General features: G+C 71.8%; 52 protein-coding genes and 3 pseudogenes (1 of these 55 running past the window's edge). 13 read left to right on the top strand and 42 right to left on the bottom strand.

Annotated elements, in window-relative coordinates; translation table 11 throughout:
• The 14 genes and pseudogenes from ACWDEN_RS14685 to ACWDEN_RS14620 form a co-directional block, all read right to left on the bottom strand.
• Positions 1–117, bottom strand: a pseudogene (locus ACWDEN_RS14685) (GNAT family N-acetyltransferase); it reaches 337 nt to the left of the window's first position.
• A pseudogene (locus tag ACWDEN_RS14680) lies at positions 114–571 on the bottom strand (cupin domain-containing protein); the annotation flags it as partial. The pseudogenes ACWDEN_RS14680 and ACWDEN_RS14685, both read right to left, overlap by 4 nt.
• A 13-nt stretch (positions 572–584) precedes the next feature.
• Positions 585–1,487: a LysR family transcriptional regulator gene (locus ACWDEN_RS14675; protein WP_351611627.1), complete on the bottom strand. Its 903-nt coding sequence runs from the start codon at positions 1,485–1,487 to the stop codon at positions 585–587.
• Between the two features lie 31 nt (positions 1,488–1,518).
• Positions 1,519–2,712, bottom strand: a complete 1,194-nt coding sequence (locus ACWDEN_RS14670) for a glycine C-acetyltransferase (protein WP_351611630.1) — start codon at positions 2,710–2,712, stop codon at positions 1,519–1,521.
• A gap of 38 nt (positions 2,713–2,750) precedes the next feature.
• Positions 2,751–3,779, bottom strand: a complete 1,029-nt coding sequence (gene tdh / locus ACWDEN_RS14665; protein ID WP_351611633.1) for an L-threonine 3-dehydrogenase — start codon at positions 3,777–3,779, stop codon at positions 2,751–2,753.
• Positions 3,780–3,968: 189 nt separating this feature from the next.
• Positions 3,969–4,541, bottom strand: coding sequence for a GAF domain-containing protein (locus tag ACWDEN_RS14660; RefSeq protein ID WP_351611636.1), 573 nt, complete (start codon positions 4,539–4,541; stop codon positions 3,969–3,971).
• 85 nt (positions 4,542–4,626) lie between these two features.
• A complete protein-coding gene (locus ACWDEN_RS14655; protein ID WP_228619282.1) occupies positions 4,627–5,226 on the bottom strand; it encodes a GTP-binding protein in 600 nt (199 codons plus the stop codon).
• Positions 5,204–5,575, bottom strand: coding sequence for a DUF742 domain-containing protein (locus ACWDEN_RS14650; RefSeq protein ID WP_228619280.1), 372 nt, complete (start codon positions 5,573–5,575; stop codon positions 5,204–5,206). The genes ACWDEN_RS14655 and ACWDEN_RS14650 overlap by 23 nt, the downstream gene beginning before the upstream one ends.
• A gap of 2 nt (positions 5,576–5,577) precedes the next feature.
• On the bottom strand, positions 5,578–6,012 hold the full coding sequence (locus ACWDEN_RS14645; RefSeq protein WP_351611639.1) for a roadblock/LC7 domain-containing protein: 435 nt from the start codon (positions 6,010–6,012) through the stop codon (positions 5,578–5,580).
• 93 nt (positions 6,013–6,105) lie between these two features.
• A complete protein-coding gene (locus ACWDEN_RS14640) occupies positions 6,106–8,520 on the bottom strand; it encodes a sensor histidine kinase (RefSeq protein ID WP_450859183.1) in 2,415 nt (804 codons plus the stop codon).
• Positions 8,521–8,902: 382 nt separating this feature from the next.
• The gene (locus ACWDEN_RS14635; protein WP_450859181.1) at positions 8,903–9,964 is read right to left on the bottom strand and encodes a M14 family metallopeptidase; all 1,062 of its coding nucleotides are present in this window, start codon (positions 9,962–9,964) and stop codon (positions 8,903–8,905) included.
• A gap of 9 nt (positions 9,965–9,973) precedes the next feature.
• On the bottom strand, positions 9,974–10,291 hold the full coding sequence (locus ACWDEN_RS14630; RefSeq protein ID WP_351611646.1) for a hypothetical protein: 318 nt from the start codon (positions 10,289–10,291) through the stop codon (positions 9,974–9,976).
• 122 nt (positions 10,292–10,413) lie between these two features.
• On the bottom strand, positions 10,414–11,157 hold the full coding sequence (locus ACWDEN_RS14625) for a TetR/AcrR family transcriptional regulator (RefSeq protein ID WP_450859179.1): 744 nt from the start codon (positions 11,155–11,157) through the stop codon (positions 10,414–10,416).
• A gap of 106 nt (positions 11,158–11,263) precedes the next feature.
• Complete coding sequence (locus ACWDEN_RS14620; protein ID WP_351611651.1) at positions 11,264–12,430, bottom strand: MBL fold metallo-hydrolase; 1,167 nt, start codon at positions 12,428–12,430, stop codon at positions 11,264–11,266.
• Between the two features lie 219 nt (positions 12,431–12,649).
• On the opposite strand from ACWDEN_RS14620, the gene ACWDEN_RS14615 reads away from it, so the two are divergent.
• From ACWDEN_RS14615 to ACWDEN_RS14600, 4 genes are all read left to right on the top strand, one after another.
• Positions 12,650–12,940 carry a hypothetical protein gene (locus ACWDEN_RS14615; protein WP_450859177.1) on the top strand — a complete coding sequence of 97 codons (291 nt, stop codon included), beginning with the start codon at positions 12,650–12,652 and terminating at the stop codon, positions 12,938–12,940.
• Positions 12,940–13,167 carry a thiamine pyrophosphate-dependent enzyme gene (locus tag ACWDEN_RS14610; RefSeq protein ID WP_450859365.1) on the top strand — a complete coding sequence of 76 codons (228 nt, stop codon included), beginning with the start codon at positions 12,940–12,942 and terminating at the stop codon, positions 13,165–13,167. Before ACWDEN_RS14615 ends, ACWDEN_RS14610 begins: the two co-directional genes overlap by 1 nt.
• Positions 13,164–14,348, top strand: coding sequence for a Glu/Leu/Phe/Val dehydrogenase dimerization domain-containing protein (locus ACWDEN_RS14605; RefSeq protein ID WP_450859175.1), 1,185 nt, complete (start codon positions 13,164–13,166; stop codon positions 14,346–14,348). The genes ACWDEN_RS14610 and ACWDEN_RS14605 overlap by 4 nt, the downstream gene beginning before the upstream one ends.
• An 83-nt stretch (positions 14,349–14,431) precedes the next feature.
• Positions 14,432–15,046: a TetR family transcriptional regulator C-terminal domain-containing protein gene (locus tag ACWDEN_RS14600; RefSeq protein ID WP_450859173.1), complete on the top strand. Its 615-nt coding sequence runs from the start codon at positions 14,432–14,434 to the stop codon at positions 15,044–15,046.
• Positions 15,047–15,210: 164 nt separating this feature from the next.
• On the opposite strand, the gene ACWDEN_RS14595 is transcribed toward ACWDEN_RS14600, so the two are convergent.
• Positions 15,211–15,996, bottom strand: coding sequence for an SGNH/GDSL hydrolase family protein (locus ACWDEN_RS14595; protein ID WP_450859363.1), 786 nt, complete (start codon positions 15,994–15,996; stop codon positions 15,211–15,213).
• Between the two features lie 180 nt (positions 15,997–16,176).
• Positions 16,177–18,249 carry an alpha-galactosidase gene (locus ACWDEN_RS14590; RefSeq protein WP_450859171.1) on the bottom strand — a complete coding sequence of 691 codons (2,073 nt, stop codon included), beginning with the start codon at positions 18,247–18,249 and terminating at the stop codon, positions 16,177–16,179.
• A 173-nt stretch (positions 18,250–18,422) separates the two neighbouring features.
• Between ACWDEN_RS14590 and ACWDEN_RS14585 the strand changes: the two genes are divergently transcribed.
• On the top strand, positions 18,423–19,220 hold the full coding sequence (locus ACWDEN_RS14585; RefSeq protein WP_450859169.1) for a tyrosine-protein phosphatase: 798 nt from the start codon (positions 18,423–18,425) through the stop codon (positions 19,218–19,220).
• Between the two features lie 175 nt (positions 19,221–19,395).
• Here the strand turns inward: ACWDEN_RS14585 and ACWDEN_RS14580 are convergent, their stop codons facing one another.
• On the bottom strand, positions 19,396–19,518 hold the full coding sequence (locus ACWDEN_RS14580; RefSeq protein ID WP_351611662.1) for a DUF6126 family protein: 123 nt from the start codon (positions 19,516–19,518) through the stop codon (positions 19,396–19,398).
• Complete coding sequence (locus ACWDEN_RS14575) at positions 19,515–20,141, bottom strand: helix-turn-helix domain-containing protein (RefSeq protein WP_450859167.1); 627 nt, start codon at positions 20,139–20,141, stop codon at positions 19,515–19,517. Before ACWDEN_RS14575 ends, ACWDEN_RS14580 begins: the two co-directional genes overlap by 4 nt.
• A gap of 139 nt (positions 20,142–20,280) precedes the next feature.
• Here ACWDEN_RS14575 and ACWDEN_RS14570 point away from each other — a divergent pair, with 139 nt between their 5' ends.
• Positions 20,281–20,568 (top strand): hypothetical protein, encoded by a 288-nt coding sequence (locus ACWDEN_RS14570; RefSeq protein WP_450859165.1) that lies wholly within the window; start codon positions 20,281–20,283, stop codon positions 20,566–20,568.
• Between the two features lie 7 nt (positions 20,569–20,575).
• Here ACWDEN_RS14570 and ACWDEN_RS14565 read toward each other — a convergent pair whose 3' ends face one another.
• The 18 genes from ACWDEN_RS14565 to ACWDEN_RS14480 form a co-directional block, all read right to left on the bottom strand.
• The gene (locus ACWDEN_RS14565) at positions 20,576–21,961 is read right to left on the bottom strand and encodes an aspartate aminotransferase family protein (RefSeq protein WP_450859163.1); all 1,386 of its coding nucleotides are present in this window, start codon (positions 21,959–21,961) and stop codon (positions 20,576–20,578) included.
• Positions 21,958–23,856 carry a 1-deoxy-D-xylulose-5-phosphate synthase gene (gene dxs, locus ACWDEN_RS14560; protein ID WP_351611669.1) on the bottom strand — a complete coding sequence of 633 codons (1,899 nt, stop codon included), beginning with the start codon at positions 23,854–23,856 and terminating at the stop codon, positions 21,958–21,960. Before dxs ends, ACWDEN_RS14565 begins: the two co-directional genes overlap by 4 nt.
• A gap of 39 nt (positions 23,857–23,895) precedes the next feature.
• On the bottom strand, positions 23,896–25,023 hold the full coding sequence (gene ispG, locus ACWDEN_RS14555; protein WP_450859161.1) for a flavodoxin-dependent (E)-4-hydroxy-3-methylbut-2-enyl-diphosphate synthase: 1,128 nt from the start codon (positions 25,021–25,023) through the stop codon (positions 23,896–23,898).
• A gap of 4 nt (positions 25,024–25,027) precedes the next feature.
• Positions 25,028–26,053, bottom strand: a complete 1,026-nt coding sequence (hpnH, locus tag ACWDEN_RS14550) for an adenosyl-hopene transferase HpnH (protein ID WP_351611675.1) — start codon at positions 26,051–26,053, stop codon at positions 25,028–25,030.
• A gap of 5 nt (positions 26,054–26,058) precedes the next feature.
• Positions 26,059–26,700 carry a phosphorylase family protein gene (locus tag ACWDEN_RS14545; RefSeq protein WP_351611677.1) on the bottom strand — a complete coding sequence of 214 codons (642 nt, stop codon included), beginning with the start codon at positions 26,698–26,700 and terminating at the stop codon, positions 26,059–26,061.
• 2 nt (positions 26,701–26,702) lie between these two features.
• A complete protein-coding gene (gene shc / locus ACWDEN_RS14540; protein WP_351611679.1) occupies positions 26,703–28,727 on the bottom strand; it encodes a squalene--hopene cyclase in 2,025 nt (674 codons plus the stop codon).
• A gap of 122 nt (positions 28,728–28,849) precedes the next feature.
• Complete coding sequence (locus tag ACWDEN_RS14535) at positions 28,850–29,986, bottom strand: polyprenyl synthetase family protein (RefSeq protein WP_351611681.1); 1,137 nt, start codon at positions 29,984–29,986, stop codon at positions 28,850–28,852.
• Positions 29,986–31,419, bottom strand: a complete 1,434-nt coding sequence (gene hpnE / locus ACWDEN_RS14530) for a hydroxysqualene dehydroxylase HpnE (protein ID WP_450859158.1) — start codon at positions 31,417–31,419, stop codon at positions 29,986–29,988. The genes ACWDEN_RS14535 and hpnE overlap by 1 nt, the downstream gene beginning before the upstream one ends.
• The gene (locus ACWDEN_RS14525; protein ID WP_450859361.1) at positions 31,416–31,520 is read right to left on the bottom strand and encodes a DUF6380 family protein; all 105 of its coding nucleotides are present in this window, start codon (positions 31,518–31,520) and stop codon (positions 31,416–31,418) included. Before ACWDEN_RS14525 ends, hpnE begins: the two co-directional genes overlap by 4 nt.
• Before the next feature lie 23 nt (positions 31,521–31,543).
• Complete coding sequence (gene hpnD / locus ACWDEN_RS14520; protein WP_351611690.1) at positions 31,544–32,506, bottom strand: presqualene diphosphate synthase HpnD; 963 nt, start codon at positions 32,504–32,506, stop codon at positions 31,544–31,546.
• Positions 32,503–33,399 carry a squalene synthase HpnC gene (gene hpnC, locus ACWDEN_RS14515; RefSeq protein WP_351611693.1) on the bottom strand — a complete coding sequence of 299 codons (897 nt, stop codon included), beginning with the start codon at positions 33,397–33,399 and terminating at the stop codon, positions 32,503–32,505. The genes hpnD and hpnC overlap by 4 nt, the downstream gene beginning before the upstream one ends.
• Positions 33,400–33,759: 360 nt before the next feature.
• Positions 33,760–34,575, bottom strand: coding sequence for an ABC transporter ATP-binding protein (locus ACWDEN_RS14510; protein ID WP_351611695.1), 816 nt, complete (start codon positions 34,573–34,575; stop codon positions 33,760–33,762).
• Positions 34,568–35,497: an ABC transporter permease gene (locus ACWDEN_RS14505; protein ID WP_351611698.1), complete on the bottom strand. Its 930-nt coding sequence runs from the start codon at positions 35,495–35,497 to the stop codon at positions 34,568–34,570. The genes ACWDEN_RS14510 and ACWDEN_RS14505 overlap by 8 nt, the downstream gene beginning before the upstream one ends.
• Before the next feature lie 93 nt (positions 35,498–35,590).
• Positions 35,591–36,463, bottom strand: a complete 873-nt coding sequence (locus ACWDEN_RS14500) for a glycosyltransferase family 2 protein (protein ID WP_351611744.1) — start codon at positions 36,461–36,463, stop codon at positions 35,591–35,593.
• 8 nt (positions 36,464–36,471) lie between these two features.
• Positions 36,472–37,251 (bottom strand): CDP-alcohol phosphatidyltransferase family protein, encoded by a 780-nt coding sequence (locus ACWDEN_RS14495; protein ID WP_450859154.1) that lies wholly within the window; start codon positions 37,249–37,251, stop codon positions 36,472–36,474.
• Complete coding sequence (locus ACWDEN_RS14490) at positions 37,229–38,290, bottom strand: iron-containing alcohol dehydrogenase family protein (RefSeq protein ID WP_351611703.1); 1,062 nt, start codon at positions 38,288–38,290, stop codon at positions 37,229–37,231. Before ACWDEN_RS14490 ends, ACWDEN_RS14495 begins: the two co-directional genes overlap by 23 nt.
• Positions 38,278–39,030, bottom strand: coding sequence for a phosphocholine cytidylyltransferase family protein (locus ACWDEN_RS14485; RefSeq protein ID WP_450859152.1), 753 nt, complete (start codon positions 39,028–39,030; stop codon positions 38,278–38,280). Before ACWDEN_RS14485 ends, ACWDEN_RS14490 begins: the two co-directional genes overlap by 13 nt.
• Positions 39,027–40,832 (bottom strand): DUF5941 domain-containing protein, encoded by a 1,806-nt coding sequence (locus ACWDEN_RS14480; RefSeq protein ID WP_450859150.1) that lies wholly within the window; start codon positions 40,830–40,832, stop codon positions 39,027–39,029. Before ACWDEN_RS14480 ends, ACWDEN_RS14485 begins: the two co-directional genes overlap by 4 nt.
• A gap of 358 nt (positions 40,833–41,190) precedes the next feature.
• On the opposite strand from ACWDEN_RS14480, the gene galE reads away from it, so the two are divergent.
• From galE to idi, 3 genes are all read left to right on the top strand, one after another.
• Positions 41,191–42,162, top strand: coding sequence for a UDP-glucose 4-epimerase GalE (gene galE / locus ACWDEN_RS14475; protein ID WP_450859148.1), 972 nt, complete (start codon positions 41,191–41,193; stop codon positions 42,160–42,162).
• 261 nt (positions 42,163–42,423) lie between these two features.
• Positions 42,424–43,365 (top strand): cation diffusion facilitator family transporter, encoded by a 942-nt coding sequence (locus ACWDEN_RS14470; RefSeq protein WP_450859146.1) that lies wholly within the window; start codon positions 42,424–42,426, stop codon positions 43,363–43,365.
• 179 nt (positions 43,366–43,544) lie between these two features.
• Positions 43,545–44,138: an isopentenyl-diphosphate Delta-isomerase gene (idi, locus tag ACWDEN_RS14465; RefSeq protein WP_351611717.1), complete on the top strand. Its 594-nt coding sequence runs from the start codon at positions 43,545–43,547 to the stop codon at positions 44,136–44,138.
• A gap of 387 nt (positions 44,139–44,525) precedes the next feature.
• On the opposite strand, the gene ACWDEN_RS14460 is transcribed toward idi, so the two are convergent.
• Complete coding sequence (locus ACWDEN_RS14460; protein ID WP_351611747.1) at positions 44,526–45,020, bottom strand: ATP-binding protein; 495 nt, start codon at positions 45,018–45,020, stop codon at positions 44,526–44,528.
• A gap of 176 nt (positions 45,021–45,196) precedes the next feature.
• A pseudogene (locus tag ACWDEN_RS14455) lies at positions 45,197–45,795 on the bottom strand (HdeD family acid-resistance protein).
• A gap of 128 nt (positions 45,796–45,923) precedes the next feature.
• Between ACWDEN_RS14455 and ACWDEN_RS14450 the strand changes: the two are divergent.
• Positions 45,924–46,679 carry an enoyl-CoA hydratase/isomerase family protein gene (locus ACWDEN_RS14450; RefSeq protein WP_450859145.1) on the top strand — a complete coding sequence of 252 codons (756 nt, stop codon included), beginning with the start codon at positions 45,924–45,926 and terminating at the stop codon, positions 46,677–46,679.
• Here ACWDEN_RS14450 and ACWDEN_RS14445 read toward each other — a convergent pair.
• Both ACWDEN_RS14445 and ACWDEN_RS14440 read right to left on the bottom strand, forming a co-directional pair.
• Positions 46,666–47,301, bottom strand: coding sequence for a DJ-1/PfpI family protein (locus ACWDEN_RS14445; RefSeq protein ID WP_450859143.1), 636 nt, complete (start codon positions 47,299–47,301; stop codon positions 46,666–46,668). The two genes, ACWDEN_RS14450 and ACWDEN_RS14445, sit on opposite strands and share 14 nt — an antisense overlap.
• Before the next feature lie 74 nt (positions 47,302–47,375).
• Positions 47,376–48,368 carry a GlxA family transcriptional regulator gene (locus ACWDEN_RS14440; protein WP_450859141.1) on the bottom strand — a complete coding sequence of 331 codons (993 nt, stop codon included), beginning with the start codon at positions 48,366–48,368 and terminating at the stop codon, positions 47,376–47,378.
• A gap of 230 nt (positions 48,369–48,598) precedes the next feature.
• On the opposite strand from ACWDEN_RS14440, the gene ACWDEN_RS14435 reads away from it, so the two are divergent.
• Both ACWDEN_RS14435 and ACWDEN_RS14430 read left to right on the top strand, forming a co-directional pair.
• Positions 48,599–50,998, top strand: a complete 2,400-nt coding sequence (locus ACWDEN_RS14435; RefSeq protein WP_450859139.1) for a Tex family protein — start codon at positions 48,599–48,601, stop codon at positions 50,996–50,998.
• A 125-nt stretch (positions 50,999–51,123) separates the two neighbouring features.
• Positions 51,124–51,693, top strand: a complete 570-nt coding sequence (locus tag ACWDEN_RS14430) for a DinB family protein (protein ID WP_351623357.1) — start codon at positions 51,124–51,126, stop codon at positions 51,691–51,693.
• 79 nt (positions 51,694–51,772) lie between these two features.
• Here the strand turns inward: ACWDEN_RS14430 and ACWDEN_RS14425 are convergent, their stop codons facing one another.
• On the bottom strand, positions 51,773–53,413 hold the full coding sequence (locus tag ACWDEN_RS14425; RefSeq protein WP_450859136.1) for an ABC-F family ATP-binding cassette domain-containing protein: 1,641 nt from the start codon (positions 53,411–53,413) through the stop codon (positions 51,773–51,775).
• 458 nt (positions 53,414–53,871) lie between these two features.
• Complete coding sequence (locus ACWDEN_RS14420) at positions 53,872–54,903, bottom strand: oxidoreductase (protein ID WP_450859134.1); 1,032 nt, start codon at positions 54,901–54,903, stop codon at positions 53,872–53,874.
• 101 nt (positions 54,904–55,004) lie between these two features.
• Between ACWDEN_RS14420 and ACWDEN_RS14415 the strand changes: the two genes are divergently transcribed.
• Positions 55,005–55,931, top strand: a complete 927-nt coding sequence (locus ACWDEN_RS14415) for an NAD(P)/FAD-dependent oxidoreductase (RefSeq protein ID WP_450859358.1) — start codon at positions 55,005–55,007, stop codon at positions 55,929–55,931.
• Positions 55,932–55,961 lie beyond the last annotated feature (30 nt).

Genomic DNA, 55,961 nt, shown 5'->3' with positions numbered 1-55,961 from the left:
CGTGAGCCCCGCAAGGAAGCCGACCGAGGCGCCACCGGCCACGGTGTCGGTCAGCAGTGCCGCCAACTCCCCGGAATGCTGCCGTACGTGCGCGGCGCTCCAGCGCTCCACCCTCACGGCCGCACCACCGCCGGCACATACCGTGCCTGGACGGGGCCGGCGCACCGGAACCGGGTGGGGCCGAAGACGCGCATCCGCACGCAGTCTCCGGGGTCCAGGTGGTGGACCTGCTCCCCGTCGGTCACCTCCACGGTGCCGTCGAGCACCCACAGGTGCTGTTCCAGGCCGGTCACGGGCGGGCGGTCGCAGGCGATGTCGGCACCGGTACGAGCCGGCCCTCGACCAGTTCGCCGCGGAGACCGGCGTGCGGCGGAGACACGGACCACCGGACGAATCCGGAGCCGCGGTTCTCCCAGACCTGCTGGTCGGCGGCTCGGACCAGCGGCCCGGGTGCCGCCTCGGACTCGCTGAGCAGCTGGGACATGGTGCGACCGTGGACATGGCAGAGCCGGTTCAGCGGGGCGGGTGGTCGAGCCCGCCGCGCGCATGACCTCCCGGACCGCGTCGGGCCGATGGCCGGCTCCCTACGCCCGGGCCGCCTCCCGCAGGGCGTCCAGCACCGGGCGGATCAGCGGATGTCCCTCGGCGCCGCGCCGTACGGCGGCGAAGACGCGGCGGGTCGGAGCCACACCGTCGACGGGGCGGACGACGACGCCGGTGAGGTCCATGCCGTTCAGCGCGGAGCGCGGTACGAGGGCCACGCCGGCGTCGGCCGAGGCCAGGGCGACGACCGCGCGGAAGTCGTCGGAGGAGTGCTCCAGGCGGGGCTGGAAGCCGGCGTTCTCGCAGGCGAGGACGACCACGTCGTGGCAGGGGTTGCCGGGGTACGGGCCGATCCAGGGGTCCTTGGCCAGCTCGGCGAGGCGGACCTCGGCGGCGTCCGCGAGGCGGTGGCCGACGGGTACGACCGCGTCGAACGGCTCGGCGTAGAGCGAGACATGGGTGAGCCGGGGGTCGTCGGCGGGCGGGGCGCCCCGGTACTCCACGGCCACGGCCACGTCGACCTGCCGGTCCAGCACCATGGGCAGGCTGGCGTCGCCCTCGGCGTCCTGGACGCGGATGCGAATGCCGGGCGCGGTGTGCGCGAGCCGGGCCACGGCCGGGGCCACGACCTGGGCGATGCCGGTCGCGAAGGCCGCCACGGTGACCGTGCCCGCCTCGCCCGAGCTGTAGGCGGCCAGCTCCGCCTCGGCCCGCTCCAGCTGGGCGAGGACCGCGTTGGTGTGGCTGAGCAGGATCTCGCCCGCCGGGGTGAGCCGTACGCCCTTGGCGCTGCGCTCGACCAGGCGGTGGCCGGTCTCCTGCTCCAGGGCCGTGAGCTGCTGGGACACGGCGGACGGTGTGAGGTACAGCGCGGCGGCTGCCGCGGTGACCGTGCGGTGGTCGGCCACCGCACGGAGGATGTGGAGCCGCCGTGCCTCGATCATGCCGTCAATTATCGCAAGGCGTCCGCCCTGCTCAGGCCTCCAGTTCGGCGCGGGCGGCCACGAAGGCGTCGACCGCGCGGTTGACGTCGTCCGTGGAGTGCGCGGCGGACAGCTGGACGCGGATGCGGGCCTGGCCCTGCGGGACGACCGGGTAGGAGAAGCCGATCACGTACACACCGCGCTCCAGCAGCAGCTCGGCCATGCGGCCCGCCTTCGACGCGTCGCCGATCATCACGGGGGCGATGGCGTGGTCACCGGGGAGGATGTCGAAGCCCTCCTCGGTCATGCGGCGGCGGAACAGGGCGGTGTTCTCACCCAGCCGGACCCGCAGGTCGTCGGCGGACTCCAGCAGGTCGAGGACCTTCAGGGAGGCGGCGGCGATCACCGGGGCCAGGGTGTTGGAGAACAGGTACGGGCGCGAGCGCTGGCGCAGCAGGGCGACGATCTCGGCACGGGCGGCGACATAACCGCCGGAGGCGCCGCCGAGGGCCTTGCCCAGGGTGCCGGTGATGATGTCGACGCGGTCCATGACGCCGTGCAGTTCGGGGGTGCCGCGGCCGGTGGGGCCGACGAAACCGACGGCGTGCGAGTCGTCGACCATGACCATCGCGTCGTAGCGGTCGGCGAGGTCGCAGATCTCGCGCAGCGGGGCCACATAGCCGTCCATGGAGAACACGCCGTCGGTGACGATCAGCCGGCGCCGCGCCTCGGACGCCTCCTTGAGCTTCGCCTCCAGGTCGGCGAGGTCGCGGTTGGCGTAGCGGTAGCGGCGGGCCTTGGACAGGCGGATGCCGTCGATGATGGAGGCGTGGTTGAGCGCGTCGGAGATCACCGCGTCCTCCTCGCCGAGCAGGGTCTCGAAGACGCCGCCGTTGGCATCGAAGCAGGAGGAGTACAGGATCGTGTCCTCCTGGCCGAGGAACGCGGAGAGACGGGCCTCCAGTTCCTTGTGCACCTCCTGGGTGCCGCAGATGAAGCGGACGGAGGCCATGCCGTAGCCCCAGCGGTCCAGCGCGGCGTGGGCGGCGGCGATCACCTCGGGGTGGTCGGCGAGACCGAGGTAATTGTTGGCGCAGAAGTTGAGGACCTCGCCGGGGCGGCCGCCGGCGGTGACGTCGACGGTCGCGGACTGCGGGGTGCCGATGACCCGCTCGGGCTTGTGCAGGCCGGCGGCGCGGATCTCGTCGAGGGTGGCACGCAGGTCGTCGCGGACGGAGTCGAACATGGGGAAGCTCTCCTGAAGGTGCTTGCGGATGGCGGGAGTTACGCGGTCCAGTCGAGGATGACCTTGCCGCCCTTGCCGCTCGCGGCGTCGGCGAAGGCCGCCTCGAAGTCCCGGTAGCCGTAGCGGCCGGTGATCACGGGGGCGAGGTCCAGGCCGCCCTCCAGCAGGACGGACATCGCGTACCAGGTCTCGAACATCTCGCGGCCGTAGATGCCCTTGATCGTGATCATCGAGGTGACGATCCGGGCCCAGTCGACCGGGAACTCCTGGGCCGGCAGGCCGAGCATGGCGATACGGCCGCCGTGCGTCATGTTGGCGATCATGTCCCGCATGGCCTCCGGGCGGCCGGACATCTCCAGGCCGATGTCGAAGCCCTCGCGCAGGGCCAGCTCCCGCTGCCCGTCGGCGATGGAGGTCTCCGCGACGTTCAGGGCGAGGCTCACGCCGATCTTGCGGGCCAGCTCCAGGCGCTCCTCGCTGACGTCGGTGATGACGACGTTCCGGGCGCCCGCGTGGCGGGCCACGGCGGCGGCCATCAGGCCGATCGGTCCGGCGCCGGTGATCAGCACATCCTCGCCGACCAGCGGGAAGGACAGCGCGGTGTGCACGGCGTTGCCGAACGGGTCGAAGATCGCGGCGACGTCGAGGTCGACGGGGACGCGGTGAACCCAGACATTGCTCGCGGGCAGGGCGACGTACTCCGCGAAGGCACCGTCCCGGCCGACGCCGAGGCCGACCGTGGCCCGGCACAGGTGACGGCGGCCCGCCAGGCAGTTGCGGCACTTGCCGCACACCAGATGGCCCTCGCCGCTGACGCGGTCGCCGATGCGGATGTCGGTCACGTCCCGGCCGGTCTCGACGACCTGCCCGACGAACTCGTGGCCGAGCACGAGCGGGGTGCGGATCGCCTGCTGCGCCCAGCCGTCCCAGGCCCGGATGTGCAGGTCGGTGCCGCAGATACCGGTCCGCATGACCTTGATCAGTACGTCACCCGGGCCGATCTCGGGCTCCGGGACGTCCGTCAGCCAGAGCCCGGGCTCCGCCTTCTCCTTGACCAGCGCCTTCACGCGTGCGGCTCCTGTGGGTGAGATCCCGGACCTCGGGCATACCGAAGGAGCCCGCACCGGGTCAGAGGGGTGGAATCACCCTGCAATCTGCCGTATGCGCGGGCCGCGGGTCCATCGAGCTTTTCTTAACCGCCGCCTCAGCTTTCCTTCACGCCCCAGGTGCCGGCGGCGAAGGGACGCCCTGGCCCGTCACAGGGGCAACCCGTCCTCGGCGCTCCGTTCGAGGCGTACGACGAGATCGGCGGCCAGCGCCTTGATGGTCTCCAGGCCCGAGCGGCCCCAGGCCCGGGGCGCGGTGTCGGCCGCGCACACCGTGCCGAGCGCCATGCCGGAGCTGTCGATCAGCGGGGCGCCGAGATACGAGCGGATGCCGTACTCGTCCACGACGGGGTTACCGGCGAACCGCGGATAGTCGCGGACGTCCTCGAGCACCAGCGCCTTGCGGCGGACCACCACATGGGGGCAGAAGCCGTGCTCGCGCGGCAGGACCCGGCCGAGCTCCGGCCTGCTGCCGTCCTCCCTCGGCGGCGGGACGGCGGGGACGCACAGGCCGGCGAAGAACTGGTGGCCCTCGCCGACGAAGTTGACCATGGCATACGGCGCGCCGGTGAGCCGGGCGAGATGGTCCGCGAAGGCGTCCAGCGCCGGATCGGGACGGTTCACCAGGCCGAGCAGACGCAGTCGGTGGACGCGGGCGGGGGCCTCCTTGTCCTCGGGGGTGAGGAGCAGACCCCGGACCGGCCGGGGCGGCTCGTAGGTCATGACCGGGCTCCTGGCCGTACTGCTGGCCGGCCTGCGGCGCTGTGGGTGTACCTCATATAGGAACTCCGTGGGCGGTAGGGCGTAATCACATGTGGGCGCCATGGCTCGGCGCGGTCGCCGGAGCGTGGGCGAGGAGGTGGCGTACGAGGGTGAGCAGGGTCTGCACGCCGGAGCTGGAGATCCGGGCGTCGCAGCGGACGACGGGGATCCGGGGGTCGAGGTCGATGGCGGCACGCACCTCCTCCGGGTCGTAGCGGTAGCCGCCGTCGAACTCGTTGATGGCGACGATGAATCCGAGCCCGCGTTCCTCGAAGAAGTCCACGGCCGCGAAGCAGTCCTGGAGCCGGCGGGTGTCGGCGAGGATCACCGCGCCGAGCGCGCCCTCGGACAGCTCGTCCCACATGAACCAGAACCGCTCCTGCCCCGGTGTGCCAAACAGGTACAGCACATGGTCCGGATCGAGGGTGATCCGGCCGAAGTCCATGGCGACCGTGGTCTCCATCTTGTTCTCGACGCCGTCGAGACTGTCCGTGCCGACACTGACCGTGGTGAGCAGCTCCTCCGTGCTGAGCGGCGCGATCTCGCTGACCGCGCCCACGAAGGTCGTCTTGCCGACTCCGAACCCGCCCGCCACCAGGATCTTCAGCGCGGTCGGGAACGGGTCAGAGCTGTCGTCGTAGTCCATCGAGCACTGCCTCCAGCAGAGACCGGTCAGTGGGTGTGTGGTGGAAGGCGGGGGGCTTGGTGGTCAGGGCGCCGCAGTCGACGAGGTCCGAGAGCAGCACCTTGGTGACCACCGCGGGCAGTTTCAGGTGCGCGGCTACCTCGGCGACCGAGACGGGGGCCCGGCTCAGGTCGAGCGCCTGGGCGTGCTCGGGGCCGAGGTAGCCGAGCGGGGTGACGCCGGTGGCCATCACCTGGGACATCAGGTCCAGGGCGATGCTGGGCTCGGTACGTCCGTTGCTGACCGTGAACGGGCGCACCAGCCGTCCGGCCGCGTCGTCCAGCCAGGGCCCGTCGCCGGCTGCGGCCACGCTCAAGGCCTCGTCGCCGTGGGTTCGACGGCGTGCTGCCGGGGCGCGGTCACCAGGTAGGGGCGGACGCTCTTGACGAGCATCGCCATCTCGTAGCCGAGCACCGCGGCGTCGGCCTCGCGGCCCGCGAGCACGGCGAGACACGTGCCGGAGCCGGCGGTGGTGACGAACAGCAGGGTCGAGTCGAGCTCGACGACGACCTGGCGGACCTCTCCGCCGTCGCCGAACCGGATGCCCGCGCTGCGGCCGAGGGAGTACAGGCCGGAGGCCAGGGCAGCCATGTGGTCGGCACTGTCGATGTCGAGGCCGTGCACGGACTTCACCAGCCCGTCGCAGGACAGGAGCACCGCGCTGGTGGTGTGCGGTACGCGCTGCACAAGGCCGCTCAGCAGCCAGTCGAGGTCGGATGCGTGGGCAGTCGGCGCATCGCTCGCCATGGTGGATCGACTCCTTGGGGTACGAAGGTCGTGGGAGCGCTGGGGGTTGGGGGTGCGTGGTCGTGGTGATGGGGGGTGGGTACGGTGCGGGCGTCAGCCGGCCGGGGCGCTCCCGTCGGGCCGGCCGGCGCCACGGGCACCGTCGGATGCGGGCGCGTGGGTGCGCCCCTGGGATATGGGGGTGGGGTCCGTGTGGTCGGAGCCCATGTGGTCCGCACTCGGGTGGTCTGAGCCCATGTGGTCGGGCCGGACGCCCGGTGGGTCGGTGAACTCCCGTACAGCGGGCCAGAAATGATGGTCCGTCATGGGTGAGGCGTGGGCGCTGTCCATGTGAGTGGAGTCCATGTGGGCGGGCTCCATGTGGGCCGACTCCATGTGGGCTGAATCCAGGCGCGGGGACTCCCTGGGGACGGACTCCATGCGCGCGGCCTCGATGTGGGCCGCGCCCGTGTGAGCGGGCTCCATGGGGGCTGAGCCCATATGCGCGGAGTCCATGGACGCCGAGTCCAGGTGCCCGGTGTCCAGGCCGGTGGGCTCCTGCCTCTCCATGTGCTGCTGGGCCTCGGCTAGTCCGATCCCGCGCTGGAAGGCCGCCATCAGCCCCGGGTCGTGGCCGGGGACGGTGTCGCCGTCCTGGCGGGGCGCGGGGCCGCCGCGCAGTTGGGGGACGATGTGCTCCTGGGCCCGGCGGCGGGGCAGTTGGGGCTTGTTCATGGTGCCGCGCACGGTGTCGGTGCGCGGCGTGGGCAGGACACCCGCGTGCGCCTCGACGGCCGCCCGGTCCCCGGCGCTGATGCCGGGCAGGGCCTCGGCGGGGGTGGGCCGGTCCGGCCGGGCTCCCCGCACGGGAAGCGGCGCGAGGCCACCTCCGTTCCGTCCGCCGTCACCGCTGTCCGCACCACGTCGCACCGGGCCGCTCTCGGCGCCCCGCAGCCCGCCCCCGCGCTGGGCGTGCCGTCGCCGCCCGGTCACCTGAGCCTGCCCGACGCCGGAGCCGTCCTGGCCCCCCGGGACCACGGCACCTCCCCCGGCTACGGCCCCCGAGTCGGCCGGCGCCTCGGCCCCCGCCCCGGCACCGCCCCGCGCGGGGCTCACGCCCGCGCCCCGCACTCCCGGCGCAGGCGCGGGCACGGGCGTGGGCGCGGGCATGGACTCCCGCATCTGCCCCGCCTCGTGCGCCCCGTGCTCCTGCCCGGTTCCCTGGCCCTGGGCCCGGCCCTGGCCATGTCCGCCGACCTGCCCCGGAAGCCGTACCTGCGGCGACGCACCGGTGTCCGCCCCGGCCGCACCGGCCGCCCCGGGTGCCGTACCCAACAGAGCCTGCGGGACGACGAGTACAGCCTGGACACCGCCGTAGATGTTGGTCTGCAGCCGCACATGGATGCCGTGCCGCCGGGCGAGCTGGGAGACGACGTAGAGGCCGATGCGGCCGTCGGCCAGCAGGCTGGCGACGTTGACCTGGTCGGGGTCGGCGAGCAGGGCGTTCATCCGGTTCTGCTCACCGACGGGCATGCCGAGCCCGCGGTCCTCGACCTCCACGGCGAGCCCGGAGGTGACGAGGTTGGCGCGCAGCAGGACCTGGGTCTGCGGGGCGGAGAACACCGAGGCGTTCTCGATGAGTTCGGCGAGCAGATGGATGACGTCGGCGACGGCGTGGCCGCGCAGTTCGCCGTCGATCGGCGGCACCAGCTTGACCCGGGAGTACTGCTCGACCTCGGCGATGGCGGAACGCAGCACCTCGGTCATGCTGACCGGGTTGCTCCACTGGCGCCGGGAGACGGCGCCGCCGAGCACGGCGAGGTTCTCGGCGTGTCGCCGGATGCGGGTGGCCAGGTGGTCCACGTGGAACAGGCCCTTGAGCAGTTCGGGGTCCTCGATCTCGTTCTCCAGGTCGTCGAGGATCGAGATCTCCCGGTGCACGAGGGACTGAAGCCGGCGCGCGAGGTTGACGAAGACCTCCAGCTTCTGCTCGCTGCCCGCCTGGCTCGAGAGCTGGGCGGCGCGCACGACGGCGGTGACGGCGCCGTCGTGCGCGCGGGCCAGGTCGGCGGCGAGCAGTTCGAAGTCGTCTGCGTCCTCGGGCGGCCGGCGGCGCGGCGTGCGCTGCGGCGGGGCCTCCCCCTGGCGCAGCGCGTCGACCAGGGCGTGCAGGTCGGCCTCGCCGCGTGCGGCGGTACGGCGCAGCGCGTCGACGCGGTCGGAGACCGAGCGGGCGGCCCGGTCGGCGGCCACGGCGGCGATGAGGATGCCGGCGACGGTCACGGCGACCGCTCCGGCGAGTACGGCCCAGAGCGTGGGGCCGGTGCGGGCGCCGGTGGAGCGGATGCTGAAGAGGACCGCGGCGGAGGCGCTCAGTGCGACCGCGAGGGGCGGCAGGACGGCGAGCCGCATGAGCTGGGGCCGTATGTGCGTCTCGGGCAGTGCGGGAGCGGGTCGGGCGACCGGTCTCCCGTGCCGTCCGCCCTCTCGGCGGTCGGCACGGGTGACCGGTGCTCGCTGGTCAGACATCTGCGTCCTCGTACTGGTCCGTCGGGCTGCCATCCGGCCACTGACAGTAGTCGCCTCCCCCTCATGTGCGGGGGGCAGTTGACAAAGTCCCGCAGGATTGGTCCCACTCTGGTATGACGCCTCGTACGACAGACCGATTACCCGGTCGTATACGGGATCTGGACGCGAAGGACATCGATACGACTCGCGCAGAACCGGTCACGCCGACGTGATCATCTTCTGGACATTCCGTACGTCCGCCGACCTGACCCGCCATGAGACACCCGGGCAAATTGCTACGGAGAGTATCCGCTTTGGCCTTGGCTGGGACGCGGGGATGTACGTCGGATATACGCCGTACGTGTCCTTTGTACATACGCGTCTTTGCACATATGTGCGGGCCTCAGAGTGCGGTCAGGCAGACCTGCACGAGACCGGCGTCGACGTCCAGGATGATGTTCTCCATCTCCGCCCACGGCGGATGGAAGCGCGTGCCCCACTCCACGGTGAACCCGAGGATCCTGCCGCTCGCCGCGTTGGTGAAGCTCCGGGAGTAGGCGTAGTCGTCGCTGGTCCCGCAGGTCGGATACAGGTGGAAGCCGGTCTTCGGGGTGTAGGTACGGCCACGCACGCCGTGCAGTGCGGCGCAGAACTGCTCGGCGAGCACGATGGAGTCGTCGGCGTCGGACTTCGGGATGTACTCCGCGTATGCGTCGCCGCTCAACCCGCGCCGACCGTCGAAGGCCGGGTTGTCGAAGCGCTGGTCCGTGAACTGGGACTGGTTCTCGTCGTCCCCCCAGTTGGTCAGCATGTCCTCGGAGTAGCTGTGCACGTCGACGAACCAGCGGGTGCGCGGGTAGGTGTCGAGCAGCCACTTGACGTTGCGCGTCTCGGGTTCCGAGAAGGCGTGCGGGCCCTGGTAGACGAGGTCGGCCGGGTCGGCCGAGACCTGCACCGGGGCGTTCGGGTCGAAGGCCTTGGCGAAGTCGAAGAGGAAGTCGTAGTTGCGGTTGATGTCCACGCCGATACGGGCCGGGTCGCCGCCCGAGTGCGCCCGATCGCGGTTCTTGCGCCACATCGGCGCGACGGTCTGGCTGTAGAGCCGGCCGTCCGGATTGACCAGCGGGAAGACGACGAGGTCCAGCCCGTCCAGGATGCCGCGCACCTGGTCCCTGGTGAAACTCGTCCCGCCGTAGCCGAGACCGGTGCCGGTGGCGTGGGCCTCCAGCAGATCGGCCGCGAGGTGGACGAGGATCTCGCAACTGCCCCACTCCCGGGCGTGCACGCCGCCGATCAGTACGACGCAGTCCTTCGATCCGGCGGGGGCGGAGCCGATCCGCAGGGCGTGGCAGCTCCGGCCCTCGACCGAGGTCTCGGGCAGGGCAAGGCGTTCGCTCGTGGACGGGTAGGCGGTGGCCAGGCTTGCCAGGGCGGACTCGACCTCGGTGATGTTCAGATACGTCATGGCGTCCTCCTAGGCGTCCGTCACCTTGACGGCCAGCCCGCGGGGCACGGCGTCGGCGGCGGCGAACCGGTCGCCTTCGCCGACCTCGGCCTGCCGGGCGTGTCCGGCGGCGGTGGCGTCCTCGACGATCGTGACGGAGACACCCTCGCGTTCGAGGGCTTCGGCCTGTTCGGCCGTCACATAGGCGTCGATGGTGACCCGGCCGTCGTCGGACCGGTGGGGACGGCCTCCGACATCGGGGCGGGCGTCGCGCAGCAGGGCGCGCAGGGTGTCGGCGTCCCGGGCGGTGACGCGCACGCGGAGGATGGGCTGAGCAGTGGTGGACATGACGGCTTCTTCCGGCGCCGTCGGGGCTGCCTGGGCCGCGCCGGCGGCGCGAGTGGTACGGACGAAGAGCGCGCACAGTTCGACAGGTCTGTAAGCATATGCCCGATGTGTACGTCGTATCCTCAGCGTGCGCCGCCGCCGTAGAAGGCGTCAAGCGGAGGCTCGGGCAGGCGGCCGAGGAGGATGTCCAGGCCGGTCATCAGCTCCTGCTCGTCGTCGTAGTCGCCGAAGCGCGGGACGAGGGCGCGCAATCGCGGATACTCGGCGGCGGACAGCCGGTGCAGGCCCAGGCGCAGCATGACGTCCGGCTCGTCGGGATCGTCCACGACCTGACGCTTGTCCACGAGGAGGCAGCCGAGGGTCCAGGCCACGAAGGTGCGGTAGACCGTCAGCGCGGTGGCGTCGTCGAATCCGGCGCGGGCGAGGACGGCGAGCATGTGCTCGGTCAGCTGGAGCCAGGCCCTCGGACGCCGGGCCACGGGCACGCTGAGCGGGCGGGTGGCGACCACGGGCAGGATCTCGGGATGCGCGTGCACGACGCGGGCGAACGCCCGGGCCACACGGCGCAGTTCGGCCCGCCAGGGCGGTTCGGCCGGTACGGCGCCGGCGTCGGCGAGGGGCTCCCGCGCCGACGTGCGCAGCCATTGGTTGACCTCTTCGAAGAACGCCTCGACCAACCCGTCGAGCAGGCCTTCCTTTCCGTCGGCGTACCGGTAGATCGCCATCGGCTCCACGCCCAGGTCGGCCGCCAGGCGGCGCATGGTCAGGGCCGCGAGCCCGTCACGGTCGACGAGGGCGACAGCCGCGCCGAGCACCAGCGGGCGACTGAGGCGTCCCCGCCTCTCGGGGTTGTCCCGCTGAGCCATGGCCGCACTCCGGATACGACGTATATTTCGTTTTTAATTGTACGTTTTATCCGTATCCTGAGCACGCTTCAGGGACGGCCACAGGGCGTCGGAAAACTCAGCGGCGTCATCTCCGGGCGGGTGGTTCCGCCACGAACGCGCCGACCGAGCGCCAGGTGCGCCGCAGCTCCCCCGACACCCCGCGCCACCAGGCCTCCGCCGGGAGCTTGCCCGCCGGTTCGAAGGGCTCGCCCGGGCGGGGCAGGGCCACCGCCTGGCCGGCCTCCTCGGCCGCCTCCTTCGTCCACTCGCCCGGCTCGGCCCAGGGATGCGGGGCAAGGTTGAAGGTGCCCCAGTGGATCGGCAGCAGCGCGCCGTGCGGCGCTCCGCCCTGCAGGTCGAGGTGGGCGCGCAGGCCCTCCTCGGGGGTCATGTGGATGTCCGGCCAGAACTCGCTGTACGCGCCGATCTGGATCATCGTGGCGTCGAACGGGCCGTGGTCCGCGCCGATGTCCTTGAAGCCGTCGAAGTAGCCCGTGTCACCGCTGTGGTAGATCCGGTGCTCCTCGCCGGCGACGGCCCAGGACGCCCAGAGGGTGTGCTGGGTGTTGCGCAGGCCGCGGCCGCAGAAGTGGCGGGCGGGCGTCGCGGTGAGGGTGAGGCCGCCGACCGGTGTCGACTCGTGCCAGTCCAGCTCGCGCAGGCGGTCCGCGGAGACGCCCCAGTGCTCGAGGTGGGCACCGACGCCGAGCGGCACGGCGAACACGGTGTCCGTGCCGGCCAGCGCCTTGATGGTGGGCAGGTCCAGGTGGTCGTAGTGGTCGTGCGAGATGACGACCACGTCGACCTCGCCGAGCGCGGCCAGCGGCAGCGGCACGGGGTGCAGCCGTCTGGGGCCGGCGAAGGGGAACGGAGAGCAGCGCTCGCCCCAGACGGGGTCGAACAGGACCCGGTGGCCGTCGATCTCCGCGAGCACGCTGGAGTGGCCCATCCAGGTCAGCCGCAGTCCGGTGGCGGGCGGCTTGGCCAGGTCGGCGAAGGTGGTGGGATGCACCGGGACGGTGCCCTTCGGGGCACGCAGCGGCCGGGTTTCCTTGTCGAGGAACACCTTCGCGAGGTCCAGCGTGGAGCCGGAGGGCCGGGTGCGCGCGGTGCCGCCCGGGTTCTGGAAGACGCCGTCCTTGAAGTGGGGGGAGCGGCGGATGCGTGCCAGGCGCTCACCGCCCGGTTCCGCGCCGAAGGCTGCGGGCCGCAGCGCGCGGGGCCCCGGGCTCGAGGAACGCAGTCCGGTCACGGTACCTCCCGGTGGAGTGGGTGAGCTCCCCATTATGGGCGGCCCCTACGACAGCCCGGTCCTGGCGGGGGTACCCCTGCGTGCCCGGCGGCACACTACTGAACCTCCGTTCAGCCCGTTGACAGGGCACGCACCGGCTCCGGATACTGACTCACTATTCAGTAGAGCTCTGCTACGGCGCCTTCGCCGACCACCGTCCGCGGCCGCCTTGGAGGCACCGTGTCCGCCCTCCCCACCGGGTTCATGCTGCCGGAGGAGTACGGCACGCTCGTACGCGTCGATCTCGATCGGGACCGGATGTACGCGGGCACGGCGGACGGGCACGCGCGCGTACCCGCGGTTGGCACGCACACGCGCGTGGCCGACCAGGTGGCCGCCCTGCGCGCGGTGCCGGCGGCCGACGCCGTCATCACCTCCGACAGCGCCCAGTGCTGCTGCTACGGCGCCCTCTCCCCACCTGCCCGCCGCACCGGGCGCCAAGGTCGCCGAGCCGACGGCCGTTGCCCATAGTGGTCTTCGACAACGGCGGCTACGGCGAGGTCCGCGACGAGATGCGGGCGCGCGGCGACGCGCCGACCGCGGTGGGCCTCGTGCCGGCCGACCTGCCCGCCCCGGCCCGCGCCTACGGAGGACACGGCACGCGCGCGTACGACCCGGCCGCACTGGCGCGCGCCGTCACCGAGGCCCTCGACCGGCTCTGCTCCACCCTGATCACCGTCCCCGAGGAGACCCCATGACCGCCCCCGCTCCCCTCATGTCGCTCGTCTGGACCGACCACGTCACCGGCCGCCAGGGCTTCCTGGTGGTGGACCGGCTGGTTCGCGGCGTGGCCAGCGGCGGGCTGCGGATGCGCCCCGGCTGCACCCTTCAGGAGGTGACGGGGCTCGCCCGCGGCATGACGATGAAGGAGGCCCTGCACTACGACCCCGAGGCCCGGTATGTGCCGCTCGGCGGTGCCAAGGGCGGCATCGACTGCGATCCCCAGGATCCGGGGGCGTACGGGCTGCTGGTGCGCTATCTGCGCGCCATGCGGCCGTACATCGAGAGTCTCTGGACCACCGGCGAGGACCTCGGCCTCACCCAGGACCTGGTCGACCGCGCGGCGGCCGAGGCGGGTCTGGTCTCCTCCATCCAGGCCGTGTACCCGCTGCTGGACGACGAGGCGGCGGCCCGCGAACGGCTCGCGGACGCCTTCGCGGTCGAGGTGGACGGCATCGGCCTGGACGAGCTGGCGGGCGGCTGCGGGGTCGCCGAGTCGGTGCTCGCGGCGCTGGACCGGGCGGGCGTGCCGTACGCGGGCGCCCGGGTGGCGGTGCAGGGGCTCGGCACGATGGGCGGGGCCACCGCGCGGTTCCTCGCCCGCGCGGGCCTGACGGTGGTGGCGGTCGCCGACATCAAGGGCACGATCGCCAACCCCGCGGGGCTGGATGTCGAGGCCCTGCTGGCCGCGCGGGACGCCTACGGCACCGTCGACCGCCGTGTGCTGCGCCCCGGCGACCGCGAACTGCCCGGCGACGCCTGGCTGTCCGCCGACGTGGAGGTGCTGGTGCCGGCAGCGGTGTCATACGCCATCGACACCGCCGACCAGGACCGGATCCGCGCCCGCTGGATCGTGGAGGCCGCCAACATGCCCGTGCTGCCGGAGGCGGAGGAGCTGCTGGCCGCGCGCGGGGTCACCGTGCTGCCGGATGTGGTGGTCAACTCCGGTACCAACGCCTGGTGGTGGTGGACCCTGTTCGGCGACATCGGCGCGGACGCCGAGGTGGCCTTCGCGCACATCCGGCGGTCGATGCGCGCTCTGATCGGGCTGATGCTCGCGCGCGCGGAGGCCGACGGCACGACTCCGCGTGCGGCCGCCCACGCGCTGGTGACCGACCGGCTGCCGGTGATCGCGGACCGCTTCGGGTGGTACCGGTGAGCGCGCCGCGGTTCGAGCACGGCTTGGCGGAGGGGAACCAGCCCCCTTCGGCGCCGCCCTTGGCAACGGACTAGGGTGACCGCGTGGCGAGAGTGCGGTTGAGCGTGGCCGAGCGGCGGGAGGAGCTGCTGCGGGCCGCCATCGGGCAGATCGAGGTGCGGGGCGTGGCGGCGGTCAGGATCGCCGACGTGGCCGCGGCGCTCGGGGTGAGCAACGCGCTGGTGCTGTACCACTTCTCGACGAAGGAGAAGCTGGTCGCCGCCGCGTTCGCCTACGCGGCCGAGGACGACCTCGCGCATCTGCGCAAGCTGCTGGGCCGGCGGACGTCCGCGCTGCGCCGGCTGCGGGCCGCGGTGCGCTGGTACGCGCCGACCGGGCAGGCCAAGGGCTGGCGGCTGTGGATCGAGGGCTGGGCCGTGGCCCTGCGCGAGCCGGCCCTGCGGGAGGTCACCCGGGACCTGGACAAGCAGTGGAAGGCGGCGATCGCCGAGGTCATCGCCGAGGGCGTGGCGGGGGGCGAGTTCGCCTGCGCCGACCCGGCCGGCGCCGCGCCGCGGCTGACCGCGCTGCTGGACGGGCTCGCGGTCCAGCTGACGTCGTACCCGGGAGCGGTGCCGCGGGCACGCGCGCAGGAATGGGTCGACGACGCGCTCGCACGCGAACTGGGCCTGGAGCGAGCCGCACTGACGGAACGTTAGATCTCTGGGGGCAGGCGGGTGCCCGTGTGGTTCGGGATCCGCCCAGGCCCCCGCCCGGACGACGGACACCCCCACGCCGCGCGAGTCCGGTAACGCGGAACCACGCCCGTGCACAACCGTGCCCCGCGCCGCAGGCTGTGCGGGGCGGGGCACGTCGGTGCTGGTCACGCCACCGAGGCGATGCGCATCTTGATGTCGTCGGGCGACAGGGTGCCCTTCGCGGTCACATGGTCGCCGGAGGACTCCCCGCGCAGTCGGCGGCCGATCCACGGCACCAGGTACTCGCGGGCCCAGTGGACGTCGTCACGGCGGATCTCCAGGGTGCCCCGGGGCGGCTGCGGCGGCCACGGCTGCTCCGGGTCGGCCGGGATCTCCAGACCGAGGGCCTGACCGGCGCGCAGCGCCACGCGCGTGTGCCCCTCGGGCGAGAGGTGCAGGCGGTCGCTGTCCCAGGCCCTGCGGTCCTGCACGGACTTCAGGGACCACAGGTCGAGCACGGGGCATCCGTACCGGTCGGCGATGGCGCGGACGTGCCCGTTGTACGTGGCGATCTTGCCGCGCAGATGCTTGAGCAGGGGGACGCCACGGGTGTCGAAGCCGGTGGTCACCATCACCGTGCCGGCCGCCTCGGCCAGCTGGGCCACCGCCCGTTCGAAGCGTTCGGCCACCTCGTCCGGGTCGGTGCCGGGGCGGATGATGTCGTTGCCACCCGCGCAGAAGGAGACGAGGTCCGGGGCCAGTTCGACGGCCTTCGGGAGCTGGTCCTCCATGATCTGGTCGAGCAGCTTCCCGCGTACCGCGAGATTGGTGTACTCGAAATCGCCCTCGGGCTGCCGATCTGCGAGCAGGACCGCGAACCGGTCGGCCCATCCCACGAACGCCCCGTCGGGCCCCGGGTCGCCGACGCCCTCGGTGAAGCTGTCCCCCACCGCCACGTACGACCCGATCACTGATCTGTTGTCATTCTTCGAATCGTCTGCCACGTCGGACCATGATTCACCTTCACATGTGACCTACGCGACCGTAAGGAGGGGTTGACGAACGGTGAGATGTGACACTCTTAAATAATTTGCCAATCCAGGAATGCGGCTGATCCGGGACGCGTTGACCACGTGACGAACCGGTGGCCGTCAGATGCGGCGCAGCCGGAGAATCGTCGCGTCCAGGTCGCCCTTGAGCCCGGTGCGCAGCCCGTGGTGCAGCAGGACGGCCCCCCGGTGTACTTCGCCCGTTTCGTGGCATGCGTACGACGCCGTCGGGTCGAGTCCGCGCAGGCGCAGCGCGGGTACGGGCTCGCCGTAGCTCTGCGCCTGCAGCCAGGCGAGGACGGTCGTCTCCTCCCCCAGGACGTACTGGACGGCGCTCAGACCGCCGGCCGGGGGCCGCAGCCGGTACAGCTCGCCGTGCTGGACGACCGGGCGGATCCGTTTGTAGAGCTGGACCCACTGCCGGGCCTCGGCCAGCTCCTGGTCGGTCCACTCGGTGAGGTCGCCGCCGACTCCGAGGACGCCCGCCATGGCGCTGACGAACCGGAACCGCAGGGAGCTGACGCGGCCGTTGAGCTGGGTGTTCGGGCTGTCGGTGACCCAGGCGGCCATGACCCGGGCGGGGTGGATCTGGCTGAAGCCGTGCTGGATGGCGAGCCGGTCCAGCGGGTCGGTGTTGTCGGAGGTCCACACCTGGTCGGTACGGCTCAGCACTCCCAGGTCGATCCGGCCGCCACCGCCCGAGCAGGATTCGAAGGCGACCCGCGGGTGGGCGGCGCGCAGCCGGTCCAGCAGGGCGTACAGGGCGCGGACGTGGTCCACCCAGAGGCGCTGCGGATAGGGCTCGCCGGGCCAGCCGGCGTCGGTGAAGCAGCGGTTGAAGTCCCACTTCACATAGTCGATCGGCGCGCTGGAGAGGAGGGTGTCCAGCTGCTCCCAGAGGTACTCCTGGACGTCCTCGCGGGCGAGGTTGAGGACGAGCTGGTTGCGCAGTTCCGTCCGCTTGCGCCCCGTTTGGTACTGCACCCAGTCGGGGTGAGCGCGGTACAGGTCGCTGTCCGGGTTGACCATCTCCGGCTCGACCCAGATGCCGAACTGCATGCCGAGGCCGTGCACCTGGTCGGCGAGGGGCTTCAGGCCGTGCGGGAAGCGGTCGGGGTTGGGCGTCCAGTCGCCGAGTCCCGCGCGGTCGCTGGTGCGGGCGCCGAACCAGCCGTCGTCCACGACGAACAGCTCCACACCGATCGCGGCGGCCCGGCGGGCGAGCGCGAGCTGCTGCTCCTCGGAGATGTCGAAGTTCGTCGCCTCCCAGGAGTTGAACAGCACCGGCCGGTCCCGTCCGGCGTCCGGGATGACGTACGCGCGCTGGTAGGCGTGCCAGGTGCGGCTCGCGCCGCCGAAGCCGCCGTCGCTCCACAGTCCGGCGAAGACGGGAGTGGTGTACGACTCCCCCGGTTCGAGGAGGAGCAGGCCCGAGTCGTCGTAGCCGGCGCCGCCGGTGATCTGCACGCGCGCGTCCGGGAGTTGGGCGACCGCGATACGCCAGGAGCCGGACCAGCCGAGCGCGCAGCCGTAGACCTCGCCGTGCTCCTCGGTGGCGTCGGTGTCGAGCGCGACCCAGGGCAGGTGCTGGTGGCCCGTGTGGCCGCGGCGGCTGCCGATGACCTTCTCGCCGTAGGTGAGCGGGGCGGTGGTGAGCAGGGACTCGGCGGCCCAGCGGCCGTGCAGCTGGGACAGCCGCCAGCCGTCGCGGTCGGGCAGGGTCCAGGTGGCCGCGTCGGCGCGCAGCAGCTCCACGCGCGCGTGCGTGTCGTTCGCCACGGTGACCCAGCGCTCGACGACATCGCCGCGCATCCGGTAGTGCAGGGTGACGGCGAGGCCGTCGTCGTCGAAGCGCAGCCGCAGCGCGTCGCCCTCCGTGTCGTACGACACGAAACGCCACTCGGTGCCGCGGCGCTCGTCGGTGCGCACGGACAGGGCGGGGCGGACGAAGCGTGGGCCGCCTTCGACGGGGTACTCCTCGCGGCCGTCGAGCGGGGACTCGAAGGGCCAGTAGCCGGGCAGCGGGTCCTCGGCCAGGGCCTCCGCGTCCGGGAGCGCGATGCGTGGCCCCCAGTGCAGGTGGAGCAGCTCCTGGGCGTCGGTGAGACGCAGGGCATAGCTGCTGGTGGGCCCCGACAGGAGCCAGGTACGACCGTCTTCGGCGATGTCCACCACGTAAGACCTCACAGGTGCCAACAGATCCGCTCAAGTGCCAACATCATCAGGCGGCGGAGCCCCTGGTGACAATGGCTGTGGACAACTCCTTGCCCGAGGAAACCGATGTCGTATCGTCGACGAAGTGCCCGCCGACGAGTCGCGACGGCGGGGCCCGACCGGGAGGAGCCCCCGTGACGCAGCAGGTCCCGTCGACCGAGCCGGAGCTGGCCGGCGTGCGCAATTTCCGTGACGTGGGCGGGCTGCCGACCACGGACGGACGGCGGGTGCGGCACGGCGTGCTGTACCGCAGCGGGCATCTGGCGCACGCGACCGAGGACGACACCGCCTTCCTCGCCTCCCTGGGCCTGCACACGATCTTCGACTTCCGCAACGCGGCCGACCAGAAGCTCGAGGGCCCGGATGTCGAGCTGCCCGGCGTGCGGAACGTGAACCTGCCGCTGAGCGACCCGGCGGACGGCGCCGAGTTCTGGAAGATGGTCCGCGACGGCGACCTCGACCAGCTGCGCGGCATCCTGGCCGACGGCAAGGGCGCGGCCCGGATGATCGCCTCGTACCGGTCGATCGTCGCGGAGCGCACCACCGAGCACTCCCGGGTGCTGCGCGCCCTCGCCGAGGACAGCGTGCCCGCCCTGATGCACTGCGCCGCGGGCAAGGACCGCGCGGGCATCTCCATAGCCGTGACGCTGCTCGCGCTCGGCGTGGAGCGCGAGGCGATCGTCGCCGACTACCTGGAGTCCAACGCCAAGCACCGGCGCTACAAGGTCCGCCGCAACGGCAGCGTGGACACCGCGTACACCCCTGAGATCATGGAGCTGCTCAGCCCGCTCTTCGACGCCCGTGCCGAGTACCTCGAGGCGGCGTTCGAGACCATCGAGGTGACCTGGGGCGGGGTGGACACCTACCTGAACCAGGGCCTCGGCCTCACCCCGGCGTCCCTCGAGGTGCTGCGCGAGCGCCTGCTGGACTGAACGACGTGCGGCACGCGCGTGTGCCGGACCGACCCGAGGCGGCCGCGCCGCGTCCGTCCACCCTGCACCTGGTGGACCTGCTCGCTGGGACCGACGGCATCCCTCCGGGGCGGGTGGGCGGTCAGCTGGGGGCCTGCCGTGCGTCCCCGCATGACTCCACGCGGCCCGGCCGGGTTCAGTTCTTCGCCCCCAACGCGAACAGCAGGAAGAGGAACGCGGCCAGGAGATGGCCGACGGCGATGTAGATGATCAGGCGGATCCACAGCGAGCGGGGGAACTTCGTCTCGAGGTCTCTCATGGCAGCTCTCCGGTCAGCGGGCCCAGGCACAGCGTGGCCGTGGGGCTCTGCAGCAGGGTGTGGACGAACAGCAGCTCGACGCCGTCGTGATCCACGGCGGCGAGGCGGTGCGGGGTGAGGGAGTCGAAGTGCGCGCTGTCGCCGGGGGCGAGCAGGTGCGCGGTGTCCCCGAGGCGCAGCCGCAGCCGGCCCCTGAGGACGTAGAGCCACTCCTCGCCGGGGTGGACGCGCACGATGTCGCCCTGCGAGCCGTACGGCACCCGTACGCGCAGGGCCTGCATGCCGCGGCCCGGCGCCCCGGCCTGGAAGTAGGTCCAGCCGCCCGCCCGGGTCGGCTCCATGTCCCCGGCCCGCACGATCGCGTCCCGGTCGGCGACCGTCTCGCCGAGGAGTTCGGAAACGGTCGTACCGTAGATACGGGCGAGGGCCAGCAGCATCGGCAGCGACGGCTGCCGCCGGCCGGTCTCCAGCCGGGACAGATGGGCCGGTGAGAGCCCGGCGGCACGGGCCGCGGACTCCAGGGTGAGGCCGGCGCGCCGGCGCAGTGCCCGCAATTGCGGCGCGACGGCGGACAGGTCGTCGTCGCCCGGGCCCGCCGGTGGGCCGGCGTCTGAGGCGTTCATGCTTCCATTCAGCCCCAGCCTTGCCTGATGGGCAAAATTTCTTGCCTCTGAGGCAAAGAGCGACGCCTCACCCGCCCGCGGCCTGCCCCTGCTACGCTCCCCTCAGGACTTGAACGCGTTCAAAAATGGGGGTCGCATCATGGCCGCATCCAGCTCGTCCCACCCGACCGACTCGCCCGCCGGCGCGCTCGCTCCTCTCGCCCTCTTCTGCGGGATCATCGCCGCCGCGAGCGCCTGGCCCACCCTCACGTTCGTCCTGTTCCCCTGGTCGCTCCTCGCGGGCGGCTTCGCCGTGACCTTCGGCGCCATGGCCGTCCACTACGCCGCGTGCGGCATCGGCCGACTGTGGACCGCCGTCACGGCGACGGTCCTGGGCGCCGTCGGACTCGCGGACCTCTTCCTCCTCTTCGTCGTGCTGCCGGGCTAGGCGCAGGTCAGCGGCCCGCCACCGCCTGCTTGACGAGTGTCTTGCCGAAGTCCCACATCAGGCCGCCGCCGCTGTGGGCGTCGTCCATCACCGCGCTGAAGGCGTCCACGAACCGCTCGACGTCCGCCTCGTCGATGATCAGCGGCGGGATCAGCTTGATCACCTCCAGGTGGTCGCCGGAGACCTGGGTGAGGATCCGGTGCCGCTGCAGCAGCGGTACGACGACCATCTGGGCGAACAGGCCCTTGCGGGCGGCCTGGAGCATGGTCCAGCGGCTGCGCAGCTTCAGCGAGGAGGGCCTGCCGAACTCGATGCCGATCATCAGGCCCCGGCCGCGGACATCGGCGAGCAGCTCGTAGGTGTCGATCATCGCGGTCAGCCGGGACTTCAGCAGCTCGCCCGTCTTGCGCACGCCCGCGACGATCTGCTCGTTCTCCATGACCGACAGCACGGCGAGTCCGCAGGCCATCGCCTGGGCGTTGGATCCGAAGCTCGCCGAGTGGACCAGCACGCGGTCCATGGACGAGTAGACCTTCTTGAAGATCCAGTCCCGGCCCAGCGTGGCACCGACCGGGACGTATCCGCCCGACAGGGCCTTGGCCACGCAGACCAGGTCGGGTTCGACGCCGTCCTCGTGCTGGTAGGCGTAGAAGTCGCCGGTGCGGCCGAGGCCGGTCTGCACCTCGTCGGCGATGAGCAGCGCCTTGTGCCGGTGCAGCAGCTCCTGGGCGGCGCGCAGGTAGCCGGGCGGGGCCTCGTGCACCCCCTTGCCCTGGATCGGCTCCACGATCAGGGCGGCCACGTCGCCCTTCATCAGCTCCCGTGCCAGGGTGTCCAGGTCGCCGAGCGGTACGGCGGTGTCGGGCAGCAGCGGGGCGAAGCCGTCGCGGAAGCCGCTCTCGCCGTTGACCGACAGGGAGCCGGTGGTCAGTCCGTGGAAGGCGTGGTCGCAGTAGAGGACGCGCGGTTTGCCGGTGGCGTACCGGGCGAACTTCAGGGCCGTCTCGACGGCCTCCGTGCCGCTGTTGCCGAAGAACACCCGGTCCAGGTGCGGGCTGTGGGCGAGGAGACGTTCGGCGAGCAGACCGGGCAGCGGCTGGCAGTCGAACCGGGTGAGGTCGGCCAGGTCCAGGTCGAGCACGTCGTGCAGCGCCTTGCGGACGACCGGGTGGTGGCGGCCGAGGCCCATCACCCCGAACCCGGCGAGCATGTCGAGGTGGTCGTTGCCCTCGGCGTCGAAGAAGTGGGCGCCCTCGGCCCGCTCGTAGACCTTGTCGAAGCCGATGGTGTGCAGCATGCGCGGGAGCTGCGGGTTGAGGTGCTTCGTGTGCAGCTCGTAGCGTTCGGCTCCGCGCTCGGCGAGCAGGGCGCCGAGGTCGAACTCCGTGCTCATTCACTCTCCTTGGCTGTGCCGCCCGCGTCCTTGACGGCCAGGCTCCCACTGATCCGCCCGGCGATCTCGACGGGCGTGAGACCGATGTCGGCCAGTACCTCGCCGCGCTTGGCGTGCGCGAGGAACTGTTCCGGGATGCCGAACCGCCGTACCGGCACGTCCACGTCGGCGTCGCCGAGCGCCAGCGCCACGGCCGAACCGACGCCCGCGGCACGGCTGTTGTCCTCCACCACGGCCACCAGCCGGTGCTCGGCGGCGAGGCCCGGCAGCGAGGGGTCGACGGGCTTGACCCAACGGGGGTCCACCACCGTGCAGTTGACGCCGCGCGCCTGCAACAGGTCGGCGGCCTGCAGGCACACCGAGGCCATCACGCCGACGGCCACCAGCAGCACCTCGGGGCGTTCGGCGCGGTGCAGGACGTCCATGCCGCCCACCCGGTCGACCGCCGGGATGTCCGGGCCGACCGACTCCTTCGGGAAGCGCACCAGCGTGGGCGCGTCGTCCACGGCGACGGCCTCGCGCAGCTGGGCGCGCAGCTGGCCCGCGTCGCGCGGGGCGGCGATCCTCAGGCCGGGGACGACCTGGAGGACCGACATGTCCCACATGCCGTTGTGGGAGGCCCCGTCGACGCCGGTGACGCCGGCGCGGTCCAGGACGAAGGTGACCCCGCAGCGGTGCAGGGCGACGTCCATGAGCAGCTGGTCGAAGGCACGGTTGAGGAAGGTGGCATAGACGGCGACGACCGGGTGCAGTCCGCCGGTGGCGAGCCCGGCCGCGGAGACGGCCGCGTGCTGCTCGGCGATGCCCACGTCCCACACGCGGTCGGGGAAGCGCTCGGCGAACCGGCCGAGGCCGACCGGGTGCAGCATGGCCGCGGTGATCGCGACGACGTCGTCCCGTTCCTCGCCGATCTTCACGATCTCGTCGCCGAACACCGAGGTCCAGGAGGGGCCGTTGGACGGTGCGAGGGGCTCGCAGGTCAGCGGGTCCATCACGCCGACGGTGTGGAAGTGGTCCTCCTCGTGGTTGAGGGCGGGCTCGTAGCCGCGGCCCTTCTCGGTGAGGCAGTGGACCAGGACCGGGCCGTGGAAGCGTTTCGCCCGGCGCAGCGCCGACTCGACGGCCTTGATGTCGTGGCCGTCGATCGGGCCGACGTACTTCAGGCCCAGGTCCTCGAACATGCCCTGCGGGGCGAAGGCGTCCTTGAAGCCCTTCTTAGCGCCGTGCAGGGACTCGTAGAGGGTGGTGCCGACGATCGGGGTGCGCAGCAGTACGTCCTTGCCCCAGGCGAGGACCCTCTCGTAGCTGTCCGTGGTGCGCAGGGTGGCCAGGTGGTTGGCGAGGCCGCCGATGGTCGGGGCGTAGGAGCGTTCGTTGTCGTTGACGACGATGATCAGCGGGCGGTCCTTGGCGGCCGCGATGTTGTTCAGTGCCTCCCAGGCCATGCCGCCGGTCAGCGCGCCGTCGCCGACGACCGCGACCACATGGCCCTTCTCCCCCTGCACCTGGTTGGCCTTGGCGAGGCCGTCGGCCCAGCCGAGCGCGGTGGAGGCGTGACTGTTCTCGATGACGTCGTGCTCGGACTCCTCGCGCGACGGGTAGCCGGACAGTCCCCCTTTGCCGCGCAGCTTCGAAAAATCCTGACGTCCCGTCAGCAGCTTGTGTACGTAGGACTGGTGGCCGGTGTCCCACAGGATGCGGTCGACCGGCGACTCGAAGACCCGGTGGAGCGCGACGGTCAGTTCCACCACCCCCAGATTGGGCCCGAGGTGACCGCCGGTCCTCGATACCGCTTGCACCAGGAACTCGCGTATTTCTCGGGACAGTTCACCGAGTTCCACCTCGGACAGCGCCTTCAGGTCGCGTGGTGTCCGGATGGTCTCCAGAATGGTCACGCTGGGCCCCCTCTCGGTCCGTGCCGTGCCGTGCTCAACTCATTCGTCTGCGGGGCTCGTCCGCTCGGCGAGCTTCATGGCCTCCTCGATGAGGGTCTCCACGATCTTCGATTCGGGTACGGTCTTGATGACCTCGCCCTTCACGAAGATCTGCCCCTTTCCGTTGCCTGAGGCAACTCCGAGGTCGGCCTCACGGGCTTCGCCCGGACCGTTCACCACACACCCCATCACCGCGACCCTGAGCGGCACCTCCATGCCGTCCAGCCCCGCCGTGACCTCCTCCGCGAGCTTGTAGACATCGACCTGCGCCCGGCCGCAGGACGGACAGGAGACGATCTCCAGGCGCCGTTGCCTGAGCCCCAGCGACTGGAGGATCTGGATGCCGACTTTGACCTCCTCGGCGGGCGGGGCGCTCAACGACACCCGGATCGTGTCGCCGACACCCCGGCTGAGCAGCGCCCCGAAGGCCACCGCCGACTTGATCGTGCCCTGGAACGCCGGGCCGGCCTCGGTGACCCCCAGGTGCAGCGGGTAGTCGCAGCTCTCGGCGAGCTGCCGGTAGGCCTCGATCATCACGACCGGGTCGTTGTGCTTGACCGAGATCTTGATGTCCCGGAAGTCGTGCTCCTCGAAGAGCGACGCCTCCCACAGCGCCGACTCGACCAGGGCCTCCGGCGTCGCCTTGCCATACTTCTGGAGCAGCCGCCTGTCCAGGGAGCCGGCGTTGACGCCGATCCGGACCGGCGTGCCGTGGTCCCTGGCGGCGCGCGCGATCTCCTTCACCTGGTCGTCGAACTTCTTGATGTTGCCCGGGTTCACCCGGACCGCAGCGCAGCCCGCCTCGATCGCCGCGAAGACGTACTTCGGCTGGAAGTGGATGTCCGCGATCACCGGGATCTGCGACTTGCGGGCGATGGTGGCGAGGGCGTCCGCGTCGTCCTGGGTGGGGCAGGCGACGCGGACGATCTGGCAGCCGGACGCGGTGAGTTCCGCGATCTGCTGCAGGGTGGCGCCGATGTCCGACGTACGGGTCGTCGTCATCGACTGCACCGACACCGGGGCTCCGCCCCCGACCGCCACCGGCCCGACGTGGATCTGCCGCGACTGCCGCCGCGGCGCGACCGGCCGGGCCGGTACCTCGGGGACGCCCAAGGGGACGGCGGTCATCGCGTCAGCCCTGCTTTCCGCTCGTCATCGTCTCGCGCGCGGCCCGCAGGGACTCCTTCAGGGAGCCCATGGTGGCGAGTACGGCGGTCGGCTCGTAGCCGCAGTGCGCCATGCAGTTGGCGCAGCGCGGGTCCTTGCCGCGGCCGTACTTGTCCCAGTCGGTCTCCTCGACGAGTTCGCGGTACGTGGAGACGTATCCGTCGCTCATCAGGTAGCAGGGTCGCTGCCAGCCGAAGAGCGAGTAGCTCGGGATCGCCCAGGCCGTGCAGGGGAAGTCGACCTTGCCCTCCAGGAAGTCCAGGAAGAGCGGGCTCTGGTTGAGCCGCCACTTCTTGCGGTTGCCGCCCGCGAAGGCCTTCTTGAACAGCTCGCGGGTCTGCTGCACACCGAGGAAGTGCTCCTGGTCGGGGGCCTTCTCGTAGGCGTAGGCGGGCGAGAGCATCATCTCGTCCACCTTCAGGTCGTCGTTGAGGTAGTTCAGCACCTCGATGACGGTCTGCGGGGTGTCGGTGTTGAAGAAGGTGGAGTTGGTGGTCACCCGGAAGCCGCGCCGCTTGGCCTCCTTGATGGCCTCGACCGCCTCGTCGAAGGTGCCCTCCTTGGCCACCGAGGCGTCGTGCCGCTCGCGCAGCCCGTCGATGTGCACGGCCCAGGCGAAGTACGGCGAGGGCTTGAACTTGTCCATCTTCTTGCGCATGAGAAGGGCGTTCGTGCACAGGAACACGAACTTCTTCCTGGCGACCAACTGCCGTACGATCTCGTCGATCTGAGGGTGCATCAGCGGCTCGCCGCCGGCGATGGACACCATCGGCGCACCGGATTCCAGCACCGCGCCCACGGCCTGGGCGACGGGCATGCGCTGCTTGAGGACGCCGGCCGGATGCTGGATCTTGCCGCAGCCCTCGCACTTGAGGTTGCACGCGAACAGTGGCTCCAGCTCGACCAGCAGGGCGAACTTGTCCCTCTTCCTGAGCTTCTGTTCGAACAGGTAGGTAGCGACCTTGATTGTCTGGCGCAACGGCATGGCCATCTGGCTCACCTCCGGGGGAGCAGCAAAGAACGGTGCCATTCAAAAAATGCGGGAAGAACGGAACGAAGAACGCGGAAAGCCGATATTCCACCGCGTACCGTGCCGATCCGGACGAGTTCATGTTCGGGAGCGTCCACCACCACCCTGACGGCCGCAACCGGGCGCTCACCGCCCCGGACGGCCGTGAGGAGCGTGGCCGCCGACTCCATGTCGACGGCGATCGCGCCGGTCGCGAGCAGGTCGGACCGCTCATGGCCGCGGACGACGTGGTCGGAACCGGTGAGCGGGCCGGTGTGGACCGTGCGTCCGGGCAGGATGCGCACGAGTTCCTTGACGAGCAGTTCGGTTCCCGCGCAGGCGACGGCGCCGCGCGGGTCCCGGGTCTCCTCGGCGACCACCAGGTCGCCCGGGTGCATGCCGGGGGCGAGCCCGGCGCAGAAGCCGGTGGCCATGACGGCCGCATCGGCCAGCGCCGGGACCGCGAGCTGCCGGGTGACGGAGCGTTCCGCCGCGCGGGGACCCATGCCCGTACGGAGGAAGCTGACCGGCCCGTCCGCCCCGCTCCTGTCCCCGGTGCGCAGGGCGAGGTGCTCGATGCCGAGCGCGCAGGCGATCAGCAGCGGGGGCGGTGCGGGCTGGGTGCTCAAGGTCAGCTCCCCTTCGCCTCGGGCAGCGGTTTCCTGGCGAGGAGGCCGCGCTCGAAGGGGTCGCCGTGCAGGTACCGGCCGAGCGCGGTGAGCGGGAACACCTGCCGGTACAGGTGGTAGTTGATGGAGAAGTCCCAGGGGAAACCGGTGCCGGTGAAGTACGGCTCGTCCCAGGTGCCGTCCTCCCGCTGGGTGTCCGCCAGCCACCGGATACCGCGCTCGACGGCCTTGGAGTCCCGCTCCCCCGCCGCGAGCAGCGCCATCAGCGCCCACGCGGTCTGCGAGGCCGTGGAGGCGCCGCGGCCGCTCCACTCCTTGACGTACTTGTAGGAGCGCAGGTCCTCGCCCCAGCCGCCGTCGTCGTTCTGCACCTTCTCCAGCCAGGCCACGGCCCGCCGGATCGCCGGGTGCGAGGCGGGCAGACCGGCCGCGGTCAGCGCGGGCACCACCGAGCCCGTGCCGTAGATGTAGTTGACGCCCCAGCGGCCGAACCACGAGCCGTCCGGCTCCTGTTCGGCCAGCAGCCAGTCGATGCCGCGCCGGGTGCGGGGGTCGTGGGCGAGTCCTTCGGCGGCGAGCATCTCCACGACGTGCGCCGTGACATCGGCCGACGGCGGGTCGATGACCTCGCCGAAGTCGCAGAACGGCAGCCGGTTCGGGAACGGGCTGGTGTTGTCGACGTCGAAGGCGCCCCACGCGCCGTTCTTCGACTGCATCCCGAGGTTCCAGCGCACCGCGCGCCCGATCGCCCGGTCCATGCGTTCGGGGTCGTGGTGGCGGACCCGGCGCAGCGCGAGGGAGACCTCGGCGGTGTCGTCGATGTCCGGGTAGTTGTCGTTGTGGAACTCGAACGCCCAGCCGCCCGGCGGCAGTTGGGGACGCCGTACGGCCCAGTCGCCGGGCCGGACGATCTCCTCGCCGAGCATCCAGTCCGCCGCCTTGACCAGCTGCGGATGGTCGGCGGGCAGACCCGCGTCGACGAGCGCGATGGTGGCGAGGCAGGTGTCCCACACCGGGGACTGGCAGGCCTCGATCATCCGGGCGCCGTCCTCGCGCCAGACGGCGAAACGATCCAGCGAGGCCAGTCCCTCACGCATCACGGGATGTTCGAGGTCGTAGCCGAGCAGGTGCAGGGCGATGACCGAGTACACGGCCGGGGGCTGGATGCCGCCCCAGCAGCCGTCGTTCTCCTGCCGCTCGATGATCCACCGGGCCGCCGAGTTCATCGCGGCCCTGCGGAGTCTGCGCACGGCGACCTTGCGATAGCCGCGGACCACCTTGTCGAGCCGCTGGAACAGGCCGTCCCAGCTCACCACCGGGGCGAGCGGCTGCGGCGGGTTGGGGTTCGCCGGGTCGGTGTGCAGCTCGTCCAGCGGGAACGGCGCCGGGCGCACCGGGCGCTTGGCGGAGACGACGGTGAGCGGCACGATCGTCTGCCGGGCCCAGCAGCCGAAGTCGTAGATGTTGAGCGGGAACCAGGTGGGGAAGTAGATCAGCTCCGGCGGCAGCTCGGGCAGGTCCTCCCACTTCCACCAGCCGAACAGGGCGAGCCAGATCCGGGTGAAGACACGGGAGGCGGCGATACCGCCGCGCTCACGGATCCAGGCCGACGCCTTCGCCATGTGCGCCTCGTCGGGCGCGTCGCCGGCCAGGCGCAGGGCGACGTAGGCCTCGACGGTGGTGGACAGTTCGCCGGGTCCGCCGTAGAAGGTGGCCCAGGTGCCGTCCTCGCGCTGCTCGCCGCGGATGAACCTCGCGGCGGCCTGCGTGGTCCCCTCGTCACGGATGCCCAGGAACTGGCGGAGCAGGAGGTCCTCGGCGTCCATGGTGACGTTCGTCTCGAGGTCGCCCTTCCACCAGCCCTGGGCGTCCTGCCGCGCGAGCAGGAAGTCGGTGGCGCGCCGGGCGGCGCCTGCGGCGGCTTCTTGTACCCCGGCCGCCTCGGGAGTGGTGATGGTGGTGTCGCTGGCCGCGGCAGCTCGGGACGGCACAGTCGCCCCGGTGCTTCCGTCGGTCGTCGCTGTCATGGCTTCCCCTTCGTGCAGTCGTGCGAAATCGTGCTGCTGTGGGTCCGCCGTCGGCCGGTGTCCTGATGTCGATCCTCGGACACCGGCCGGCGACTACGCGAGGCGTGTTGGGCCGATAGTGATCATCTCTTTCGTACGACGACGAAGTCGGCGAGCGCCGTGAAGGAGTCGCGCACCCGGCCGGGCATGTCGACGGCGTCGAGGGCTTCGATGGCGATGGTGTGCTGACGGCGCGCTTCCTCCGCTGTCCAGTCGCGGCCGCCGGCCTGCTCGATGAGAGCAGCGCGGGCCGCGAACTCCTCCTCGGAGAAGTTCTCGAAGTCGCTGCTCTTGGCGTCCGCGGCGAGGATCTCGCCGAGCTGCTCGGAGGCGGAGCCGCCGGCCGCGAGGGCGGCGACGACCGGCAGGGACTTCTTGCGCTGGCGCAGGTCGCTCCAGGTCTGCTTGCCGGTGGCCTCCGGGTCGCCCCAGATGCCGAGCAGGTCGTCGATGGCCTGGAAGGCGAGGCCGAGGTGGTAGCCGTACCGTTCCAGCGCGTCGGCGGTGGCGTCGTCCGCGCCGCCGAGGACCGCGCCGATGGAGCTGGAGGCGGCGAGCAGCGCGCCGGTCTTGTTGCCCTCCATCTCCAGGCACTCCTCGACGCTGACCCGGTCGCGGTGCTCGTAGGAGATGTCCTGCGCCTGGCCGTCGATCAGGGCGCGGGTGGCGGTGGTGAGCCGGCGGGTGGCGCGGCCGGCCTCGACGGTGCCGAGCTCCAGCAGGATCTCGTTGGCCAGGGCGAACAGGGCGTCGCCGACCAGGATGGCCTGGGCGGGACCGTGCACCTTCCAGACGGTGTCGCGGTGCCGGCGCTGCTCGTCGCCGTCCATCAGGTCGTCGTGGAGCAGCGAGAAGTTGTGGACGAGTTCGACGGCGACGGCGCCGGGGATGCCCACCTCGGGCCCGGCGCCGGTGACCTCTGCGGAGAGCACGGCGAGCGCGGGACGCACGGCCTTGCCGCCGTCGCCGGCGGCCGGGTTGCCGGCGGCGTCGATCCAGCCGAAGTGGTAGGCGGCGACGGTGTCCATGGGTGACGCCAGCCGGTCCACGGCCGCACGCAGGACCGGAGTGGCCAGGGTGCGGCCGCGCTCCAGCAGCGCGGTCACGTCCACCGCGGCCCGTGGGGCGGGCGTCGAGGCCGGGGGCACAGTGGGCACAGTCTCTCCTCTTGTTGCGGTACCGGGGGTGCGGGGACCTGCCGCGAGCTCCTGATCGGGCATCACGCCGCCTCCTCGAACTCGAAGAGGTGGCGGGGACGGGGCCGGCCCAGGGCACTGAGGGCGGCGTCCGCCGCGCTCACTCCACTGCGGACCGCACTCTCCATGGTCGCGGGCCACCCGGTGGCGGTCCACGCTCCGGCCAGGTACAGGCCGGGGGCCTTGGTGCGGGCGCCGGGCCGCAGCCGCCCGACGCCGGGGGTGGGGGCGAACGTGGCCGCGCGCTCCCGGGTTACGAAGAAGTCCTTCACCACGGCGCCCCGGGTACCCGGAATCAGCCGCTCCAGCTCCGGCAGATAGCGCTCGCGGAGTTCGGCGACCGGCAGATCGATCTCTCCGTGCGCGGCCGACTGGGAAAGCGCCAGGTACTGACCCTCGGTCAGCCCGGAGGCGTCGGTGCGGTCGAAGACCCACTGCACGGGCGTGCCGAGGGCCGCGAAGAAGGGGCGCGCGAGCACCTTGCGGTCGTAGACGACATGGACGTTGAGGATCGGCGCGGTGCCGATGTCCAGCAGTTGCCCGGGCGCGTCGAGGGCACCCGGCGGCAGCAGGTCGTGGGCCTCGCGCTGGGGTACGGCGAGGACGAGCGCGTCGGTTTCCAGGTTCTCGCCGGGAACCTGAACGCTCCACGTGCCGTTTTCGTTGGTAGAGACGGAGGTGACGCGTGTACGGACCTCGGTACGGACGCCCGCGGAGTCGAGCGCCTTGCGGGCCAGCCGGTCGTGCAGTTCGCCCAGCGGGACACGGGCCCAGCCGATGTCGGCCGCGCCCGGGTCGGACAGCAGACCGGTCTTGAACACCATCGCGGCGAGCCCCAGCGAGGCGTCGCCCGCGACCGCGTTGAGGGTGGCGACCCCGACCAGGTCCCACAGGGCCTCGACGGCGCGCGCCGACTGGCCGTGCGCGGCCAGCCAGCTGCCGAAGTCCTGGGTGTCCAGGGTCGGATCGGCGAGGTCGAGCCCCTTCAGCGCGAGCGCGGCCCGCCCGACCGCGGCGCGCTCGGCGAGCGAGAGGTGCGGATAGACGGCCAGGCTGCGCCCCAGATGGAGGGGGACGGGCAGCGGGTCGCGCCGCAGCCGGCCGAGCCGCCTGCCCTCGGGCTTGGCGACGTCGACGACGGGCACGTCCAGGCGGTCCTGCAGCGGTGCCAGCGCCGCGCCCTCGATCCGGTCGAGGAACCAGCGGTAGGCGGTGCAGCAGCGCAGGTACACGTGCTGGCCGTTGTCGACGGTCAGTTCGCCGCGCTGGAAGGAGAAGGCGAGGCCGCCCAGCCTGGGCCTGCCTTCGAGCAGCGTGACGCGGACGCCGGCGTCGGCGAGCGCGAGCGCCGCGGTGATCCCGGCGAGCCCGCCACCGACCACGACGGCACTGCGGCCTGCCGCACCCTCTTCTCCCGCGGTGGCGTGCTGCTGTGCGGGGCGTGAGCCGTCGCTCATCGTGCGTCCTTCCATGCGTGGCGAGCGTGCAGGTTGAACGGTGCACGGTCGGCCGTCGCAGTCAGGGACGCCACGCCGCAGCGGAGGGTTGCCTGCCGCATGTCTCCTGGTTCGGTGAGGTCCATCAGGGGCGCCTCCTGACGGAACGCGGGGAGACGTGGCGGGTCACATGCCGGGTGTCCAGACCGGACAGTCCGCGTACGGCGACATAGGCCTTCTCGCGTCCGGGCAGCGAGACCCGGCCGCGCAGCACGGCCTCCGGGTCGCGCTCGATGCGGTCCAGCAGCCGGCGGTAGATGCCGGCCATGGCGGCCACGCAGGCGCCGCTGCGCCGGTCGAGCATGGGGAGCAGCCGGTAGCCCTCGGCGAAAAGGGCGCGGGCCCGACGCACTTCGAAGTGCACGAGGCCCGCGAAGTCGGAGCCCTCCGGTGGCGTCGGCCCGTGGAACCCGGCCGAGCAGCCGAACTTGGCGAGGTCGTCGGCGGGCAGATAGGTACGGCCGCCGGCCGCGTCCTCGCGGACGTCTCTGAGAATGTTGGTGAGCTGCAGGGCGAGGCCGAGGGTGTCCGCGTACTCGGGTGCGCGCTCGGCGCCGCGCGCTCCCGGTTCGGTGCCGAACACGCCGAGCGAGAGCCGGCCGATGGCACCGGCGACACACCGGCAGTAGACCTTCAGGTCGTCCCAGGTCTCGTAGGTCTCGCCGCGTACGTCCATCTGGACGCCGTCGATGAGCTCGTCGAGGCCGCCGAGCGGGACCGGGAAGACGCGCGCGGCATGGGCGAGCGCGACGGCGACCGGATCGGTGTCGTCCTCCTCGACCTGGTCTTCCCGGACCCGGGCGAGCAGCGCCCTGGTGTCCTCGAGCCGCTTCAGCTTCACCTCGTCGGCCAGGTCGCCGTCGCCGATGTCGTCCACGCGCCGGGAGAACGCGTACAGCGCCGACATGGCGCGGCGCTTGGGCGTGGGCAGCAAGCGGATGCCATAGGCGAAGTTGCGTGCCTGCTGCCCGGTGACGGTCTCGCAGTAGCTGTAGGCGGCGAGTACCGGTGCGGACACATGCGACGGAGAATCCACGGTCCGGATCACCCCTCTCCTCGCAGGATCACGCCCGCCTCACGCAGCAACTGGAGCTTGCGGGGTCGGGGCGGGCCGGGAAGGACGTCGTATTCGGCGGCGGCGATCGCCCGGATCGCCGCCCTTCCCCCCGCCACGAACCCCGCGAGCAGCAGCTTCAACCTGCCGTGGACGCTACCCACCAGGGGGGCGCCTTCATTCAGCAGATCGCGGGCGCGTTGTGCTTCGTATGCAACCAGGGCGCGCACCGATGCGCTCGCGGTTTTTGCGCCAAGATCCGTTTCCTGGACGTGAAAGCGCTTCATGTCCGCGGCCGGGAGGTAGATCCGGTCACGGCCGAGGTCCTCGGCGACGTCCTGGAGGTGTTCCACGATCTGCAACGCGGTGCAGATCGCGTCGGAGAGCCGGATCCGCTCGGGGGTCGAGGTGCCGGTGACGGCGAGGACGAGGCGGCCGACGGGGTTGGCGGACAGTTCGCAGTAGGCGCGGAGGTCGTCGTAGGTCTCGTAACGGGTGACGAGCTGGTCCTGGCGGTTGGCGGCGATCAGGCCGAGGAAGGGCTCGGGGGTGAGGGAGCGGCGGCGGACGGTGGGCTGGAGGCGGCGCAGCAGGGGGTGGCGCGGGGTGCCGTCGAAGACGCGGCGCAGGTCGGTCTCGAAGGCGTCGAGAAGGAGCAGGCGGTCCTCGGCCTCGGCCGGCGACACGCCGAGCAGCCGGGCGTCGGTGCCGCCGGGGGCGAGGTCGCCGTCACCGATGTCGTCGACGAGGCGGGCGAAGCCGTAGACGGCCATGAGGTCGGCGCGCCAGGCCCTTGGCAGGAAGAAGGGGGCCACGGGAAAGTTCTCGCTCGTGGCCTTGTCGAGGGTGGCGCGTTCCGGGTCCTGCGCCGTCTCGGTGGCCGTCATCGGACGCTGCCCGGCGCGGGGACGGCACATGCTGCGTTGAGCTGGGGAGTTTCCGTAGCCATTGCCGTCACATCTCCCGTTCTACACTGCCGATCCAATACACACTATTTCGGACACGCCGCCCGGCAATTCGCGGGGTCGCCCTGGTGTGGGGTGTCGCGCATTATCACCCCACTTGCCGCTTTCCGGCACCGGTACAGCTTACGTTGTACAACGCAGCGAGGTTCGTCGGGGTGTCCCGCACATCACAACAACACACCGATTGGCGCCAAGATTCCCCACACCAACCGGAGTTGACGGTTCCTTTGCGGACGCGGGGCCCCGCCGGACGGCTTCCGGCGGGGCCCTGGCCGAAACGGGCTACTTGCCCGTGAACTTCTCGTACTCCTTCAAAACCTCGTCGGTCGGTCCGTCCATGCGCAGCTCCCCCCGCTCCAGCCACAGGACGCGGTTGCAGGTGTCGCGGATGGACTTGTTGTTGTGACTGACCAGAAACACCGTGCCGGCCTCCTTGCGCAGTTCCCGGATGCGTTCCTCTGAGCGCATCTGGAATTTGCGGTCACCCGTCGCCAGCGCTTCGTCGATCATCAGGACGTCGTGATCCTTGGCGGCGGCGATGGAGAACCGGAGCCGGGCGGCCATACCGGAGGAGTACGTGCGCATCGGAAGGGTGATGAAGTCGCCCTTCTCGTTGATCCCCGAGAAGTCGACGATCTCCTGGTAGCGCTCCTTGATCTGCTCCCGGGACATCCCCATGGCGAGACCGCCCAGGATGACGTTCCGCTCACCGGTCAGGTCGTTCATCAGCGCCGCGTTGACGCCGAGCAGCGAGGGCTGGCCGTCGGTGTAGACCTTGCCCTTCTCGGCGGGCAGCAGGCCGGCGATGGCGCGCAGCAGCGTGGACTTGCCCGAGCCGTTGGAGCCGATCAGGCCGATGGCCTCGCCGCGGTAGGCCACGAAGGACACGCCGCGCACCGCGTGCACCTTGCGCACCCCGCGTGCCGCGTCACCGGAACCTCGCTTCAGGATGCGGCTCAGAGCGGCCGTCGCGCTGCCCTTGCCGGACCCGGCGCCGTTGACGCGGTAGACGATGTGCAGGTCGTCCGCGATGACCGTGGGCCGACGCTCCCCGGTGTGCGCCTCGGCGTGCCGCTCGGCGGCGGTCTGCTCAGCCACGGCCGTACCTCTCCTCCGCCTTCCAGAAGTACACGAAGCCGCCGGCGAAGACGACCACGGCCCAGAACAGCGCGATGGCCCACACGTGCGGCGGCAGGTTGGAGGCGCCGTAGCCGTCGATCAGCGCGTAGCGCATCAGGTCCATGTAGATCGCGGCCGGGTTGACCTGGAGCAGCCGGACCGCGATCTCGGAGCGGCCCTCCATGATCTTGCTGATGGAGAACATCACGCCGGAGGTGTACATCCAGGTGCGCAGGATGAACGGCATCAGCTGGGCGAGGTCCGGCGTCCTGGCGCCCATGCGGGCCACGATCAGCGCGAGCCCGGTGTTGAACAGGAACTGCAGCACCAGCACCGGCACGATCAGCAGCCAGGCGAGGCTCGGGTAGCTGCCGAAGCCGATCGCCACGACGAACATCACGATCATCGAGAACAGCAGCTGCTGGAGCTGCTGCAGCGAGAAGGAGATGGGCAGCGAGGCCCGCGGGAAGTGCAGGGCGCGTACCAGGCCCAGGTTGCCGGAGATCGCACGGACACCCGACATGACCGAGCTCTGCGTGAAGGTGAACACGAACACGCCCGTGACCAGGAACGGGATGTACACGTCCTGGGACAGGCCACGGCTCGCGTGCAGGATCACGCCGAAGATGAAGTAGTACACGCCCGCGTTCAGCAGCGGCGTCGCCACCTGCCACAGCTGGCCGAGCTTGGCCTGGCTGTACTGCGCCGTCAGCTTCGCCTGGGAGAAGGCGAGGACGAAGTGGCGCCGCCCCCACAACTGGCGGACGTACTCGGGCAGCGAGGGACGGGCGCCGCTCACGGCGAGCCCGTACTTGGCGGCGAGCTGCGCCGCCGTCAGTCCCTCGTCGGGCGACGGTATCGCGCTCGCCGCGACACCGCCGTCATGGGTTGTGTGACTCACGAGTGGAAATCCGGACTCTCTCGGGTAAGAAGCTTGCTCTCTTCGGGTAAGAGAAGCTTCTCAGATCACCCGGGGACGGCCCAGCCGGGTCGGTCAGATCACCGGAGGCCGGCCGAGCCGGGTCAGCCGCCACACCGTGCGCCAGCGCATCGGGCGGCGCGGACCGCACGGAGCGGTCCAGCCCTCCTTGAACCCGCCGAACCACGCCTTCAGGGCGGGTCCGGAGGGGCGGCGCAGCAGGGTGAGCAGCAGCCAGACCCCGAGGTAGACGGGAACCAGCAGAACGGGGAGGTTGCGCCGGGCCAGCCAGACGCGGTTGCGGGCGACCATGCGGTGGTAGACCGCGTGCCGCGAGGGCGCGGTCGTCGGGTGGTACAGCACCATGTCCGACCGGTAGTCGATCATCCAGCCGGCATCGAGGGCCCGCCAGGCCAGGTCGGTCTCCTCATGGGCGTAGAAGAACTCGTCCGGCAGGCCGCCGACCTCGGCGAAGACCCGGGTGCGGACGGCGTTGGCGCCGCCGAGGAAGGTGGTGACCCGGGAGGAGCGCATCGGGTCGGAGGCGCGCAGCCGGGGCACATGGCGGCGCTGGGTCCGACCGGTCTCCGGGTCGGCGATGCGGAAGCTGATGATGCCGAGCTCGGGGTCGGCCTCGAAGGCCTCGCGGCACAGCTGGGCGGTGTCGTGGCGGGCGAGCAGACCGTCGTCGTCGAGGAAGAGCAATATGTCGACATCCCGGCCGCCGGGCCCGAAGGCCTCTATGCCGACGTTGCGGCCGCCGGGGATGCCCAGGTTCTCCGGCAGCTCGATCGTCCGTACGCCCTCGGGCACGTCCGGGACCGGCGAGCCGTTGCCGACGACGACCACCTCGACGGGGTCGCCGTCCTGCTTGGCGACCGAGTCGAGCAGGGCCCGCAGTTCCTCGGGCCGGTTGCCCATGGTGATGATGACGGCGCCGACCCGCATGGCCGCGCTCACTTCAGCCTGCTGGAGGCGAGGATGGACACCAGGTGCAGCAGGGTCTGCAGCAGCGCGATGCCGGCCAGCACCGCGACACCCAGCCGGGAGAAGTACAGGTCGCCGCGCACCTGGTCGACGATCGCCAGGACCAGGATCAGCAGGGACGCCTCGATGCCCAGGATCAGCCGGTGGAACTTCAGGGCGGCGGCGGCACGGCGGGCCAGCGCCATGCCGGAGGAGCGCATCTCGGCGGCGGCCTCCTTGACCGGCGGCTTGCCGGCCTGGTGGCGGGCGACGCCGACCAGGTCGGTCTCGGCCTTGATGAGAATGGCGCCGAGGGCGGCCAGCGTGCCGAGGAAGGCCCACAGCCAGCCGATACGGCCGCCTCCCCACAGGTCGGCGGCGCGCAGGCCGAAGCCGGTGAGCACCGCGGCGTCGGTCAGGTAGGCGCCGACCCGGTCCAGGTAGACGCCGTTCAGCGAGTACTGCTTCTTCCAGCGCGCGATCTCGCCGTCGACGCAGTCCAGCAGCAGGTACATCTGGACGCACACCACGCCGAGCACGGCGCCCGGGATCCCCGGCACCAGGAGTGCCGGGGCCGCGAGCACGCCGAAGACGGTCATCAGGTACGTGAGCTGGTTGGGCGTGACCCTGGTGTTGACCAGGTAGCGGTCGACCCGCAGGGACACCTCGCGCATGTAGAGGCGTCCCATCCAGTGCTCACCGCTGCGCCGGTCCTTCACCCCCGCGGGGTGGACGACCGGACGGAGTTCAGCTACCGATGGCCTTGACATAGTCGGCGTAGGTGTCCTTGATCTGGTTCGTCTTGAGGTCGAGGTGTTCGAGGATCGTGTAGCGGCCGGGGCGGGTCTCCGGGGCGAACTCCACCGCGCGCACGAACTCGTCCACGGTGAAGCCGATCTCCTCCGGCAGCACGGGCAGCCCGTGCCGGCGCAGCACCTCGGCCGTGTGGACCGCCTCCTCGTGCGCCCCGCGCAGGTACATCGCGAAGGCCGCGCCCAGTCCGCACTGCTCGCCGTGGGCGGCCGCCCGCTTGGGGAACAGCAGGTCGAAGGCGTGGTTGATCTCGTGGCAGGAGCCGGAGGACGGCCGGGAGTCGCCGGAGATGGACATCGAGATACCGCTGAGGACCAGCGCCTCGGCGAGCACCTGGAGGAAGTCGTTGTCGCCGATGCCACCGGGGTGCCGCAGCACCGCCTCGCCCGCCTGGCGGGCCATGGCCGCGGCGAGACCGTCGATCTTCTCGCCGTTGACCCGGTTCGACAGCTCCCAGTCCGCGACCGCGTTGATGTTGGAGATCGCGTCGCCGATGCCGGCCCGGACGAAGCGGGCCGGTGCCTCGCGGATCACGTCCAGGTCGATGACGACCGCGATCGGGTTCGGCACACCGTAGGAGCCGCGCCCGGCGTCGTTGTCCAGCGTCGCCACCGGCGAGCACAGGCCGTCGTGCGCGAGGTTCGTCGGCACGGCGACCAGGGGCAGGCCGACGCGGGCCGAGGCGAACTTGGCGCAGTCGATGATCTTGCCGCCGCCGAGCCCGACCACCGCGTCGTAGTGGCCGGACTTCATCTCGCCGGCCAGCCGGATCGCGTCGTCGAGGGTGCCGCCGCCGACCTCGTACCAGGAGGCACCCGGCAGCGAGGGGGCGATGCGCTCGCGCAGCTTGGCGCCGGAACCGCCGCTGACGGCGATGGCGAGCCGGCCGGACTGCGCGATGCGCTCGTCGGCGAGGACGCCGGCCAGGTCGTCCAGGGCACCCGGGCGGATGTCCACGACGACCGGTGAGGGAATCAGCCGGGTCAGTAGCGGCACGAGATCTCCCGTCCCTTGGCGAGGTCGTCGTGGTTGTCGATCTCGACCCACTGGACGTCACCGATCGGCGCCACGTCGATCCGGAAGCCGCGGTCGACCAGCTCCTGGTACCCGTGCTCGTAGAACTGCTGCGGGTCGGCCTCCCAGACCGTCTTCAGCGCGTCGGCCAGCTCGGGGGCGGCGTCGCCCTCGATGAGCGTGACGCCGATGTACTCGCCGGTGGCCTCGGCCGGATCCATCAGCTTGGTGATCTTCGTCATGCCCTTCTCGGGGTCGACGACGACCTTCATCTCCTCGTCCGCGAGGGACTTCACGGTGTCCAGCGCGAGGATGATCTTCTTGCCTTCGCCACGGGCGGCGAGCAGGGTCTTCTCGACGGAGACCGGGTGCACGGTGTCGCCGTTGGCGAGGATCACGCCGTCCTTGAGGGCGTCCCGGCCGCACCACAGGGAGTAGGCGTTGTTCCACTCCTCGGCCTTGTCGTTGTCGATGAGGGTGAGCTTCAGGCCGTACTTCTGCTCCAGGGCCGCCTTGCGCTCGTACACGGCCTCCTTGCGGTAGCCAACGATGATCGCGACCTCGGTCAGGCCGACCTCGGCGAAGTTGGCGAGGGTGAGGTCCAGCACGGTCGGCTCGCCCTCCACGCCCGCGGGCCCCACCGGCACCAACGCCTTGGGCAGGGTGTCGGTGTAGGGGCGCAGACGCCGTCCGGCGCCGGCTGCCAGCACGAGGCCGATCATGCGGGTTCTCCTTCATCGTGTACGGCTGGGGCCCCTGCGGAGACCCAGAAACGGATGCTCTCGACGAGCACCACGAGGGCAACGGCCACGGCGAGGACCGTGAGCGCGACCGTGAACTGCGAGGCGGTGAGGAGCGCGGCAAGGACGGTGACGAACAGCGTCCGCCCTTCGTGCCCCCCGATGGCACGCACCAGCCAGGCCGGGGGCGCGCCGGCGTTGCCGCGGATGCGGTACACCGTGTCGTAGTGATGGTAGGCGACGGCGGCCACCAGGCCGAAAGCCGCAGGAAGGGCACCGTTTACCGCTGCTTTACCGGCCAGGGCGAGCACGGTGCCGTACTCGGCGGCCCGGAAGAAGGGCGGGACCAGCCAGTCGAGGGCGCCCTTGAGCGGGCGGGAGACGGCGAGGGCCGAGGCGAGGACGTAGAGCAGGGCGCCGAGCACCGGCAGGAGCGAGCCGGGGCCGGTGAGGGCGGAGCAGGCGACGACCGCGGCGCCGCCCAGGAACGCGACCGCAGGCACGGCGAGACCGCGCAGACCCCGCCTCACCACCCGCCGTACGGCATCGCCGAGCGGACCGGAGTCGGTGAGGTCCGCCAGCGCCCGGGCGGCCCGGTCGGTGCGCCGGGCCTTGCGGGTCAGCGAGCGCAGTACGCGTCCGGCCGTGGTGTAGGTCGCCGCGCAGGCGCAGCCGACGAGCAGCGCGTAGAAGGTGATGCGCGGGGTGGTGGCCGCGGTGAGGACCGCGATCAGCGCCCAGCGTTCGCCGATGGGCAGCACGATCATCCGCCGTAGCCACACCGTCCAGCCGACGCTGTCGAGCCTGCCGGAGAGGGCGGCGGTGGGGCTGGTGTTGGCGGTGGCGTCGTGGTTGGCCTCGTTGAAGGAGAAGTCGACCACATGCCGGCAGGTCTGCAGGACCATCGCGCCGAGGGCGAGGGCCCACACGTCGTCATGGCCGTCGCCCCGGGCCGCTCCCAGCGCCAGGCCGGCGTAGTAGGCGTACTCCTTGGCCCGGTCGAAGGTGGCGTCGAGCCAGGCACCGAGCGTGGAGTACTTCAGGGCGTAGCGGGCGAGCTGGCCGTCGGTGCAGTCCAGCACGAAGGAGGCGATCAGCAGCACGCCGGCCGCGACGAAGCCGACGCGGGTGCCGGTGGCCGCGCAGCCCGCGGCTATCAGGGCGGTGAGCAGGGAGGCCGTGGTGACCTGGTTCGGGGTCAGGCCGCGACGGGCGCACCAGCGGGCGAGGTGGCGCGAGTAGGGGCTGATGAAGAACGTGGTGACGAAGCCGTCGCGGGACTTCACCGCCGACTTCAGGCGTACGGCCTCCTCGTCGACGGCGGCGACGGCCTGCCGTGCCTCGTTGCGGGCCTGCGGGTCGGCGGGGACCGCGGCGACCAGAGTGCCCAGCTCCGGCCGGTGCACCTCGCAGCTGTCGGCGTCGAGGGCGGTGACGACGCACTCGGCGAGGCTGTCCACGGCGAGCGCGATGCCGCCGCCGACGGAGGTCTCGCGGGCCACGGCCCGGGTCAGCGCCTGCCGGGCCTCCGGCTGTGCGGTGACGGCGCCGGGGATCGCGGAGAGCGGGAAGCGCGGGTCGCCCAGACCGAGGCGCAGGGCGTGCCGGTGGCCGACGAAGCGGGCGTCGACCAGGGCCACCCGGTCCTCGGCGGGTGCGGCGGCGAGCAGGGTCTCCGCCTCGGCGGCGTCCGCTGCCATCCGGACGTCGAAGCCGAGCGACCGCAGATCGTTCTCGAGCGACGATCCGGGGACCGGCTGACCGGTGACGATGGCGGTCGGCAACCGAACTCACTCCCTGGGCGCCGGCGCGGTGGCACCGGTCTCGTGCGTGATGGGGCGCCCTGCCAGCGGCACCCGGGCGGCATGTCGGCAGAGGCTATCGGATGGGCGGGAGCCCCTGTTCACCGGCCGTTCACGGCCCGGCCCACGGAGCCGGCCCCGGCCTTTGCCGCGATCATCATCGGGGATCGGGGGCCCGGCCACAAACCCGGCGGCCCCAGAACCGGGCGAAGCGCCCGGAAGGGGCACGGGGCCGAAACGACATGCGGCTACCGCCGCGTGGGCGCGACCGGCCACACACGACCCGCACCCGGCACACGGCATCGCCTCCCGAGCGCTGCCCCGCATAGGCTGAACAACCATGACGTGGCTGATCACCGGCGGAGCCGGATACATCGGGGCGCATGTGGCACGGGCCATGACCGGCGCCGGAGAGAAGGTCGTGGCCCTGGACGACCTGTCGGCGGCGGTGCCCGCGCGGCTGCCCTCGGACGTCCCGCTGGTCGAGGGCTCGACGCTGGACGGGGACCGGCTGAAGCGGGTCTTCCAGGAGTACGGCGTGACCGGCGTCGTGCACCTCGCGGCACGCAAGCAGGTCGCCGAGTCGGTGGCGCAGCCCACCCGCTACTACCGGGAGAACGTCGGCGGACTGGCCACGCTGCTGGACGCGGTCGCCGGGGCGGGCATCCGCCGGCTGGTGTTCTCCTCTTCGGCGGCGGTGTACGGCAACCCGGACGTGGACCTGATCACCGAGGACACCCCGTGTGCGCCGGTGAACCCCTACGGCGAGACCAAGCTGGCCGGTGAGTGGCTGGTACGGGCGGCCGGGAAGGCACACGGAATCTCCACGGTGTGCCTGCGCTATTTCAACGTGGCGGGTGCGGCGGCGCCGGAACTCGCGGACACCGGCGTGTTCAACATCGTGCCGATGGTCTTCGACCGGCTCACCCGCGACGAGGCCCCGCGGATCTTCGGTGACGACTATCCGACGCCGGACGGCACCTGCATCCGCGACTACATCCATGTGTCCGACCTCGCCGAGGCCCACCTCGCCGCGGCGCACCGGCTCGCCGACGGCTCCCTGTCCGGCGACCTGACGCTGAACATCGGGCGGGGCGAGGGCGTCTCGGTGCGCGAGCTGATCACGGTCATCGGGGAGGTCAGCGGCGACCGCCGGGAGCCGCTGGTGGAACCGCGCCGCCCGGGGGACGCGCCGCGCGCGGTCGCCTCGGCCGAGCGGGTCGCCGAGGAGCTGGGCTGGCGGGCCGGGCGCGGGGTGCGCGAGATGGTGGAGTCGGCCTGGCAGGGCTGGCAGCTGCACCACGGGCACTGAGCCGCCGGGCCGGTACGCCTGAGCCGCCTGGCCGGTACGCCTGAGCCGCCTGGCCGATACACCTGGGCCGCCTGGCCGATACACCTGATCCAGGGGGCCGAGCCTGCGGGCCGCGCCGGGGGCCGCGCCGCACCCACCCTGACCTGCGTAACGTTTCCGCAGGTCAGGGCACATGACAACGGTGTTCAATGCCGCGTTGCCCTATACCCCCCACCCGTAGTTCACTGGGGCCTGCCGAACGGATACGGAAGGGCGGATGTCATGGGGGCAGGGCACGACCACGGGCACGCGCACAGCCACGCGCCACCCACGGGTACGGCCGCGGCAGCGTACCGGGGGCGGCTGCGGATCGCGTTGGGCATCACGCTCACGATCATGGTGGTGGAGGTCGTCGGCGGCCTGACCGCGGACTCCCTGGCGCTGATCGCGGACGCGGCGCACATGGCGACCGACGCGGTGGGCCTCGTCATGGCGCTGCTCGCGATCCACTTCGCCAACCGCCCGCCGAGCACCAACCGCACCTTCGGTTACGCCCGCGCCGAGATCCTCGCCGCCCTGGCCAACTGTGTGCTGCTGCTCGGGGTCGGCGGCTACGTCCTGTACGAGGCCATCGAGCGGTTCATGACGCCCGCGGAGACCCGCGGCGGCCTGATGATCGTGTTCGGTCTGATCGGCCTGGTGGCGAACTCGGTCTCACTGACCCTGCTGATGCGCGGGCAGAAGGAGAGCCTGAACGTGCGCGGCGCCTTCCTGGAGGTCGCCGCCGACGCGCTGGGCTCGTTCGCGGTGCTGGTCTCGGCGGCGGTGATCCTGACCACCGGCTGGCAGGGCGCCGACCCGGTCGCCTCGCTGGTCATCGCCGTGATGATCGTGCCGAGGACCCTGAAACTGCTGCGCGAGACGCTGGACGTGCTGCTGGAGGCGGCTCCGAAGGGCGTCGACATGGCCGAGGTGCGGGCGCACATCCTGGCGCTGGACGGCGTGGAGGACGTACACGACCTGCACGCGTGGACGATCACCTCGGGCATGCCGGTGCTGTCGGCGCATGTGGTGGTCAGCTCGGACGTGCTCAGCGCCAGCGGCCACGAGAAGCTGCTGCACGAGCTGCAGGGCTGCCTCGGCGACCACTTCGACGTGGCGCACTGCACCTTCCAGCTGGAGCCGGGCGGGCACGCGGAGCACGAGGCACGGCTGTGCCACTGACGGGGTCGCACAACCGTTCGACACCCGGCCCGGACGGTTCCGTGATCTCCTGACCGGGCACGATGATCTACCGGGTCCACCTTCCGGTGCCGCGCCGCGCGCGGACGTGTGGGGAAGTGCCGGGAGTGCCGGATTCGTACGGCAGACTTGGGGTGCGAAGACCGAGGCGAAGGATGGGTATGCCGATCACACCTGCCACCGCGACGCACAGCTCGTCGAATGGCACCGCAGAGGCGATTTTGCTGGAACTGGTCGACGAGAAGGGTGTGACGATCGGCACGGCGGAGAAGCTCGCCGCCCACCAGCCGCCGGGACAGCTCCATCGCGCGTTCTCGGTGTTCCTCTTCGACGAACAGGGTCGGCTGCTGCTCCAGCAGCGGGCGCTCGGCAAGTACCACTCCCCCGGTGTGTGGTCCAACACCTGCTGCGGCCACCCCTACCCGGGCGAGGCGCCGTTCGCGGCCGCGGCCCGGCGCACGTACGAGGAGCTCGGCGTGTCCCCGTCGCTGCTGGCGGAGGCGGGTACGGTCCGCTACAACCACCCGGACCCGTCCTCGGGCCTGGTCGAGCAGGAGTACAACCACCTGTTCGTCGGCCTGGTTCAGGCACCGCTCGCGCCGCATCCGGAGGAGGTCGCCCAGACGGTCTTCGTGACGGCCGCCGAGCTGGCCGAGCGGCACGCCCGCGACCCCTTCTCGGCCTGGTTCATGACCGTCCTGGACGCCGCCCGCCCCGCGATCAGGGAGCTGACGGGCCCGTCCACAGGCTGGTGACCGGCGCCCCCGGCAGCACCGCGGGCCTGCGGCGCCAGGCGGTGTCGGCGGGCCTGCGGCACTACTCCATCTCGTCGGTGGGTCTGCGGCGCTACGACGGTTTCGGCGGGTCAGCGGCGGCACGACGGTGTCAGTGGGTCAGCGGCGCCACGACATCTGGTCGGCGGGCCTGCCGTTCAGTAGTCCCGCCGGCCGACGGGGCCACGGCAGTCTCGCGGATCTGCAGCGGGACGCAGGTTCGCGGCCCGGCAGTGCCGCGGCAGTCTCGCGACCCCGTGGGGCAACGGCACTCTCACCGGGCTCGGGGCCACGCAGTGTCACGGGAATGGAGTTCGGCAGCCTCGTCGGCCTCGGGGCCGCGGCACTCGCGGCCGTCTCGCGGGCGTGCTAGGGCAGCGTCGTGGGCTTGAGCGGGAGGGCGGCCCAGATGACCTTGCCGCCGCTCGCGGTGTGCTCGACGTCGACCGTCCCGCCCGCCTCCCGCGCCACCTCACGGACCAGCAGCAGGCCCCGCCCACCGGTCTGGCCGTGGTCGGCCTCCAGGGCGGTCGGGCGGTAGGGGTGGTTGTCCTCCACGGACACCCGCACCCACTCGGCCCCGACGGCGACCTCCACGGCCAGCATGGGCGACAGCAGCGCCGCGTGCCGTACCGCGTTGGTGACCAGCTCGGAGACGATCAGCAGCAGGCCGTACACCAGCTCGTCGGAGACCGGCACGCCCTGGCGCAGCAGCAGGTCCCGTACGGCGTGCCGGGCCTGCGGGACCGAGGCGTCCACCGCGGCGGCGGTGAACCGCCAGACGCCTTCGTACGGCAGTGGGTCGGGCGGCCGCTCGGCGCCCCACGCTGGGCACGGTCCGTCGCCGCGCCCGTGGTTGTCCATCGTCCGGTCGCCACCCTCGCGCTCGATTGTCACCACACGTCGAGTGTTGGTAACGACCCGCTCCGGCCCACAGGACTGAACACAAGTCAGCGAGTATCGAACGGTTTCTGACCGAGTGCGTATGACACGGTCACGTGTGTGGACTGTTCCTGTCGTCCCGGACGCCGGTTCGCGAACTAGTCGGGTCGTACGGGTTTGGGCTGCCCCCGTTCGGAGACGAGACCGACGACACGGCGCCCACCGTAGCCGGTGGCCACGAGGCCGAGGCCGTCGAAGAGCAGGGCGAGCGAGATGAAGGCGCCGATGACGTACTGGCTGCTGCTCGGCCAGGAGCCGAGGACCAGGATCCCGAGCAGCAGGTCGAAGCGCCGAGGAGCAGGGTCCAGCCCAGCTGCGGTCCGCGCACGACCAGGCCGCCGACCAGCCGGAAGATCCCCGCGGAGAGAAACAGCAGCGCGGCGAACATGGTGAGCGCGGCGGCCGCGGCGTGCGGCAGGCGGATGACGACGACGCCGGCCGCGATGTTCAGGGCGGCGACGATGACACCGAGCCAGAAGAAGCTGGTGCCGCGGGCCTGGATCGCGTGCAGCAGACCGACGATCCCGCCGATCAGCAGCAGCCAGCCGAACAGCAGCATCGAGGTGAGCGTGGCGGCCGCGGTGTAGACGAGTCCGACGATGCCGGCGAGCACGAGGAGCACACCCAGTGCGGTGAGCCAGCTGAAGCCGCGGTGGAGTTTCGTCGCGCTGTCTCTGCGTGTGCCGGCCCTGGCCATCGCCGCCTCCTCGGTCCACGCCGTGCACCACCCCCCTCCCCTTTTGTCCCCATTGGCGAGGTTTCCTAACGCGCGCGTGGGCCTTCCCGCACCTCCGCACGCGTCGGACCCCCCGATACGATCCGCGCATGGAGCCCCAGCTGTCGCACCGCATCGAAGGCGCTGTCGCCACCGTCGTCATCCAGAATCCGGCCAAGCGCAACGCCATGACCGCCGGGATGTGGCGGACCCTCCCGCCGCTGCTGGACGAGCTGGCGCGCGACCCCGGCGTACGGGCGCTGGTGCTCACGGGTGAGGGCGGCACCTTCTGCGCGGGCGCGGACATCAGCACGCTGCAGGGCTCCCCGGAGGAGGCACAGGGACTCGCCGTGGCGGCCGAGGAGGCGCTCGCCGCGTTCCCCAAGCCGACCGTGGCAGCCGTGCGCGGGCACTGTGTGGGCGGCGGGGCACAGCTCGCCGCGGCCTGCGATCTCCGCCTGGCGGAGGAGGGCACGCTGTTCGGGGTGACTCCGGCGCGGCTCGGCATCGTGTATCCGGCCTCCTCGACCCGCCGCCTGGTCTCGCTGGTGGGGCCGGCCACCGCCAAGTACCTGTTGTTCACGGCCGAGTTGATCGACACCGGCCGGGCGCTGACCACCGGGCTGGTGGACGAGGTGCTGCCGGAGGGTGAACTGGACAAGCGGGTCGCGGAGTTGGCCCGGGTACTGGTCTCCCGTTCGCAGCTCACCCAGGCCGCCGCGAAGGAGTTCGCGGGCGGCCGTACCGACCGGGACGCCCACTGGGCGCGGGCGGCCCGCGGCAACCCCGACACCGCGGAAGGGGTCGCCGCGTTCCTGGAGCGCCGGCAGCCGCGCTTCGGCTGGAGCGTGTCTACGTCAGGATGAAACGGCTCCGCGCCCGCAACTGCTCGACGAGACGGGCGGGTGCCTTGCGCGGGGAGCCGGCGGCGTAGGGCGGCTGCGGGTCGTACTCCGTGGCGAGCTGGAGGGCCTGGGCGTGTTCGTCGCCGGCGATGCGGCCGGCCAGGGTGAGGGCCATGTCGATGCCGGCGGAGACACCGGCCGCGGTGACGTACTTTCCGTCTGCCACCACCCGCTCCTCGGCCGGTTCGGCGCCGAACCGCTTCAGCTGGTCGAGCGCCAGCCAGTGCGAGGTCGCGCGCCGGCCGTCCAGGAGGCCTGCGGCGGCCAGCAGCAGCGAGCCCGTGCACACCGAGGTGGTCCAGGTGCTGGTCGCGTCGGCATCGCGCAGCCAGTCCAGCAGGGGCCGGTGCTCCATCAGGTCGCTCTGCCCCGGGCCGCCCGGGACGACCACGAGGTCCGGCCGCGTGACCTCGGCCAGCGAGCGGTCGGCGACGACCCCGAGCGCACGGGTGTCGGTGCGGACGGGGCCGGTGCGCTCGGCGACGAACACGGTCTCGGCCCCGGGGAGGCGGGAGAGGATCTCGTACGGGCCGACGGCGTCGAGGGCGGTGAACCGGTCGTAGACGACGATGGCGATCTGCATGGTGGTCCCTTCGGTGGTCGCAGCGGCGTTGCGTGACGGGGTTCAGCGGTTTCCGCACAGCCGTTCGCGCCCGCTCAGCCCACCTGGGCGGGCAGGGGCCGATGCGGGCGTCCGTCGGCGATGGCCGGGCGGAAGCGGCGGCGGTACTCGGCCGGGGCCGTGCCGAGGGTCTTGACGAAGGCGCGGCGCATGGCCTCGGGGGTGCCGTAGCCGCTGGCACGGGCGACCTCCTCGATGTTGTCGGGGGTGTCCTCCAGCAGGCGACGGGCGTGTTCCAGGCGGACCCTGTCGACGTAGCGGCCGGGGGTCATGCCGGTCTCCTCCCGGAAGGCGCGCGCGAAGTGGCGCGGTGACAGCCGGGCCCGGGCGGCGAGCGCCTCGACGGTCAGGTCACCCGCCGGGTGCTCGGTGATCCAGCGCTGGACCTCGCGCAGCGGAGCGCGCTGCGCGGTCTGCGCGGCGAGCTGGGCGCTGAACTGCGCCTGGTTGCCGGGCCGGCGCAGGAAGACGACCAGGTGCCGGGCGACGGCGAGCGCGACGTCCCGGTCCAGGTCCTCCTCGACCAGGGCGAGGGCCAGGTCGATGCCTGAGGTCACCCCGGCCGACGTGGCGACGCGCCCGTCCCGGACGAAGATGGGCTCCGGGTCCACGGCGACCGCCGGGTGGTCGCGGGCGAGCTTGTCGCAGTAGGCCCAGTGGGTCGTCGCCCGTCGCCCGTCCAGGAGACCGGCGGCGGCGACCAGGATGGCGCCCGTGCACACCGAGACCAGACGCGGGACGCGCGGTCCGCGGGCGCGCAGCCAGTCGACCAGCCGGGGGTCGGGGTGGCGCGTGCCCTCGCCGCCCGGCACCAGCAGGGTGTGCGGGTCGGCGGCGGTGAGCGCCTCGTCCGGTACGAGGGTCAGGCCGCTGGACGTGCGCACCGGGCCGCCGTCCAGGGTGGCCGTACGGATCCGATACGTGCCCGGCGTGTGCTTCTCGGCGCCCGCGAACACCTCGAGCGGCCCGGTGACGTCGAGGCTCTGGACGCCGTCGAAGAGGACGAAGAGGAGCGTGCGCTGCGGCATGTCTCCGATTCTTCGCTGACGGGCCGATGGCCGCAATGACGCGTTTCCCACCTTTTCTGCCATGCTCGCACATGAGGGCCCGCCGGTGCGATGCCCGGAGTCCGCCGCAGGCAAAAGCCGGGCCGGAGAAACGGCCCGGCGGCCCGCCGAGGGGCCGCCCTGATCCCCGGTTGTCGGTGTCACCTGCCACAATTGCCGCGCAACCTCAGTGGAGAAGGCGGTACGGGATCGTGACGACACCCGGGTCCATCGAAGCAGGATCCATCGAAGGCAGGATCGCCGAGGAACTCGGCGTACGGGAGCGGCAGGTGAAGGCCGCGGTGGAACTGCTCGACGGCGGTTCGACGGTGCCCTTCATCGCCCGCTACCGCAAGGAAGCGACCGAGATGCTCGACGATGCGCAGCTGCGCACGATCGAGGAGCGGCTGCGCTATCTGCGGGAGCTGGAGGAGCGGCGGACCGCGATCCTGGAGTCGGTGCGCGAGCAGGGCAAGCTCACCGAGGAGCTGGAGGCCCGCATCCGCGGCGCCGAGACCAAGGCGCGGCTGGAGGACATCTACCTCCCGTACAAGCCCAAGCGGCGCACCAAGGCGCAGATCGCGCGCGAGGCCGGTCTGGAGCCGCTGGCGGAGGGCCTGCTGAGCGACCCGGCGGTGGAGCCGCTGGCGGCCGCCGCCGCGTTCGTGGACGCCGACAAGGGCGTCGCCGACCCGCAGGCCGCGCTGGACGGGGCGCGGGCGATCCTCACCGAGCGGTTCTCGGAGGACGCCGACCTGATCGGCGAGCTGCGCGAGCGCATGTGGGTGCGCGGGCGGCTGGCCGCGAAGGTGCGGGAGGGCAAGGAGGAGGCGGGCGCCAAGTTCGCCGACTACTTCGACTTCGCCGAGCCGTTCACCGAGCTGCCCTCGCACCGCATCCTCGCGATGCTGCGCGGCGAGAAGGAGGAGGTCCTCGACCTCGTCCTGGAGCCGGAGGAGCCGACGGAGGGTCCATCGTCGTACGAGGGCATCGTCGCGCACCGGTTCGCGATCGCCGACCGTGGCCGACCCGCCGACAAGTGGCTGACGGACACGGTCCGCTGGGCCTGGCGCACCCGCATCCTCGTCCACCTCGGCATCGACCTGCGGCTGCGGCTGCGCACGGCCGCGGAGGACGAGGCGGTGAACGTCTTCGCGGCGAACCTGCGCGACCTGCTGCTGGCCGCCCCGGCCGGCACGCGCGCGACGCTGGGCCTGGACCCCGGTTTCCGTACGGGCGTGAAGGTCGCCGTGGTCGACGCGACCGGCAAGGTCGTCGCCACGGACGTGATCTATCCGCACGTCCCGGCCAACAAGTGGGACGAGGCCCTCGCCAGGCTGGCCCGGCTCGCGAAGGAGCACGCGGTCGAGCTGATCGCGATCGGCAACGGCACGGCCTCCCGCGAGACCGACAAGCTCGCCGGTGAACTGATCACCAAGCACCCGGAGTTGAAGCTCACCAAGGTGATGGTGTCCGAGGCGGGCGCGTCGGTGTACTCGGCCTCGCAGTACGCCTCGCAGGAACTGCCGGACATGGACGTGTCGCTGCGCGGCGCGGTCTCCATCGCCCGGCGGCTGCAGGACCCGCTGGCCGAACTGGTGAAGATCGACCCGAAGTCGATCGGCGTCGGCCAGTACCAGCACGACCTGTCCGAGGTGAAGCTCTCCCGCTCGCTGGACGCCGTGGTGGAGGACTGTGTGAACGGCGTCGGCGTGGACGTCAACACCGCGTCCGTGCCGCTGCTCTCGCGGGTGTCGGGCATCTCCTCCGGTCTCGCCGAGAACATCGTGGCGCACCGGGACGCTAACGGCCCGTTCACGTCCCGCTCCGAGCTGAAGAAGGTGGCGCGGCTCGGCCCGAAGGCGTACGAGCAGTGCGCGGGCTTCCTGCGCATCCGCGGGGGCGACGACCCGCTGGACGCGTCCAGCGTGCACCCCGAGGCCTACCCGGTGGTCCGCCGCATGGTGAAGACCACGGGCCAGGAGGTCGCCTCCCTCGTCGGCAACACCGGTGTGCTGCGCTCGCTGCGGCCCGCCGACTTCGTGGACGACACGTTCGGTCTGCCGACCGTGACGGACATCCTGAAGGAGCTGGAGAAGCCGGGCCGCGACCCGCGTCCCGCCTTCAAGACGGCCACTTTCAAGGAGGGCGTGGAGAAGATCTCCGACCTGTCCGCCGGCATGGTCCTGGAGGGCGTGGTGACGAACGTGGCCGCGTTCGGCGCGTTCGTGGACGTCGGTGTCCACCAGGACGGCCTGGTGCACGTCTCGGCCATGTCCAAGACGTTCGTCAAGGACCCGCGGGATGTCGCCAAGCCCGGTGACATCGTCAAGGTGAAGGTCCTCGACGTGGACATCCCGCGCAAGCGGATCGCGCTGACCCTGCGCCTGGACGACGAGGCCGTGCCGCAGGGACAGGGCGGCGGCCGGCAGCAGCGTGGCGGCGGCGCCCGGCCGCCCCAGCAGCGGCAGGCCGGCGGCCAGGGCCGGCGCGAGGGCCGCGGCGGAGACCGGGGCGGCGACCGGGGCGGCCGCCCGACCCCGCCGCCCGCCAACAGCGCGATGGCGGACGCGCTGCGCCGGGCGGGCCTGCTGGACCCCAAGAAGCGCTGACCCGGGGCTCCAGCCGCATCCCTTCGGTCTCGGTCGGCCGACAAGGCGCCCTCCCTGCGGAGGGCGCCTTCGTCCAGTACCTGGAATTCGGTGGACCGTGATCACCCGGTCGGCAGACTGGGCCCATGACGGATCCCAAGGACGACCTGCGGGTCTACCTCCAGGACGCCCGCGACGTACTGCTGTGGAAGCTGGACGGCCTGCCGGAGTACGACATCCGGCGCCCCCTGACGCCCACCGGCACGAACCTGCTGGGCCTGGTCAAGCACCTCGCCGGCGCCGAGGCGCTGTACTTCGGCGCGGCCTTCGGCCGGCCCTTCGCCGGTACGCCCCTGTGGTTCACCGGTGACGCGGAGCCGGACGCGGACCTGTGGGCGCGGGCCGACGAGACCCGGGAGGACATCGTCGGCCTGTACCGGCGGGCCTGCGCCCACTCGGACGAGACCATCGCGGCACTCCCCCTGGACGCGCTCGGCCGGGTGCCGGGCGCACCGGGTGAGACGACCCTGCACCGGATCCTGACCCACATGGTCGCCGAGACCCAGCGGCACGCCGGACACGCCGACATCGTGCGGGAGCTGATCGACGGAGCTGCGGGGCAACGGCCGGACGGTCTCAACGTGGCGCCCCACGACCCCGAGCACGTCGGCCGGGTCGAGCGAGCGGCGAGAGAGGCCGCAGCAGCAGCGCCCTGAGCGGCGCGGGGAACCATACGACCAGCCACGGCGCGCCCGCGGAGGATGAACGGCAGATCGCGGCACCCCCAGCCGAAAGCTACCGCTCCGTCACCTTCCCGTCCGCCACCTCCAGCCGCCGGGTCACCCGGACCGCGTCCAGCATGCGCCGGTCGTGGGTGACCAGGAGCAGGGTGCCCTCGTAGGAGTCGAGGGCGGACTCCAGCTGTTCGATGGCGGGCAGGTCGAGGTGGTTCGTCGGCTCGTCCAGGACGAGGAGGTTCACTCCCCGGCCCTGGAGCAACGCGAGGGCGGCGCGGGTGCGTTCGCCCGGGGAGAGGGTCGCGGCCGGGCGCAGGACGTGTTCGGACTTCAGGCCGAACTTGGCGAGCAGGGTGCGGACCTCGACCGGCTCGGTGTCGGGGACGGCCGCGCAGAAGGCGTCCAGCAGGGTCTCGGGGCCGTGGAAGAGCTTCCGGGCCTGGTCGACCTCGCCGACCAGGACGCCCGAACCGAGCGCCGCGTGCCCCGAGTCGAGCGGGACACGGCCGAGCAGCGCGCCCAGCAGGGTGGACTTGCCGGCGCCGTTGGCCCCGGTGACGGCGACCCGGTCCGCCCAGTCGATCTGCAGGGACACCGGCCCGAAGGTGAAGTCGCCGCGCCGGACCTCGGCGTCCCGCAGGGTCGCCACGACCGCTCCGGAGCGCGGGGCGGCGGCGATCTCCATGCGCAGGTCCCACTCCTTGCGCGGCTCCTCGACCGTCTCCAGGCGCTCGATCATGCGCTGGGTCTGCCGCGCCTTGGCGGCCTGCTTCTCGCTGGCCTCGCTGCGGAACTTGCGGCCGATCTTGTCGTTGTCGTTGCCGGCCTTGCGCCGGGCGTTCTTCACACCCTTGTCCATCCAGGCCCGCTGGATCTGCGCGCGCTCCTGGAGGGCGGCCCTCTTGTCGGCGTACTCCTCGTAGTCCTCGCGCGCGTGCCGGCGGGACACCTCGCGCTCCTCCAGGTAGGCGTCGTAGCCGCCGCCGTAGAGGTTGATCTGCCGCTGGGCCAGGTCGAGTTCCAGGACCTTGGTGACGGTGCGGGTGAGGAACTCGCGGTCGTGGCTGACGACGACCGTGCCGGCGCGCAGGCCGGTGACGAAGCGTTCCAGGCGCTCCAGGCCGTCGAGGTCGAGGTCGTTGGTGGGCTCGTCCAGGAGGAAGACGTCGTAGCGGGACAGCAGGAGCGAGGCGAGTCCGGCGCGGGCCGCCTGGCCGCCGGACAGCGCGGTCATCGGCTGGTCCAGGTCCACGGCGAGGCCGAGCGAGTCGGCGATTTCCTCCGCGCGCTCCTCCAGGTCGGCGCCGCCGAGGCCGAGCCAGCGCTCCAGGGCGGTCGCGTAGGCGTCGTCGGCGCCGGGTGCCCCGTCCACGAGTGCCTGAGTGGCCTCGTCCATGACACGCTGGGCCTCCGTGACCCCCGTACGACGGGCCAGGAACTCCCGGACGGTCTCCCCCGGCCTGCGCTCCGGCTCCTGCGGCAGATGCCCGACGGTCGCGGCCGGCGGGGACAGCCGCAGTTCGCCCTGTTCGGGCGGGGTGAGTCCGGCGAGCAGCTTCAGCAGGGTGGACTTGCCCGCGCCGTTGGCACCGACGAGACCGATCACATCGCCGGGCGCGACGACGAGGTCCAGCCCGGAGAAGAGGGAACGGTCGCCGTGCCCGGCGGCGAGGTTCTTGGCGACGAGGGTGGCAGTCATCAGGACGCCGATCCTAATGGGCCGGACACCCGCGTCTCAGCCCGGTTTCCGGGTGGGCTCGCCATCGCGTCTCAGCCCGGCTTCCGAGTGGGCCTGCCGTCACGGCTCAGTCGCGTGTACCGGTGGCCCGGCCCGCATCCCGGTCCCCGTTTCCCCGTGACCTGCCCCGCGTCTCACGGCCCCCGTTTCCCGTGACCTGCCCCGCGTCCGACGGCCCCGTTTCCCGCACCCGCCCCCGCACCTCCTGCCCCCATGTCCCCGTGGGCCCGGCTCACACCCCAGCCCCGCTTCCCCAGGGCCCACCCCCGCAACGCACGACCCCGATTTCCCCCGTGACCCGCCCCCGCGTCTCACGGCCCCAGGTCCCCGGTGCGCCAGCCCTCACACCTCACCCCGCCTCCCGATACCCCGCCCCCGCAACGCACGACCCCCGCCTCCCCTGGGCCCGCCCTCACACCTCAACCCCGTCTGCCGCCCGTGACCGGTGCCGTGAGGACGCCTCCCGTCGTGCGGGCGACCACGTACGACTCCCCCTTGACCGCCTTCGGGTCCAGCGGGATGCGGTGCCGGCCGGGTTCCAGGACGCCGTCGAACACCTCGCGGGTGTGGGTGCGGTAGAGCCGGTCGATGCGGTAGGCGGTGAGCCGTACCCGGCAGGCCGAGGTCACCTCGACGTCCGCGGTGCCGTCGGCGACGGCCAGCCCCACGAGCCGGCGCTGCGGGAGCGGGCCGCGGTCGAGGGCGTGCTCGATCTGGGCGACCAGCAGGGGCACGATCGGGGCCAGGCCGTCCACCCGGGCGATGTCGACCCCGGCGCGCTCGAAGGCCTCCATCACGGCGGCTCGATCCTCCTCGCCGACGGCGCGGCCGAAGGCGACCGCGCCGTAACCGCGCAGTTCCTCGGCGGGGACGGCCCGGGCGTCCTGGGTGATGTCGGCGCCGATGCCGATGGTGCGCAGCGCGGCGGCCAGCTTGGCCAGGACCGCGACCCGGGCACCGATGAGCAGCACGCGCCGGCGCGGCGCGGCGGAGCCCTCCATCAGGGCGCCGAGTGCGGCGCGGTACTCGGCGCCGTGGAAGCGGAACGGCCCTATGCCGTGGTATCCGTTCAGTTCGAGATCGGCGTGCTCGTCGGTCTGCCAGGCGAAGTCCCGCCAGATGTAGTCCTCGCCGTCGCGCTCGATGACGGCGGTGACCGCCCCGCAGCCCAGGTCCGCGCACTCGGGACAGCCGTAGATGACGAACCGGCCGTCGGGGAGCGGCGGTTCGGCCTCCAGGAGCAGTGCGCGCACCTGCGCGGTGAAGATGGCGGGCGGGACGTCCGAGGCGAGCGGGGAGACGGCGTCCAGGTCGGACAGCCGGAACAGCAGCGGACGGCCGTCCACGACGAAGTCCACGAAGTCGCGGTGGACCTGGTAGCCGCCGTCGGCGAGCACACCGCCGGCGCGGATCGCCGGTGCCAGGTCGAAGGTCGCGTATGCGGCAGACATAGTGTGAGTATCCCCACACCGGCACGGATGTGAGCGCGGCATGACAGAGTCGTGCGGACAGGGCCTATCGTCCTGGCGTGGACAGCGAGCCGAGTGACGAAGTGATCGTGGTCGGGAGCGGGGTCACCGGGCTGACGACGGCCGTGGTCATGGCGGAGTCCGGGCGCCGGGTACGGGTGTGGGCGCGGGAGCCCGCCGAGCGTACGACCTCGGCGGTCGCGGGCGGCCTGTGGTGGCCGTACCGCATCGAACCCGGGCCGCTGGTCGGCACATGGGCGCTTGCCTCCCTCGCCGTGTACGAGGGGTTGGCGGACCGGCCGGACGAAACGGGCGTACGCCTGGTCGACGGCGTACACCGGGGGACCCGGCTGGACGAACTGGGCACCTGGGCGGGCCGGGTGGCGGGACTGCGGGCGGTGGCCGACGGTCTCGCGGCGCGGCTTCCGGTGATCGACATGCCGGTGCATCTGGCGTGGCTGCGGGAGCGGCTCGCGAAGGCGGGAGGCGTGGTCGAGGCGCGCGAGGTGACCGACCTCGCGGGGGTGCCCGCACCGGTCGTGGTCAACTGCACGGGGCTGGGCGCGCGTTCGCTGGTGCCGGACCCGGCGGTGCGTCCCGTGCGCGGGCAGCTGGTGGTCGTGGAGAACCCGGGGATCACGACCTGGTTCACCTCCGTCGACCATTCCTCCGACCACTCCTGCGAGACCTCCACGTACTTCATCCCGCAGCCGGGCGGGCTGCTGCTCGGCGGTACGGCGGAGGAGGACGACTGGTCCCTGGAGCCGGACCCGGCCACCGCCGCGGCGATCGTGGCCCGGTGCGCGGCGGTCCGCCCGGAGATCGCGCGGGCGCGGATTTTGGACCACCGGGTGGGGCTGCGGCCGGCCAGGCACGCGGTACGACTGGAACGGCAGCCGCTGCCGGACGGCCGTGTGCTGGTGCACAACTACGGCCACGGCGGGGCCGGGATCACGGTGGCGTGGGGGTGCGCACGGGAGGCGGCCGGGCTGGCGTTCCCGGCCGCCTGAAAGGTGCCCGCGGCCCCGCGCCCCCCGAGC

This window comes from Streptomyces sp. NPDC001153 (genome assembly GCF_053598315.1).
Note: the sequence above shows the minus strand (reverse complement) of the source record. Positions and strands in the feature narration are given on the sequence as shown.

What these genes read in the sequence shown, in the direction of transcription:
- ACWDEN_RS14635 (WP_450859181.1), bottom strand. Translation starts at nt 9,964, where the DNA reads ATGACGTATCTGAACATCACCGAGGTCGAGTCCGCCCTGGCAAGCCTG.
- ACWDEN_RS14630 (WP_351611646.1), bottom strand. Translation starts at nt 10,291, where the DNA reads ATGTCCACCACTGCTCAGCCCATCCTCCGCGTGCGCGTCACCGCCCGG.
- ACWDEN_RS14485 (WP_450859152.1), bottom strand. Translation starts at nt 39,030, where the DNA reads ATGATCGGCCTCGTGCTGGCAGCCGGCGCCGGACGGCGTCTGCGCCCC.
- ACWDEN_RS14425 (WP_450859136.1), bottom strand. Translation starts at nt 53,413, where the DNA reads ATGACTGCCACCCTCGTCGCCAAGAACCTCGCCGCCGGGCACGGCGAC.
- ACWDEN_RS14655 (WP_228619282.1), bottom strand. Translation starts at nt 5,226, where the DNA reads ATGGACTACGACGACAGCTCTGACCCGTTCCCGACCGCGCTGAAGATC.
- ACWDEN_RS14625 (WP_450859179.1), bottom strand. Translation starts at nt 11,157, where the DNA reads ATGGCTCAGCGGGACAACCCCGAGAGGCGGGGACGCCTCAGTCGCCCG.
- ACWDEN_RS14420 (WP_450859134.1), bottom strand. Translation starts at nt 54,903, where the DNA reads ATGTCTGCCGCATACGCGACCTTCGACCTGGCACCGGCGATCCGCGCC.
- ACWDEN_RS14605 (WP_450859175.1), top strand. Translation starts at nt 13,164, where the DNA reads ATGACCGCCCCCGCTCCCCTCATGTCGCTCGTCTGGACCGACCACGTC.
- shc (WP_351611679.1), bottom strand. Translation starts at nt 28,727, where the DNA reads ATGACAGCGACGACCGACGGAAGCACCGGGGCGACTGTGCCGTCCCGA.
- ACWDEN_RS14640 (WP_450859183.1), bottom strand. Translation starts at nt 8,520, where the DNA reads ATGTCTGACCAGCGAGCACCGGTCACCCGTGCCGACCGCCGAGAGGGC.
- ACWDEN_RS14450 (WP_450859145.1), top strand. Translation starts at nt 45,924, where the DNA reads ATGGAGCCCCAGCTGTCGCACCGCATCGAAGGCGCTGTCGCCACCGTC.
- ACWDEN_RS14580 (WP_351611662.1), bottom strand. Translation starts at nt 19,518, where the DNA reads ATGAGAGACCTCGAGACGAAGTTCCCCCGCTCGCTGTGGATCCGCCTG.
- ACWDEN_RS14495 (WP_450859154.1), bottom strand. Translation starts at nt 37,251, where the DNA reads ATGTCAAGGCCATCGGTAGCTGAACTCCGTCCGGTCGTCCACCCCGCG.
- ACWDEN_RS14525 (WP_450859361.1), bottom strand. Translation starts at nt 31,520, where the DNA reads ATGCGGCAGGCAACCCTCCGCTGCGGCGTGGCGTCCCTGACTGCGACG.
- ACWDEN_RS14535 (WP_351611681.1), bottom strand. Translation starts at nt 29,986, where the DNA reads ATGCCCGATCAGGAGCTCGCGGCAGGTCCCCGCACCCCCGGTACCGCA.
- galE (WP_450859148.1), top strand. Translation starts at nt 41,191, where the DNA reads ATGACGTGGCTGATCACCGGCGGAGCCGGATACATCGGGGCGCATGTG.
- ACWDEN_RS14430 (WP_351623357.1), top strand. Translation starts at nt 51,124, where the DNA reads ATGACGGATCCCAAGGACGACCTGCGGGTCTACCTCCAGGACGCCCGC.
- ACWDEN_RS14575 (WP_450859167.1), bottom strand. Translation starts at nt 20,141, where the DNA reads ATGAACGCCTCAGACGCCGGCCCACCGGCGGGCCCGGGCGACGACGAC.
- ACWDEN_RS14645 (WP_351611639.1), bottom strand. Translation starts at nt 6,012, where the DNA reads ATGGCGAGCGATGCGCCGACTGCCCACGCATCCGACCTCGACTGGCTG.
- ACWDEN_RS14470 (WP_450859146.1), top strand. Translation starts at nt 42,424, where the DNA reads ATGGGGGCAGGGCACGACCACGGGCACGCGCACAGCCACGCGCCACCC.
- ACWDEN_RS14445 (WP_450859143.1), bottom strand. Translation starts at nt 47,301, where the DNA reads ATGCAGATCGCCATCGTCGTCTACGACCGGTTCACCGCCCTCGACGCC.
- ACWDEN_RS14670 (WP_351611630.1), bottom strand. Translation starts at nt 2,712, where the DNA reads ATGTTCGACTCCGTCCGCGACGACCTGCGTGCCACCCTCGACGAGATC.
- hpnH (WP_351611675.1), bottom strand. Translation starts at nt 26,053, where the DNA reads ATGGCCATGCCGTTGCGCCAGACAATCAAGGTCGCTACCTACCTGTTC.
- ACWDEN_RS14440 (WP_450859141.1), bottom strand. Translation starts at nt 48,368, where the DNA reads ATGCCGCAGCGCACGCTCCTCTTCGTCCTCTTCGACGGCGTCCAGAGC.
- ACWDEN_RS14660 (WP_351611636.1), bottom strand. Translation starts at nt 4,541, where the DNA reads ATGACCTACGAGCCGCCCCGGCCGGTCCGGGGTCTGCTCCTCACCCCC.
- hpnC (WP_351611693.1), bottom strand. Translation starts at nt 33,399, where the DNA reads ATGACGGCCACCGAGACGGCGCAGGACCCGGAACGCGCCACCCTCGAC.
- ACWDEN_RS14565 (WP_450859163.1), bottom strand. Translation starts at nt 21,961, where the DNA reads ATGAGCACGGAGTTCGACCTCGGCGCCCTGCTCGCCGAGCGCGGAGCC.
- idi (WP_351611717.1), top strand. Translation starts at nt 43,545, where the DNA reads ATGCCGATCACACCTGCCACCGCGACGCACAGCTCGTCGAATGGCACC.
- ACWDEN_RS14460 (WP_351611747.1), bottom strand. Translation starts at nt 45,020, where the DNA reads ATGGACAACCACGGGCGCGGCGACGGACCGTGCCCAGCGTGGGGCGCC.
- ACWDEN_RS14675 (WP_351611627.1), bottom strand. Translation starts at nt 1,487, where the DNA reads ATGATCGAGGCACGGCGGCTCCACATCCTCCGTGCGGTGGCCGACCAC.
- ACWDEN_RS14570 (WP_450859165.1), top strand. Translation starts at nt 20,281, where the DNA reads ATGGCCGCATCCAGCTCGTCCCACCCGACCGACTCGCCCGCCGGCGCG.
- ACWDEN_RS14500 (WP_351611744.1), bottom strand. Translation starts at nt 36,463, where the DNA reads ATGCGGGTCGGCGCCGTCATCATCACCATGGGCAACCGGCCCGAGGAA.
- hpnE (WP_450859158.1), bottom strand. Translation starts at nt 31,419, where the DNA reads ATGAGCGACGGCTCACGCCCCGCACAGCAGCACGCCACCGCGGGAGAA.
- ispG (WP_450859161.1), bottom strand. Translation starts at nt 25,023, where the DNA reads ATGACCGCCGTCCCCTTGGGCGTCCCCGAGGTACCGGCCCGGCCGGTC.